The sequence below is a fragment of the bacterium genome (assembly GCA_035308905.1).
GTDB lineage: Bacteria > Sysuimicrobiota > Sysuimicrobiia > Sysuimicrobiales > Segetimicrobiaceae > DASSJF01.
In genome coordinates, this window is the sequence record DATGFS010000024.1 from 1 (window position 1) to 55,898 (window position 55,898).

Below are 55,898 nucleotides of genomic sequence, written 5' to 3' on the forward strand. Positions count from 1 at the left end.
TCGCGGTGCTCGGCACCACGATCTCGCCCTACATGTGGTTCTGGCAGGCGAGCCAGGAGGTCGAAGAACGCGAAGCGATCGGCGAGCGCCGCCTCTGGCAGCGGCACGGTGTGAGCCGCCGAGAACTGGCCTACGCCGCCTGGGACGTCGACGTCGGCATGCTCTTCTCCAACGTCGTCATGTACTTCATCATTCTCGCCACCGCGTCGACCCTGCACCGCGCCGGCCACACCACTATCACGTCGGCCGCCCAGGCCGCGGAGGCCCTACGGCCGCTCGCCGGCTCGCTCGCGACATGGCTGTTCGCGATCGGCCTCGCGAGCGCGGGCTTGATCGCGATCCCGGTGCTGCTCGGCTCCGCCGCCTACGCCGTCGGGGAGCTGTTTGGATGGCGCACCGGCCTCGGCGAGCGGCCGGGACGGGCGAGGGGATTCTACGCGGTCATCGTCGTCGCGACCGCCGTCGGCATGCTCATCAATTTCACGGGCATCAACCCAATCGACGCGCTGTTCGTGACGGCGCTGATCAACGGCTTCATCACGCCGCCGATCCTGGTGCTGCTGATGCTCGCGGCCAACAACCGCGCGATCATGGGGACGCGCGTGAACGGCCCGCTGCTCAATACAATCGGCTGGGGAACGACCGCGGTGATGACCGCCGCCGTCGTCGGCCTCATTCTGACCTGGAAATCCTAGCGCCGCGCAGATCCGGCGCGGCCGCCGCTACTCCAGTCGGATCTCCTCCCCGATGCCCTTCGCCTGCGCGCGCGCGTAGGCAAAGCGCGCGGTCGCGACGTCCTCGACCGCCATCCCGAGCGACTTGAACAGCGTAATCTCGTCCTGACTCTCGCGGCCGGCGTGGCGGCCGGCGAAAACCTCGCCGATCTCCGCGACGATGTGGCGCTCCGTGATCGCGCCTTCACGGATCGGGCCGACGACGTCGCCGGCTTCGGTCATCGCCGCCTCCCGCGAATCGACAAACAGCCGGGCGCGGCGGACGGCGTCGGTGGCGAGTTCGCGCCAGTCCGGCCGGGCCGCGCCGACCGCGTTGAGATGCGCGCCGGGCGCGAGCCAGGCGCCCTCGACGACAGGCGTCGTGCTGCCGCTGACGGTGCAGATGACGTCGGCGCCGCGCACCGCGTCCTCCGCCGACGCGGCGACCGCGACCCGCACGCCGAATCGCTCCCGCATCTCCGCCGCGAAGCGCTCCGCGCCCGCCTGCGTCCGGCTCCACGCCCTGACCTCGGAGGGCGGGCGCACCTCGCGCAGCGCCTCGACGTGGCTGCGCGCCTGCACACCCGCGCCCAGGATCGCGAGCACGCGCGCGTCCTGGCGTGCGAGCCGGTCCGTCGCGGCGGCCGAGACGGCCGCCGTCCGCATCTCCGTGATGAGGCGCCCGTCCAGCACCGCGCGCAGCGCGCCGGTCGCGGGATCGAGCAGCAGAATCGTCGCGAGGTGCGTCGGCAGCCGGCGGGCGGCGTTGTTCGGGTAGAAGGCGACGGCCTTCAACCCCAGCGCTTCCTCTGATTCTCCGGCTTCGCCCGGCCTGCCGCCCGGCGCGGCCGGCGCCGGCGGCGCGAGATATGCCGGCATCACGCCGAGGAACCCGCCGTACCGCGCGACCGGCGTCGTCGACCGGACGGGCTGCACGGCGCCGCCGGTGCTGAAGCTCGCGAGCGTGCGGGCCATGAGCGGAATCAGCTCGCGCATCGCGAGCAGTTCGCGGAGATGGGATTCTCGCAGCAGCAGGGCCATCTGTCGCACCCGTTGTAAGCGTCGTGAGCGGCCGGCACCTTGTTCGGCGGTCGCAACGGGAGGTCCCCCCGAATGCCGGTTCGAGCCGTCACCTTCGACGTCTATTCGGCGATGTTCGACACCGTGGGCGGGCTCACCGGCGCCCTGCGCGCGTTTTTCCACCAACGCGGCATCGCCGCGGACTCCGCGGCGGCGGCCCGCGCCTGGCGGAGCGCGCACATGAGCTACCTGCTGCTCGCGAACTCGCTCGACCGGGAGCCGGCGTCGAACCGCGCGGCGATCGAAGCCTCGCTTCGCTACACCCTGCGGGGACCGGCCCCGGAGATCGTCCCCGCCGACATGGCCGCGCTCGTCGGGGCCTGGGAGCGCCTGCCGGCCTGGCCGGAGGCCGCGGAGGTGCTCGCCGAGGTGCGCCGGCGCCCCAGCGCGCTCGGCGTCCTGTCCAACGGCGATTACGGCATGCTGGGCGCGCTCATGCGGACGTTTCCGGTGCGGTTCGACCGGATCGTGTCGGTCGAGGGCGGCAAGTTCAAGCCGCATCCATCGGTGTATCGAAAGACGCTCGCGGAGATGGGCGTGTCCGCGGAAGACCTGCTCCACGTCGCCGGCTCACCGAGTGACGCCGCGGGCGCGACCGCGGCCGGCCTCCGGACGATCTGGATCAACCGCGCCGCGGACGCGGTCCTCGACCCGCGGTTCGCCCCGGCGCACCAGTCCGCGGATCTACGGGGGATCCTGCCGCTCCTCTAGTGCCGGGCGAGCGCGGCCGTCGCGAGCGCGCCGAGCGTTCGCAGACCGCGTTCGATCCGCGCGTGCCAGTTATGCCCGCAGCTCAGTCGCAGGCAGTTGGCGTACCGGCCGCCGGCCGAGAACACGTCCCCGGGCGCGAAGCAGATGCCCTTGGCGAGCGCGGCGTCGAACAGCTCACGACTGCGGAGCGGCTTCGGCAGCTCCAGCCACAGGACGAAGCCGCCGGCGGGCCGCGAGACCCTCGTCCCGGCGGGAAACGCCTGGTCGATGATCCGCAGCATATGATCGATGTTGTTGGCAAACGTCCGCCGCACGCGGCGCAGATGACGGTCGTACCCGCCCGACGAGAGAAACTCCGCCAGCGCCAGCTGCGGCAGCGCCGGCCCGCAGAGCGTGAACCCGAGTTTGCGCTCCAAGATTTTCTGCATGTGGCGCCCCGCGGCGATCCAGCCGACGCGGTATCCCGGCGCGAGGGTCTTCGAAAACGAACTGCAGTACAGGATGTTGCCGGACGGCCGGAGCGCCATGAACGGCCTGGGACGCTCCTCGCCGAAGAAGATGTCGCCGTAGATGTCGTCCTCGATCAGCGGCAGCCCGTGTTTCGCCAGCAGGTCGAGGACCGCCGCCTTCTTCGCGTCCGTCATCGTGCAGCCGAGCGGGTTGTTGAAGCTCGACGCGAAGAGGCAGGCCGCGATCGCCCCGCGCTCGAGCGCGTCCCGCAGCGCCGGGACCTCGACGCCCGTCGCCGGGTCCGTCGGGAGCTCGAATGCCCGGAGATCGAGCGCCTCGATGATCTGGAGGAGGCCGAAGTACGTCGGCGACTCGATCCCGATCGCGTCGCCCGGCTTGGCGACGGCCTTCAGCGCGAGCGCCAGCGCTTCGGTGCAGCCGCAGGTGATGGCGATGTCCTCGGGCGAGAGCGCCTGGCCCCAGCGCAGCGCGCGGCGGCCGATTTCCCGGCGCAGCCGCGGGTCGCCCTTCGGCACCGTGTACGTGTTGCAGTCGACGCCCTTCGTCCGCGCCGCCCGGGCCAGGAAGCGGTCGAGCCGCGCCGACGCCAGCAACTCGGCACTCGGGATGGCGCACCCAAGCGGCACCAGCTTCGGGTCCGCGGCGTGTTCCAGCAGCTTCAGCACGACGCCGGACACCGCGACACTCGCGGCCTTGGCCGGCGGTTTGGAGGCCGTCGGCAGCTGACGCGATACCGGCTGCCCCGTGGCGACGTAGAAGCCGGACTGCGGCCGCGCCTCGAGCACGCCGCGGTCCTCCAGCAGGCGGTACGCCTGCAGCGCGGTGGACAGGCTGGTCTCGCGCTGCCGGCTGATCTCGCGCAGCGACGGCACCCGGGAGCCCGGCGCAAGCGTGCCGCCGGCGACGAGACCGGCGATGAAGCCGGCGAGCTGCTCGTAGCGGCAGAGCGGCTTCTCGCGCACGCGCGCCCTCCCGGGCCGTGGAACTGTTATGGCCACAACTTCAGTAATCTGTATCTGTTATCCTCGCGCCGCGCGCGCTAGAATCGCGGTGCGGGGACGTGCGAACGGAGGTGCGGCGTGCCCTACCAGGCGATATGTCAAACTGCTGCTGATCGAGCCGCGCGGCGTCCGGAATACCTGGCACGAGGGCGGCGAACGGACGGCGCCCAACGATGTCTGGATTTGACACGGCGATGAGCCGGCGCCGCTTCCAGCAGGTCGACGTGTTCACGACGACGCCTTACGCTGGGAACCCCGTGGCCGTGGTGCTCGATGGCGAGGGCGTGACGCAGGAGCAGATGGCGCGGTTCACCCGATGGACGAATCTGTCGGAGGCGACGTTCGTCCTGCCGCCGGCCCGGCCCGAGGCCGACTACCGGGTGCGCATTTTCGCGCCGCTCGGCGCGCGCGGCGCCGCGGCCGCCGAGCTTCCGTTTGCCGGACATCCGACGCTCGGGACGTGCCACGCCTGGCTCGCGGCCGGAGGCACGCCGAAGCAGAAGGACGTGGTCGTGCAGGAATGTCCCGCCGGCCTGGTGAGGATCCGCCGGGGCGCAGACCGCCTGGCCTTCGCCGCTCCGCCGGTCATTCGAAGCGGACCCGTCGACGAGGATCTCGTCCGGCGCGTCGCGTCGATGCTGCGCGTCGACCGGGCCGGCATCGTCGAAGCCGCGTGGTGCGACAACGGTCCGGGATGGGTCGCGGTGTTTCTCCCGACCGCCGACGCGGTGCTGGCGCTCGAGCCGGGGACGGTCGATATGCCCGTCGGGGTCGTCGGTCCCTATCCGAACGGTGCTCCGGCGGCGTTCGAGGTGCGGGCCTTCTTTCCGAAGCAGGGCGCCACCGCCGAAGATCCGGTGACCGGCAGCCTCAACGCGTCGCTGGCGCCGTGGCTGCTCGACAGCGGCCGGGCGCGGTCGCCGTACGTGGCGAGTCAGGGCACGGCGTTGGGCTGCAGCGGGCGCGTCCACGTCGAGCGCGACAGCGAGGGGACGATCTGGGTCGGCGGCGGCACGATCACGTGCGTGAGCGGCCACGCGAACGTGTAAGGCGCGCGATCGTATGGCGTGTCCGGGAAGGGCACGCCCACCGCTCTCCGAGGGTTACGCGCCCGTCCCGCCCGTCGCCGGCCGCGCCCCCGCCGGTGACGGCTCCGGCGACGCCGGCGCAGGCCTACGGCGTGAGCCAAAGCGTCCCGCCTGGCTAGTCCCCGGAGGGGGCGACGCCGACGCCCGCAAATACTCCGTCACCCCGCCGATCCGTGTGACGAGACGGACGAACGAGGGAAACCGCCGGCCCGGATCGTGGGCCACAACCGGCGCGGAGAGCCGGTAGAGTCTGCCGTTCGTCTCGAGGTCGCAGCCGCCGGCCGCCAGCACGTTCTGCACCCACTCGCTGCCGCGCCCATAGGTCAGGGCGATCACGAAGCCGTCCGGGACTTGAAACACATTGACAGGCGTCCGGTAGAGACGGCCTGTCTTCCGGCCGCGATGGATGACGATCGCGAACCCGGGCGCCCGCCCGGCGAATCGCCGCGTCAGCCGGTTCGTGACGGCGCGGTTGAAGCGCGCGACCGATTTCCGGCGAAACCGCACCAGCAGAATGAGACTCAACATCGCCGCCGGGATCACCGCGAGAAATGACAATCGCCGCATGACGGGTCTCCTTGCCGGGCCTTCGTCTTCTACTTGTTAATTAGGGTGTTCCGCAAAGAGCGGCCTTACACACGCAGCGCGGAGAAGAATCTTTGCAGCAGCTCCCGGCATTCCGTCTCGCATACCCCGGCCGTGACACGCACCGTATGGTTGAAGCGGACGCCGTGGAAGAGATCGATGACGCTGCCCGCGGCCCCGGCCTTGGGATCCGCGGCGCCGTACACCAGACGGTCGACGCGGGCCTGCAGCAGCGCCCCGGCGCACATCGGGCACGGCTCGAGGGTGACGTAGACGCTGCAGCCGGTAAGACGCCAGCCGCCGAGGTGCCGCGCGGCCTGCCGCAGCGCGAGCAATTCCGCGTGGGCGGTGGGATCGCGGTCGGCTTCGCGCCGGTTCTGACCGCGCGCGATGATCCGGCCGTCGCGGGCGATCACCGCGCCGATCGGCACGTCCCCGAGGATCGCGGCGTCGGCCGCCTCGGCCAGCGCCGCGCGCATGAAGCGTTCGTCATCGGGAGACGACGGGGGACCCGGTGTGGGGCCGGCGGTCACTCGCTCGGGTTCGGCATCGGCGCGCCTTCGGCGGCGAGGTGCAGCGCCTGCAGGCCGCCGAGCAGCGCGGAGACCGCGTGCGCGATCTTGCGGGGACGGTCTTCTTCCACCAGCTCGTCCTCTTTGAGCACGACGCTCGACTGCACGCGCGCGCTGTAGACGGGCGGCGCGTCTTCGGTGGAGAAGTGCTGCTGCAGACTGATGCTCGGCACGCCGGGCTCCGCGCCCGCCGGCATGATCGCGCGGCGCAGCGCTACGACGTCGGGCGGCACGAGCAGCCGGTCCATCGTCGCCTCGGTCAGCAGCTCGCCGAAGACCTGGACCTCTTCGTGCACCGTGCGCGAAAACTCGACGCCCTCGTCGTATTCGGCGATGTGCCGCCCGAACGACAGCGCGTCGACCAGGAATCGCAATTCGGCCCACGGCCAGGCCGACGTCTGGGGCGTGTCCGCGGGCGGCTCGCTCTCGAGGTGCACGACGTAGCGGTACTCGCGGCTCATGTGGTCCACGTCGACGAGGAACGCGTACCCGGACACGACCAGGTGGTTGTCCTCGAGCGCTTCCGTCAGACGGCCGGCGAACTCGTGAAACGGATCGTGGTAATCGAGCCGGCCGGCCATAACCTAGGAGCGTCCGGGAGCGGGAAGGCGGACCGCGGCGTCGCGAAGCCCCTTCACCTGCGCCTGCGCAGCCCGCAGCAGCAGGCGCCCGATGCCGTCGAGCATCAGACCCGCGCCCAGCGGCCGGTAGGTCTCGACGTCCTGCGGCTCGAGGGCCAGGATCCCGGACAGCGTCTCCGCGTCCTTCGCAGCCCGAAGAATCCGGCGGATCGCGTCCTGCACGTCGGGATGGCGCATCTGGCCGGGATAACCGAGGCTCGTCGACAGATCGTTCGGCCCGATGAAGATCATGTCGAGGCCGGGGACGCGGACGATCTTCTCCACCGCATCCAGGCCGCGGCGCGTCTCGATCTGCACGATCGACAGCACCGCCTCGTTGCTGGCCGCGACGTGGTCCGCCGCCGGCACGATCCCCCAGCCGGCCGCCACGGTGTTGCCGGCGAGGCTGCGCCGGCCCGCCGGCGGATAACGGCACGCCGCCACCACGTCCGCCGCCTGCTCCGGCGTCTCGATTTGCGGCACCATGACCCCGAGGCAGCCGCTGTCGAGCATGCGGAGAATCGTCTTCGGGTTCGCGTCGGGCACACGCGCCAGCGGCACGATGCCGGTGGCGCGGCAGGCGCGGCCCATCGCCTGCACGGTTTCGACGTCGAGCGGCCCGTGCTCGAGATCGATCAGCACGCAGTCGTAGCCGGCGACGCCGATGATCTCGACGACTTCCGGTGAGGGCAGCGCGCAGATGGTGCCAAAGGCTGCTTCGCCCGCGCGGATCTTGGCTTTGACCGGGTTGCTAAGCATTCGGTGAATTCCTCCCACGCTCTGTTCCATTCGGCGCGGGAGAATTCCCCTCTGCGGCCGCGCTACGATCTCCCGATCAGCACCCCGGCGAGGAAGACCAAGCCGCCGCCGACGATAACCTGCACGATCGAGAGCCAGAAGCTCAGCCTGAAGTAGCGGTAGCGGATGAGCGCGATCACGACCAGCTCGATGCCGACGACCATGTACGCGACCGCGAGCGCCAGGCCGAGATGCGGGATCAGGAACGGCAGCGCGTGGAGGATGCCCCCGATGAGCGTCGCGACGCCGGTGATCATGCCGCGCGCGAACGGATGCCCGCGGCCGGTCAGCTTCCCGGTGTCCGACAGCGCCTCCGCGAACCCCATGCTGATGCCGGCGCCGACCGCGGCGGCGGTGCCGACCAGCAGCGCGGTGTGCGGGTTTCGCGTGGCGAAGGCGCTCGCGAAGAGCGGCGCGAGCGTGGAGATGGACCCGTCCATGAGGCCAAGCAACGCGGGCTGCACGACTTGAAGGAGATAGCTCGTGCTGCGGGCCTCGATCGCCGCCAGATCCTGCTTGACCCCCGGGATCGTCAATTCGCCCCGAACCTCAGGCATCGCGCGCCCCCTCGGTTCGCCGCCCTCCGGACGCCTTCGTGCCCGAGCGGCCTCCTGCGCGGCGCGACTGGGCGCGGCACCGAGGGCAAACCCCGTGGAGCTCGAACCGGGCGGATCGCACATCGAATCCCGCGCGCACGGCGGTCCTCCGCTCGAGGGCCTCGAGCCGCGGATCGGCGATGTCGGTCACTCCGCCGCAGCGCTCGCAGACCAGATTGACATGGCGTCCTGCGCGGCCGTCGTACCGGCGCACGCGTCCGCCGACCTCCTGGACGAGCCCCAGATCGGCGAACAGATCGAGCGTCGCGTACACGGTCGCCCGGCTGACCCCCGGGAACCGTGCCCGCACGGCGGCGTGCACCATCTCCACGCTCGGGTGCGTAGTGCGGCCGACCACAGCCTCGTAGATCGCCATTCGCTGCGGGGTGAGGCGGCCCCCGCGGGCGCGCAGCAGTCCTCGCAGCGGGGTCCACCGCGCCCCGGCGGGCCCCCGCGCCTCCGCGGGAGGCACGGCCGCTACTGTCTGAACGTGGTTCTTATTAGGAATCATTACAAATAACTTACACGGGCGGTCCGCCGCTGTCAACACGGGGCGACAGGGACGCCCGCGGCGCGGGGCCAAGTATCTTTCCGGCAGGCCCGCCGGCCGAGACGTGTCCGGCCGGCGGCGATGGTTCCCGGAGGTGACGGATGCGCCTGGTGACATTCGCGGCGCGCGGCCAGACCCGCGTCGGGGCAGTGGAAGGCGATTGGATCGTCGATCTCACCCGCGCGGCCCGCGCGCACTACGCGGCCCGCGGCGTCTCGCGCCCCGGGGCGCGGGCCCGCGCGCTGATGCCGCCGTCGATGACACAGGTGCTCGTCGGCGGGGACGAAGCGCTCGCGCTGGCGCGGGAGATCACGGCCGAGACCCGGCGGGCGCTCACCCACGCGCCGGAGGCGCGCGCGCTCGAGAGCGACGGCGTGGTCTGGCGAGCCGGCGACGTCCGCCTGCTGCCGCCGGTGCCGGCGCCGCCGAAGATCCTCTGCGTCGGACGCAACTACGCGGAGCACGCGCGCGAAGGCGGGGGCGAGCCGCCGACGATCCCGATCTATTTCGGCCGGTTCCCCCACAGCCTGCTCGGCCCCGGCGAGCCGTACGTCCTCCCGGCCGTGAGCGAGCAGGTGGACTACGAAGGCGAGCTCGCGGCCGTCATCGGACGCCGCGGCCGCGATATCCCGGAGTCGCGCGCGCTCGAGTACGTGGCCGGCTACACCGTCTTCAACGACATCTCCATCCGGGATTTTCAGCGCCGGACGACCCAGTGGATGATCGGCAAGAACTTCGACCGCAGCGGGCCGCTGGGGCCGGCGCTGGTCACCCGCGACGAGGTCCCGGACCCGCAGTCGCTCACCCTCACGGTCGAGGTGAGCGGCGAGCGCCTCCAGGAAGCCGGCACGAACACCATGATCTTCCCGGTGGCCTTCCTGATCGCGGATGTCTCGCGCGCGCTCACGCTCGAACCCGGCGACGTCATTGCGACCGGCACGCCGAGCGGCGTCGGATTCGCCCGCAAGCCGCCGCGCTGGCTGCGCGCCGGTGACACCGTGCGGATCTCGATTACGAAGGTGGGCGTTCTCGAGACGCCGGTGGTCGCACAGGACGGATGACCGTCCGGTCTCTCGGCGCGCTGCTCCTGCTCGCGATCGTCTGGGGCGGGTCGATCCCGCTCACCAAGCTCGGGCTGCGCGACATCCCGCCGCTGACGCTGACGGCGCTGCGGTACCTCACCGCGGCGCCGTGTTTCCTGTGGCTGCTGCGGGGACGCCGGCTGCCGCCGGCGGGAGTCTGCGCCGCAGCGGCGGGCCTCGGCCTGCTCGGCATCGGCGTCGGCCAGGTCTCCCAGACCCTCGGCGTGCGCCTGACCCCGGCATCCGTCGCGACGGTCGTCTCGGCCCTCATCCCCGTCCTGGTCGTCGCGCTCGCGGCGGTTCGGCTCCGGCAGCCGATCGGGGGGACGCAGGTGGCCGGTCTCGCCGCGGCACTGCTGGGCGTCGCCCTCGTCGCCGGGGGCGATCCAAGAGCTCTCGCGCCCCTGCACGCTGCGACCCTCCGCGGCGTCGCGCTGGTGCTGCTGTCGTCGGTCGCGGTGGCACTGTACTACGTCTTGAGCGTCGAACTGATCGAACGGTATTCAGTGCTCACCATCGCGGCGATCAGTTCGCTCGCCGGCGCGGCGGTGCTCGCCCCCGTTGCAGTGTGGGAGCTCGGCCACGCGCCGATGCGCCTGACGGCAAGCGCGATCGCGGCCGTCCTGTACCTCGGGCTCTTGGTGACGGTCGGGGGATTGTGGGTCTGGTTCGGGGCGCTCATGACGCTGCCGGCGCGCATCCCCGCCGCCCTTCAGTATCTCCAACCCATTGTCGGGGTGCTCGCGTCGGCGGCGCTCTTTGGCGACCGCCTCGACCGCTGGTTTTGGACCGGAACAGCGCTCGTCCTCGCCGGCATCGCGCTGAGCGCGGGAACCCGGACCCGCCCCACCGCCCGGCCGGGCGTGGCGGTGACCCGGCAGCCGGGTATAAATGAGTCAAGTTCCGCCTGATTTCGAGCGGCAGGTTTGCGGCGAGGGCGGGACCGGCAACGCCATGCAACTCCGCCCGGACATGGTCGCCGGCCCCCACCCTCGCCGTACTTTGTGGCGGCATTCGCGCGCGGTCCGCCTGGTGTGTCGCCGGCAAAGGGCCGCCCGGCCGATCCGCCGAATCCGCCCCTCATGATGCCGATCCGTCCGATGTTGCCGATCCGTACGCGTCCGCTTGCCGCGATCCTCACCGCGGTGGCGCTCTGTCTGGTCACCGGCCTCGCCGCGCCCGCGTCCGCGGACTTGACCGTCAAGGGCGACGCCGCGGCGTGGCGTGAGGTCGTCGCCGCGTACGGCAAGCTCAACGGCCTGGCGGGATACCGGATGAAAACGACGATGCCCCAGGGCAGCATGGTGATGGAAGTGGCGCCTGGGAGCGGCGCGATGCATTCGACGATGCAGAGTCAGAACGGCGACGCGGAAGTGATCGTGGTCGGCGGCCAGTCGCGGATGCGGACGACGATGTCGGGCGCGCCCTCGGGATGGCGCTGCGTGAACCTCCCCCAGATGCCGCGGCTCAGCGACCCCACCGCCTTCCAAGGCACGGTCGACATCGCCCGCGCGCCGGACGCGGCGATCGACGGGCAGCCGATGCGCGTCTACCTCTACACGATGCAGGGGGGGGCCGGCGGACCGATGGGCGGGGCGGTCGGCGTCAAAACGACGCTTTACGTCGGAAGCGACAACGGCCTGCCGCGACGCGTCGTCCTCGCCATGCCGCGCGGCGATCAGGCGCTCGATTACTACGACTACGGCGCGCCGATCCAGATCACGCTGCCGCCGTGCGCCCCCGGATCGTAACCGCGTCCCCCGAGTCGGGCCCGGGGACGCTCGTCGCGAGGATCACGCGCTAGGGGGGCGGGAACACCGCCTCCGGCGCGACGCGCTCTTTCGGCAGCTCGATGAACTCCACGATCATGCCGAGCGCGTTTTCCGTATCCATGTACGCGAAGGCGCCGTCCCCGTGCAGGCCGTGACCGCCTCCGCTCTGCAGCACACGGACGCCTGACTTCGCGGCCCCAGCAATGGCGTCGTCGATCGAGGGCACGATAATGCCGATGTGGTGCAGCCCCGGTCCCTTCTGCCGGAGGTGCTCCGTGTAGATGTTCTCCTGGGAGAGCGGTTGGATCAGCTCGATCGTGACCTCGCCCATCCGCGCGAGCGCGAGCCGCATCCGATAGTCCTGGGGACGCCCGCGATAGGTCATCCGCTTTACGAGCGGGGCTTGATAGGTATAGATGCGCCAGGGGCCGATCCCGAAGCGCTCCCAGTACCGCCGGACGGCGGCGTCGAGATCCTCGACCACGAGCGCCACCTGATTGATCGTCTGCCCGGCCAGCATCTCGTCTCCCTCCTTCATGCGATGAGGTCTTCGCACCGGCGCCGGACGCCCGCCGACGCTCTCGGCAGCGCGAAGGCTAGTCGGGGGACAACCCAAGCAATGCCGCGAGGCGCTTTCGATCGAACCCGACAACCACCTCGCCGTCGACGACCGTCACGGGCGTGGTGGCAAGGCCCAGTCGTTCGAGCTCGGCCATCGCCGCCGGATCCTCGGCGACGTCGCGGGCCAAGTACGGAACGCCGTGTTGGGTGAGGAACTCCTCGACCCTGCGACAGAAAATTCAGCCCGGTTGGTTGAAAACCGTCACTGACTTGGCCACAATGCGCCTCCTTGCGCTCAAATCCAGTCGGGGCCGATTCGCCGGCAGCGGGCGAGGTAACCGCACCGCTCCGCTGAGAGGTCCTTCGCGAGGCCGATGAGACGTTCCACGCGCTCGTCCGCCAGCCGGTATGCAACGTGCCGTCCGCGCCGCCGTGCCGCGACAAACCGGCACCACTTCAAGCAGGCCAGGTGATTGGACAGCCGGCTCCGCGGCGCGCACATGATCGCGGCCAGGTCGGCGACCGTCCGCTCCCCGTCACGCAAAATCTCCAGCACGCGAAGCCGCGTGGGATCTCCGAGCACTCGAAAGTATCGCGCCCGGGCCGCGAGCGCCGGGCCCGGCGCACAGGCCTCCTGATGCCTGACGGCCGACCTCATGGCTTGACTTATAACAGGTTTTCCTGTTAGCGTCAAACGCACCGGACTGCCGCGGGAGGCGATGGCTGTGACGGATCGAGAGAGCCGGGTGCGGACCGCAATCCTGAGGCGCGCGCTCCTCGGCCGGGACACGGCCGGTCCCGCGCTTGCGGAAGCCGCGGGACTCTCCCCCGCGGATGTGAGCGCCGCGTTGACCGCGCTGCACGATGCCGGGGCCGTTTATCTCCGCGACGGGGCCGTGATGGCCGCATATCCGTTCTCGCTCGTACCGACCGAGCATCGCGTCGCGCTCGGCGGCGTAACCGTCTACGCCAACTGCGCCGTCGATGCGCTGGCGGTGCCGCCGATGGCGGATGGTGAGGCGCAGATCACGTCGGAATGCGGCCACTGTCGCGGGCCGATCGTCGTGTTGATGCGGGGACCCCGCATTCTCGGGTCAGAACCGGCCGCGCCGGTGGTCTTTTACCCGGCGAAGGAGTGCTGTCTTCCCGGACCCGCGGTACTGACGCATTGTCCGCACATTCAATTCTTTTGCGGCGAAGACCATGCCGCGCGCTGGCAGCAGACGCACCTGGAACACTGGGGCACCGTCTTCGATCTTGCCGGGGCGGCGGAGTACGCGCACCGGCACTTCGCCGGCGTCATCGACATCCTGCGCCCGCGGTAGGCTCGCTCGCCGAGACACACAGATCTTGGAGCAGCGCCGCGGCGTCCGCGGCGCGATCGGCCCAGAAGCCCGCCGCGGCCCCCATGACACCGCCGTGGGCGGCGTGACGCACCGAGCACGCCCGCGCTTCGGTCCCCAGCCAGCCGAGTACGGCCTCGGGCGCCTGCGACAGCAGCGCGGCGAGCGCGAACTTACGCTCCCCCACTCGGAGGCCGAGTTCGAGCTCCCGCGCCGCCCGTCCGAGATCGGCGCGCGTGAGAATCATGCCACAGCGCACGGGCGCCAAGAGACCGGTGATGAATGCCTGCGATCCTTCCCGGCGCGGATCCGGAAGCGGCGGCGCGTCACGCAGGTGCGCCGGCATTGGAGCGGGGCCCGAGCCGGAGGGCGCGGCGTCGCGGGCAGTCTCCTCGGCGAGTGCCGCGCGAAGCAGACCGGCCCACGCGCGGTACGCCGGCGGAGCCATGGCCTCGACTCGATCGAGGTAAGGCGGCAGCCACGAGACGAGATGCTCGTGACGCAGCGCCGAGCGGGCCTGCCGCCACAAGAGGCGCCGCGCCTCGTCCCGCTCCTCCGCCTCCCGGTCAATAAGTCCCGCATACAGCCCGAGGAGGGCCGCGAGGTGATCGGGCTCCGCCGGCGGGGCGAGGCGCAGGGCCCGCCAGAAGCCGGCGACCCGGTCGCGCGCCTCACCGCCCAGCATGCCCTCCGCGCCCAGGTAGACCGAGGCGTAGGGATAGAGATGCAGCACGAAGAGATCCGTGAACTGGGAGGCATCGGGAACACCCGGGAGCCCGAGCGCCTCCCACACCCGCGCGTGGCCGTCGTCCGGCGGCTCGCAGAGGACGCCGAGCGCCCGGAAGATTTCGGGGGACGACGCTTCGCTCGGAGCGCGCGTCGAGAGATTCATCGCCGGTTGGCTCACACGCCCGCGCGCACGGGCTCTCCTGCCGGCGGCGTGCCGGCCGGCAGCCGGTACGCCTCCCGCGTCGGGCGGAGGGGGCGCATCAGCCAGTAGGGACGCCGGGTCCCGTCCGGCGAGTGGCGGTCCGCCGGCCGGGTCAGCGCCAGCCACTCGCGGAAGACCGCCGCGGACTTCTGCGTGTCGACGGCGATGTCGCCGTACCGGTCCTCCGGCCCGGCGGGCCGCACGCGCACGGCCTGGTGCCAGCAGTGCTGGCCGGAGATCGGATCGGGATGCACCGGAAACGTCAGGTTCTGGTGGACGCCGACGTCGGTCCACCAGATCCGCAGCGTGTCGCGGTCCGACGACGCGTACGGTCCGGTCCCCGCGCGGCGGCGCATCGTCCAGCGGCTGCCTCCGCCGTCGCCCGCGGCGCGGTCGAGCGCCACGGTCGCCATCAGCTGCCGCTGGCCGTGGTCGTGGATCTTCCACCGCCCCATGTGGTGGCTGCACGCGACGACGCCGGGCCGGATGCCTTCCGTGACCCAGGCCTTCACGACGAAATAGCCGATCTCAGTCTCGACGCGCACGAGCCCGCCGGTCGCGACGCCGATTCGCGCCGCGTCGGACGGGTGGAGCCACAGCGGATTCGTATGCGCGATCTCATCCAGCCATTTCGCGTTGGCGCTGCGCGTGTGGATCTGCACCGGCAGCCGGAACGTCGAGATGAGCGGCATCTGGTCCGGGGCGAGGCGCTCCGGATGCACGTGGCTGCGCGGGTACGCCGGCAGCGCGAGCTCGGGCCAGCCCCACCGCGACATCGTCGGCGAGTAGAACTCGAGGCGTCCCGACGGTGTGGGGAATCCGCGCCGCACCACCCCGTCGATCTCGACGCCGACCGCGCGCCGGCCGTCCGCGTCGGGATCCGGCATGCCCTGCGGCACCACGTTCGGATTTGGGGGAGCGGACGCGCGCGTGTACGCGCGGCCGAACCGGTCGACGCGCACGTCGTCGAGCTCGGAAGCGGGGACGGGCCGATCGTACAGCGGGCCGAGGCCGCGGGCGATCTCGAAGGCGCCGTACCGCCGCATATACTCGAGCGGCGTGCAGCCCTCGGCCGCCGCGCGCTCGGGCAGGCCCGGTACCGAGTGCTCGAAGATGTACGCGTAGTACTCGTCGATTCCGAGCTTCTCGCCGGGGTGCTTCTGCGATTCGAAGTACTTTCGGATGCCGAGTGCCCCGTCGGGATCGACGCGCCAGGACAGCTCGATCCAGAACTCGTTCTCCTCCCAGACCTCGCCGGGGTTGACCTGGCGGGTGTCGGTGACGCGCTCGCCGAGGCGCTCGCGCGCCGCGCGCAGCACCGGCTGGCGGAAGCCGACCCACTGACCGTCGTACTGCTCGTAAGAGTGCAGGTCGTGGCGCTCCGAGGCATGCCCCATCGGCAGAATGTAGTCGGCGAAGTACGCGGTCTCGTTCCAGGTCGGCGTGAGCGCGACGTGCAGGCCGATGAGGCGCTCGTCGGTGAGCGCCTCGATCCATGAGAAGCCGTCGGGGTTGGTCCACACGGGATTGTAGACGCGGGTGAAGTAGACTTGAAGCTTCCCGCGGCCCTCGCGCAGCAGATGCGGCAGCAGGAACGACATCTCGTTGACCGCGAGCGGATACTCGCGCGGCCAGGTTAGCTCGTTCCAGGCCTTCGGGTGGGACGGGACGTAGATCGGCTTCGGCACGAACTTGTTCCAGGCGTTGGGGTAGGTGCCGCCCGGGGTCGCGATCGCGCCGAGCAGCGCGTTGAGGAGAAAGAGCGTGCGCGCCACCTGCCAGCCGCCGAGATTGCCCGCGGCCGCGCTCCGCCAGGTATGGGTGGACAGGCGCGTCCCGGCGTCGGCGACGACGTCCGCGATCTCGCGCAGCGTCCCCGCGGCCACCCCCGACTCCCCTTCCGCGAACTCGAAGGTGTACCGCGCGTAGACCGTGCCGAGGATCTCCTCGAAAGTCTCGAACGTCTGCGGCCGGTCCGGGTGCTCGGCGGCGAGGTACTCGCGCCAGTTCCACCAGCGCCGCACGAACTCGCGGTCGTACCGCCGCCCGGCGATGAGGTGGTGGGCGATCGCGAGCAGGATCGCCGGCTCCGAGCCGGGCCGCGGGGCGACCCAGTAGTCCGCGTGCGTCGCCGTGTTGGAGAGACGCGTATCCATCACGATGAGCCGGGCGCCGGCGTGCTTGCCCTCGATCACGCGCTGCGCGTGCGGGTTGAAGTAGTGGCCGGACTCGAGGTGGCTGCTGATCAGGAGGATGACACGGGCGCTGGCGTGGTCGGGGCTCGGCCGGTCGAGGCCGAGCCAGTAGTGGTAGCCGGTCCGCCCGCCGCTCGAGCAGATGTTGGTGTGGGTGTTGTGGCCGTCCACACCCCACGCAGCGAGCACCCGCTCCGTAAAGCCGTCTTCGCCGGGCCGCCCGACGTGGTACATGACCTCGTTGTGGCGGCCGGAGGCGATCGCGCCTCGGATGCGCGACGCGATGTCGTCGAGCGCCTCGTCCCAGGAGACGCGCACCCAGGCGCCTTCGCCCCGCGCGCCCGCGCGCTTGAGGGGGTGGAGAATGCGGTCCGGGTCGGTGATCTGATTGAGCGTGGCCGGGCCCTTCGCGCAGTTGCGCCCCCGCGAGCCCGGGTGCTCCGGGTTGCCCTCGAACTTGCGGACCTGGAACGTCTCGCGGTCGACGTACGCGAGGAGACCGCAGGCGGATTCGCAGTTGAAGCACGTCGTCGGCACGAGCATGTACCGTTTCTCGACCCGGCGCGGCCACGCATGCGTGTCCAGCTCGACCCAGTCGTCCCAGCGTTCCTTCGGCGGAAACGCCGCGAGGTGGACGCGGCTCGGCCCCGGATAGAACGTCTCACCGCGCGCGGCGGCGGCTTCACGCGCCGCGCTGACGCGGCGGCCGAGATCGTCCAATTTCATGCGAGCGGCACCGCCTGTCCCGCCTGGACGTAGGCGTGATCGTACGCGAGCAGCCCTGCCAGCGACAGCACCGCGGCGAGGGCGCCCGTCGCGAGCGCGGACGTCCCGCCTGTCACCGCGACCACGGCGGCCGCGACGACGCCGAGGACCGTCAGCGCGATCCCGGTCGAGAACACCCGGCGGAACCGGCCACCGGTCAACTCGTGCACCGCCAGGCGCGCGTGCGCGGTTTCCTGCCGGCCGGCTCGCGGCCCGCCGGCCTCCACCCACACGAACGCGAGGTGCGTGAGCCCGGCGCCGGCAAGGGTCACCGCGAGCGGCCGGATCACCGTGGGGTCGAGCCAGCCGGCGCACGGCAGGAGCGCCGCCGCGCCGGCCAGGAGCGCCTGGAGCGCCAGGTGCGGCGCGAGCCACGGGCTCTCCCACAGATCGCGGGCGCGCGCCTGCGCGAACAGATATGCGGTGTAGGCGGCGGTCAGCACGGCAGCGACCAGTCCCGGCAGCGCGAGCCCGCCCTGAAGCGCGGACCATCCCGCGGCGCCGGCAACGAGATGGAGCGCCAGCACCAATCCGTATGCCGCGATCAGAAACGCGCCGCGCACGAGCCAGCTCTTCCACTGCGGCCGCGTGAAGATCAGATAGAACCGCTCCGGATGCTTGAGGTCGGCGACGAGCAGCACGCCGGTGACGGCCAGGAACACCGCGGCGAGTGCGGGCGCCCCCCACCGCCAGAGCGCGCTCGTGCCGCGCAGCAGGCCCGCGCCGAGGAGCAGCACCGCGATCAAGTACGCGCCCGCCGCGACGCTTTTCGTCCAGGTGTAGAGGCTCACGCGCCAGCCCCACGGCGCCTGGTGCGGCAGATCGTAACTGAGCAGCGCCGCGGCCTGGGACGAGGCCCACCCGTCCGGCGCGCCCGACGTCACGCCGCCGTTCCCGTTGCCCTGCTCGCTCCACATGAAGAGTCCGCCGTCCGGACGCCGCGCCGCCAGCGGATCGAGCGTCGCGTCGCCGGCTCCCTTGTAGTAGAGCTTGGGCAGCGTCCGCTTCTCCGGCTTGCGCACGCGAACGGGATCTCCGTGCACGATCTGCGCCACTTTGGAGGCCGGATCCTCGACGTCGCCGACCAGGATCGCCTCGGTCGGGCACACGACGACGCACGCGGGCTCGAGGCCGACGTCGAGGCGGTGCGCGCAGAAGTTGCACTTCTCCGCGGCGTGGTCGTCGGGGTTGATGAAGATCGCGTCGTAGGGACACGCCGCGATGCAGGCCTTGCACCCGATGCAGATCGACTTGTCGAAGTCGACGATGCCGTCCGGCCGCCGGTACATCGCGGACGTCGGACACGGCGAGACGCACGGCGCGTCGTCGCACTGGTTGCAGCGCGTGACCTGGAAGGCGCGCCGGGCGTCCGGAAAGACGCCCACGTCGACGTATTTGACGTAGGTGCGGGTGACACCGAGGGGAACGTCGTTCTCGGACTTACACGCGGTCGTGCAGGCGTGACACCCGATGCACCGGGTGTGATCGATGACCTTGGCCCACTTCACACCTGCAGGTTCGCCAAGACAAAGCGCGGGGCCCTGCCGCCCGGGTGCGGATTATCCCGACGATACCCGCGGTAACGGGACCGGTCCCCTCGACGTCGTAGTGGAGTCGAAATGCCCGGGCCGGCGCGCGCCGCGCGCCCGCCCGGAGATGCCTTCTACGAACTGGAAACGAGCGTGCCGCGGCTCGGCTACTCGCCTCCCGCAAGCGCGCCGACGGGCACCGGCTCGCCGCCCACCTCGTCCCAGATCCTCGTCTTGTTCGTCTCCGGCAGGAAGAAGCCGCCGACGATAAACGACAGCAGCGCCGTGCCGATCGGCCACCAGAGACCGGCGTAGATGTTGTGGGTGGCCACTGAGATCGACGCCGCGATGACCGGCGTGAGCCCGCCGAACCAGCCGTTGCCCATGTGGTAGGGCAAGGACATCGACGTGTAGCGGATCCTGGCCGGGAAGTACTCCACCAGGAACGCCGCGATCGGTCCGTACACCAGCGTCACGTAGATGACCTGGATGAAGACCAGCAGCACGAGCACCGGCATGTTGCCGGCGTTGGCTTTCAGCCCGTGGTAGATCGGCAGGTACGTGAGCGCCGCGAGCAGCAGACCGGCCATAATGACCTTCTTCCGGCCGATCCGGTCCGACAAGCCCCCGAAGACGAGGAACAACGGCGTCGCCAGGGCGAGCGCGATCGCGACCGTGACGGACGGACCAATGAAGTCCGCCTTCGGAAAGACCTGCGTCTGCAGGAACAGCAGCACATAGAACTGGCCGGTGTACCAGACGGTCGCCTGGCCCGACGTCGCGCCGAACAGCGCGAGGAGGATCATCTTCCAGTTGCGGCCGCTGCCGAGGCTCTCTTTCAACGGGTGCTGGGATGACTTGCCCTGCTCCTTGAGCCGCGCGAACAGCGGCGCCTCCGCGAGGCGCATCCGGATATACATGGCGAGGAGCAGCAAGAACGCGGAGAACAGGAACGGCAGCCGCCAGCCCCAGGCCCGGAACGTGGCATCGCCGAGCCACACCCGGCAGAGCAGCACGACGAGGAGCGCCAGCATGAGCCCGATCGTCGCCGTCGTCTGGATCCACGCCGTGTAGTATCCGCGTCTCGCGTCCGGGGCGTGCTCCGCGATGTACGTCGCCGCGCCGCCGTACTCGCCGCCGAGGGCGAGGCCCTGAACCAACCGGAAGAGCACCAGCAGCGTCGGCGCGAGAATGCCGATCGCCGCGTACGTCGGCACCAGGCCGGTCAGCGTCGTCGCGACGCCCATCACGCTCAAGGTGACAAGAAATGCGTATTTCCGCCCGACGAGATCGCCGATCCGTCCGAAGACGACCGCGCCGAACGGCCGGACCACGAAGCCGGCGCCCCACGTGGCCAGCGAAAGGAGGAGTCCGGCCGTGGGATTGGCTTTCGGAAAGAACAAACTGCCGAAGAATACCGCGAGGCTCGCATAAATATAGAAGTCGTACCATTCAATTACGGTCCCAGCGGACGAGGCCAAGATGATCTGCATGAGGCTCAACTGCTTCGTGCCACCACTTGCCATTGCCGGTGCATGTGCCGACATTCGCCACCTCTTTCCGTTTTCTGACGTCGGGGTCAGTGCAGCGGACGCGGTGTCCTCACCGCGCGGGGATGCGAAGGTGCGGCTAATTTCGCCAGCCATTCGCCGGGCCGGTAAGTTTCCCTTCCGGCCGGCCCGCGCTAGGCCAGGCGGTAGATCCCCGAGGCGACCTCCGGAAACCGGCGGTACACCTCCCCGTCGTGACCGGGACAGATGCGGCTCTCGTCGCCTTTGGCGAGGTCGCGGATGCGGGCCATCGCGTCCAGGCACTCGGGGATGCTGTTGATGTGGACGGCCGGCGGGGCCCACTCTTTAAGGTTCCGGTACGAGGTCAGGGCGTCGTTGGCGAGCACGAAGGGCCCGGTCGCGGCCTCGACGACGACGATCTGCATCCCCGGCGAGTGGCCCCCGACCCACTCCAGCCGGATGCCCTCGAGCGGCTGCGCGTTGCCCTCCACGGTGCGGAGGCGGCCGCTGCTGCGGAGCGCGTCGAGATCTTCGGTGAAGCAGTCGCTGATGAACCGGCGGACCCAGCCGTCGCGGCCGGCGCCGCTGGTCCAGAACTCGAGCTCTCGCCGCTGCACCCAGAACGTCGCCCGCGGCAGCCATCCCTCGAGATCGAAATGGTCCCAATGGAGGTGCGTCAGCACCACCGTCTCGATCGATTCCGCGGACACGCCGGCGGCGTCGAGCAGCTGGTAGCGCGTCCGCGGGACGGCCTCCGCCGGCAGGCCCTTGAGCGCCGCGAGCCGCGGCGTAAACCCGGTGTCAACGAGCACGGGACCGCCCGGTCCCCGCAGCAGCCAGAGGAAGTACGCGGATGAGGTCGTCCCGGTGCCGGCCGGGTGCAGGTACAGGCGGGTAGACCAGTCCACCTCCCTCGCCCCGGGGCTCAACGCCAGGATTTCATAGGTCGCGGCCATGCGTCCCTCCATATAAGTGCGGCGACGGCACAGCGCGTGTCGCGGAGTGCGCCGTCGGGCGAAGTCGCGGCACTCCTTCCACGCGCGCGCGCGGCGCTCCCGTCAGACCGAGGCGATGCCATCGACGCCGTTGAATCCGGTGCCTCGATGGATGCGCGCACGCTCGTGCGGTTCGACCGGCGCCCGATGGCGGAGCTGCGCGCCGGATTTCGCTGGCGCATCCCGGCCGAGTACAACATCGGCGTGGACGTCTGCGACAAGTGGGCCGGCGACCGCGGCCGGGTCGCGCTCGTCGACGCGAACGCCGACCCGCCGCGCCCCTACACCTTCGCCGAACTCCGGCAGCGCTCGAACCGCTGGGCCAACGCGCTCGCCGCCCTCGGCGTCGGGCCGGGCGACCGTGTCGCGATCGTGATGTCGCAGCGGCCGGAGACCGCCCTCGCCCATCTCGCCACGTATAAGCTCGGCGCGGTGGCCGTGCCGCTCGCCACGCTGTTCGGCGAGGACGCGTTGGAGTACCGCCTGCGCGATTCGGGCGCGCGGGCGGTGATCCTCGACGGTCAGGCGGCGCCCCGCCTCGCGCGCGTTCGCGACCGGCTGCCGGACCTCGCCTCGATCATCGCGGTCGACGAGGAGGCGCGCGCCGTTTCCGGCGCGCTCGACGCGGCGGCGCTCGAGGCGCGCGCCGGGGACCGGCTGACGCCGCGGGCGACGCGGCCGGACGATCCCGCCGGCATCCTATACACGTCGGGGACGACCGGGCCGCCGAAGGGCGCGGTGCTGCCGCACCGCGCGCTGATCGGGCATCTGCCGGCGTTCTGTCTGTTCCACGATCTCGCGCCGCAGCCCGGCGATCGTCTGTGGTCGCCGGCGGACTGGGCGTGGATCGGCGGCCTCTTCAACGTGCTGCTGGCGGGCTGGCACTACGGCCTGCCGGTTGTCGCGTACCGGCAGACGCGATTCGATGCGGAGCGGGCGTTTTGGCTGCTCGACCGGTACGAGATCCGCAACGCGTTCATCTTCCCGACTGCGCTCAAGCTGATGCGCCAGGTCCCGGCGCCGCGCCGGGCCGACACCGTGCGCCTCCGGTCGGTGTGCAGCGCGGGCGAGCCGGTCGGCGAGGAACTGATCGCCTGGGGCCGCGAGGCGCTCGGGGTGACGATCAACGAGTTCTACGGCCAGACGGAGATGAATCTCCTGACCGGCAACTGCGGCGTGGTGCAGGCGGTCCGGCCCGGCAGCATCGGCACGCCCTATCCCGGCCACCATGTCGACGTGCTCGACGAGACCGGGACGCCGGCTCGGGCCGGCGAGGTCGGCGAGGTCGCGGTCCGGCGGCCCGACCCGGTGATGTTTCTCGGCTACTGGAACGACCCCGCGGCGACGGAGCGGAAATTCCGCGGCGACTGGGCGCTCATGGGCGACCTCGCCGCACGCGACGACGACGGCTACCTGTGGTTTACCGCGCGCAAAGACGACCTCATCAAAAGCGGCGCGTACCGCATCGGACCCGGCGAAGTCGAAGAGTGCCTGCTGCGCCATCCCGCCGTCGCCATGGCCGCCGTGATCGGCGTGCCCGATCCCGAGCGGGGGCAGAACGTCAAAGCGTTCGTCTGCCTCGCGCCCGGCCACGAACCGTCCGCGGCCCTCGCATCCGCGCTGCAGGAATTCGTCAAAACCCGCGTCGGCTTCCACGCGTATCCGCGCCTCGTCGAATTCGTCGCGGAGCTGCCGCTCACCACGACCGGCAAGCTCCAGCGCTACGTCCTGCGCGCGCGAGACCAGGGCGCACCGGCGCAAGGGACCGCCCCGACGGGGCGAGAATCGATTCGGTAGCCGGCGTTCCGACCCGGACGTCCTCCTCGAGGTGAAGCCGTGGCCCTGACGATCGTAGGTCAATCCCTGCCGCGCGTCGACGCGCAGGAGAAACTGACCGGCCGGACGGTGTTCACCGCGGATCAAGATCTGCGGGGACTACTGCACGGCCGGCTGGTCCTGAGCCCGCACGCGCACGCGAAGATCCGGCGGATTCCGGTCGAGGCGGCGAAGGCCGTTCCCGGCGTGGTCGCCGTGTTCACCGCGGCGGATCTGCTGTACGGCGACGAGACGCCCAACGCGCGCGGCCGCTGTCTGCTCGCGCGCGGCGAAGCGCGGTTCCCCGGCGAGCCGGTGGCCGCGGTGCTCGCCGAATCGGAAGGCGCCGCCGCGGACGGCGCGGCGCGGCTGGCCGCCGCGATCGAATACGATGCGCTTCCCGCGCTCATCGACCCCACGGCCGCCGCCGACCGGTCGGCGCCGCTTGTCCAGCCGGGCCTCTCGGGCCGCAGCTCGGAAGCCGGCCTCCACGCCTCGGTGGCGGTACAGGAACAACAGGAAGAAACACCCGGCAACGTGGCGAGCCAGGTCAGGTTCTCGCGGGGCGACATCGAGCGCGGCCTTCGCGACTCCGCCGTCGTCGTGCGGCGCACGTTCCGCACGCCGATCGTCCACCAGGCCTACATCGAGCCCCACGCAACCATGGCGCAGTACGACCGCGCCTCCCGGCGGCTGACGGTGTGGACGGCGACCCAAGGCCTCTTCTACACGCGCGAGCAAACCGCGAGTGTGCTCGGACTGCCGGAGTCCTCGGTCAAGATCGTGCAGATGCCGGTCGGAGGCGGTTTCGGCGGCAAGATCCTGCTGCTGGAGCCGATCGCCGGCGCCCTCGCCATGGCGTCCGGCCGTCCGATTCGTCTCGTCCTCACCCGGGCGGAGGAGTTTCAGACCGCGACGCCCGCGCCGCAAACGATCCTCGAGGTCGCGCTCGGCGCCGCCCGGACCGGCGAATTCCACGCACTGCAGGCGCGGCTGCTGTTCGATGCCGGCGCGCTGCCGGGGGCACCCGTCCCGATCTGCGCCCTGCTGATGGGCGGCGCGTACCGGGTGCCGCATCTCGATATCCGCGGGCGGGAAGTGCTGACGAACAAACCGCCGCAGGGCGCGTATCGTGCGCCGGGATCCGTGCAGGCCGCGTTTGCGATCGAGTGCCTCGTCGATGAAGTCGCCGCCGCCCTGGAGCAGGATCCGCTCGAACTGCGGGTCCGCAACGTCTCGCAGGAAGGCGATCCAATGCCCAACGGCGAGAGCTGGCCGCGAATCGGGCTCCGCGAATCGCTGCTGGCCGTGCGCGAGAGCCGGCTCTGGCGCGAGCGGCCGAAGGGAGGCCGGCGGGCCGGTGCGCGATCCGCCGACGGCACCCTTGCGGGGACGGGGCTCGCGGTGGGGGGCTGGCTCGGCGGCCTCGAGGCGGCGAGCGCGTGCGTGCGTCCCAATCCCGACGGCACGGTGCACGTCGTCGTCGGGTCGGTCGACATCAGCGGCACCGCGACGGCGCTCACGCAGATCGCCGCCGAGACGATCGGCGTGCCGGTGCAGCAGGTGCGGCTCGTCCCCGAGGACAGCGACGGCGCGCCGCAGTCCGGGATGTCGGGGGGCAGCAAGATCATCTACACCGTCGGCTCCGCGGTGCAGAAGGCCGCGGCCGACGCCCGGCGGCAGATTCTCGCGCTCGCGGCGAAGCGGCTGGAGGCGGCGGAAGCCGATCTCGACATCGTCGACGGCATCGTCCGGGTGCGGGGGGTGCCCTCGCGCGCGGTCGCCGTGGCCGACGTGATCAAGATGACGTCCGGCTTCGGCGCCCAGCACGCGCCGGTCTTCGGCGTGGCCTCCGAAGCGATCACGACCCGCTCGCCCGGGTTCGGGGCGCACGTCGCCGCGGTCGACGTCGATCCGGACTCGGGGCGCGTTCGCGTCAGCGGCTACGCCGCAGCCCAGGACGTGGGCCGCGCGATCAACCCCGCGCTCGTGCGCGGCCAGATCCAAGGCGGCGTCGCGCAGGGCATCGGCTGGGCGCTCTTCGAGCAGATGGTCTACGACGAGGCCGGCACCCTCACCACGGGCACTTTCGCCGACTACGCGCTGCCGCGGTCGACGGACGTGCCGCCGGTCGACGTCCATCTCGTCGAGGTGCCGTCGGCGCGCGGGCCGTTTGGCGCGAAGGGCGTCGGCGAGCCGCCGGTCGTGCCGGTGTCGTCCGCGATCGCGAACGCGATCGCGGACGCGAGCGGAGCGCGGATCGACAGCCTGCCGATCACGCCGCAGCGCGTCGTCGCCGCGCTCGCGGAGCGGCGCCGGTAGGAACCGCACCAAGGCTCACAAGGTCTGGGGGAGCGCCGTGGCTCACGCCAAAGGCAGATCGGTCGCGGCACGCGTCCGTCTCGTGCGGGTCCAGGTGGCGGCGGCGCTCGTGCTCGCCTTGGCCGCGCCGCTCGGCGCTGCCGCGAATCCGTTTGACGGCACGTGGCAGGCGCTGCTCGTGGTCAACGGCATCCGGTGCGCCGTGAAACTCGTCATGTCCACCGGGCGGCGATGCGCCGAATCGATTCAGTGCGGCGGCTACATGACATGGCAGTCGGGCACGTATGTGTTCGCCAACGGCACGCTCGTTCGCACCGTCGTCGACTGGGAGCCGAAGCAGCGGTACGTGCTGGACAACGGCTACACCGGTCACTACGAGGGCAACGCGAAACCGCCCGGGGGATCGTTCCGGGTCGCGTTCACCTCACCCAACACGATGGTCTGGCGGGACGTGCAGTTCGGCGGCACCGTCACCTACCGGCGCGCACCGCGCTAGGCCGCGCGCTTTGCAGTAACCCTGCCCCTAACGCTCGCCCCCGCGCCGCAGCGCCGGGGAAGTGAGCACCGCCGGATTCAGCACCCGCTCCGGGGCGTCCAGTAGAAATGCCGCCACGTCGGCGGCCGCGTCCCGGTAGAAGATCTCGTAATTCTCGCGCGTCACGTAGCCGAGGTGGGGCGAGAGCACGAGGTTATCGAGCGACAGGAACGGGTGCCCCGGCGGCAGCGGCTCTTCGTCGAAGACGTCGATCGCCGCTCCCGCGATCGCGCCGGCGCGCAGCATCTCGACGAGCGCCGTTTCGTCGACGATCGGTCCCCGCGAGGTGTTGACGAGGTAGGCGGTCGGCTTCATCCGCCGCAGGCCGTCCGCGCCGATCAATCCCCTCGTCCGGGCGCTCAGCTGCAGGTGAATCGTCACCACGTCGGACTGCGCCAGCAGCTCCTCTTTCGTGACGCGCTCCGCGCCGCACTCCGCCGCGCGCGCGGCGGTGAGGTTCTGGCTCCAGCCGAGGAGGCGCATGCCAAAGGCGCGGCCGATCGCGGCGACCTGCGACCCGAGCCGGCCGAGGCCGATGACGCCGAGGGTCTTGCCGTGGAGGCCGGCGCCCAGCGACGTCTGCCAGCGGCCCCCGCGCGTCGCCCGGTCCTCCTGCGGGATCCGCCGCACGGCCGCGAGGATCAACGCCCACGTCAGCTCGACGGTCGGCGGCGCAAGCCCCTCCGTCCCGCAGACGACGACGCCGAGGCGGGTGGCCGCTTCGATGTCGATCGACGCGTTGCGCATCCCGGTCGTCACCAGCAGACGCAGCCGGGGCAGCCCGGCGAGGATCCGCTCGGGGAACGGCGTGCGCTCGCGCATCGCCACGATCGCCTCGAAGGGCGCGAGCCGCCGGAGCAGCGCGGCTTCGTCGCGGACGTGATCGCGGAACGCTTCGACCGCGGCCCGCGGCCCGAACGCGGCCCAGTCGGCCAGCTCGAGGGCCACGCCCTGATAATCGTCGAGCAACGCGACCCGAAAGGGGTCAGCCACGTCCGCCGCTCCACGTGAGATCGCGGTCGAGCGGCCAGATCGGCCGCCGCACGTGGGCGAATTGGAAGCGGTCGAGGTTCGGGTTGGCCGCGCCGGGCGCGTCGACTTCGATGATCGCGTGCGTGATCGGCTCGAAGTCGGCGCGGAAGTGCCCGCGCGACTTGATCACGAGCAGCGGCTCGCGCTCGGGCTCGATCCCCGCGACGCGGAAGAACCCGCGGTCGTTCGCCGCGTGCCGCACCGACGTGACCGCGATCTTGAGCCCGCCGGCGTCGATCTGCGCGGTCGGCCCGCAGCGCATCTTGCGCCCGCGGACGACCGGCCCCGTGCCGACGAACTCGCCGTCGCTGAGGTACGCCACGCGTCCTGTGACTTCCACCGGCGCCCCGAACGCCTCCGGCGCCACCTTGCCCCCGACCCGGAACGTGGCCGTCCCGCCGAGCCCCACCTGCCCCGCCTGGCGCGCGGTCTCCGGATCCCACACGCACGCCACGGCGCCCTGCGCGCGCCGGCGCACCAGCTCGCGGAGCAGCTCGGTCGTGTCGCCGGTGCCGCCGCCCCCGGGGTTGTCGGCGACGTCGGCGAGCGCGACGGGCCTGCCGGGACGCCCGGCGACGAGACGCAGCGCGCGCTCGACCGCCTCGGCAACCGGCGGCAGCGGCTTGAGAAACGCCTCGCGCAGTTCCCACGCCCGGCGGCCCATCGCGTCCGCGCACTCGCGCCCGGCCGCGGGATCGGTCGCGGTCACGAGCACCGACGTCCCGGCCTGATCGAAGTCCGCGTACGGGAAGCCGCCGAACACCGACACGTCCACGATGTGCGGCCGGCCCTCCCACGCCCGCCCTTCCTCGAGCAGATCGTGCATCGGGCCCTCCGCCGTGCGCATGTTGATCGTGGGCGGCAGCATCGGGGGTTTCGCGATGCAGACCTTCGGGCGCGGCAGCTCGCCGCGGAGGATCCGCGCGAGGCAGCGGGCCGCGTCGACACCCCGCTCGTACGGATCGACGTGCGGGTTGGTCCGATACACGAACACCCCGTCGACGCTCTCGCAGAACGGGGCCGTCATGTTGCCGTGCAGATCCAGCTCGACGATCACCGGGACTTCGGGTCCCACCGCGGCCCGGACGTAGCGGCAGATGTCGCCCTCGGCGTCGGGCGCGCCGTCGGAGCACATGGCCCCGTGCAGATGGAGCAGCACGCCGTCGACCGGCCCCGCGGCGCCGAGCCGCGCGACGAGCCGGTCGCGAAGCGCCGCGTGCGCGGCGGCCGCGACGTTGCCGGACGGGGTCGCCCCGCCGGCGAGCGTCCCGATAATCTGCCAGCGCTCCCCGGACGCCACCTCCAGAAACCCGCCGAGCCCCGTCTTGGCGCCGGTGTGCTCGCGGACGAGGGCGTCCCCCTCGAGGATGCCCTCCCCTTCCTGAAACGAGGCGAGCGTCGTCGGGACCGGCGAAAACGTGTTGGTCTCGTGCGAAATGCGTCCGATCGCGATCTTCGGCACCGCGGTCACACCTCGCTGCTCGTCGCGTTAGGTCGGAATAATCGGCAGGATCACGCGCGACGGCCGTCCCGCGTCATGGAAGACCGCCTGGGTGGCGGTTTGGTGGGCCTGGTCGAGGCCCAACGGGCCGCCGGTGTTGGGATTTACGTCGAACCGAGGAAAATTCGACGACGAGACGTGCAGGCGGATACGGTGCCCACGCTTGAAGACGAGGCTCGTCGGATACAGCGTGATCGTGAACTCGTAGGGCCGGCCGGGCTCGAGCAGCTCCGGCCGCTCGCGGTTGTCCCGGTAGCGCGCGCGGATGATCGAGTCGCCGATGTTGAGCTCGTAGCCGTCCGGATAGTCGGGGTTGGGCGGGTAGACGTCGATCAACTTCGCCGTGAAGTCCGTGTCGTGCGCGGAGGACGCGGCCCAGAGATGCACCTCGACGGTGCCCGTGACCTCGACGTCGCGCGCGAGCGGCGGCGTGGAGAACACGAGCACGTCGCGCCGCACCGACAGGGGGAGGCGGTCCCGCGCGCCGTAGACGTGGGGACCGCCGCGCTGGTCGAAGCCGCCGCCCGGCATGATATCGTAGCCCACCGAGATGTTGCCGCCGATCGTCGGCACCGGATCCGCTGGATCGAAGACGAACCGCGACGGCCCGGCCCCGGCGGGCGGCGAGTGCGGGGCCAGCCCGCCTCCCGGCTGCAGATAGAATGGCGTGTACTCGGTGCGCGCGGGCGGCCATTCGCGTTCGGTCCGCCAGCGGCCGCCGACGTCGAGCTTGCCGGAGCCGGGGACCTTGCGGCCGGAGCCGCCGCCCATGACGAAAATCTGCACCGGCGGGTCGTCGAGCACGCCGTTTGCCCCCTTCGGGGACAGCACCGCGTCGAACCACCGCAGCCGGAATTGGTCGTAGCCGAGCGGCGCGTCGGGCCCGAATTCGGCGTCGCCCGAATAGGCGAGATCGAGGTTGGCGCCGCCGTGGATCCACGGCCCCATGATGAGCCGGACGGGCCCCTTCTTGCGGCGGCTCAACTCGACGTAATTGGTCACGGTCGAGCGCGCGTACGAATCGTACCACCCGCCGCAGAAATAGACGGGGACGTCGGCGTGGCGCTCGTACAGGCCCTCGATCGAATACCCCGGACGTCCGGACCAGTACGCGTCGTAGTCCCCGTGCTGCCAGATGTCGAGCAGCCAGCGCTCGTAGGACGGCACGTGCCGGAGGGGCGTGAGACCCGCCTTCGGCGGCAGCTGGGCAAGCCAGGACCGGATCTCGCCCCACGCCTGGTTCATCGCGACGCGCGTGGCGGCGTCGGAGGCGGCCTCGTGCGACGTGAGCGCCATCATGAACGAGTAGAGCGCGAACCGCACCTCGAGCGCGCCGCCCTGGCGCATCGAGGCGGTGTGGTAGTTGTGAAACCCCATGCTCACGAACTGCGCGGCGAGCCCGGGCGGATCGAGCGCCGCGAGGCTGGTCTGCGTGCACGACGAGTAGGACAGGCCGATCGTCGCGACGCGGCCGTCGCACCACGGCTGCGCGCGCACCCACGCGACCGTCTCCACGCCGTCGGGTCCTTCGTTGCCGAACGGGTAAAACTCGCCCTCCGACTCGAATCGGCCGCGCACATCTTGTACTACGACGGCGTAGCCGTGGCTGGCGAAATACTTCGCGGAGAGCACCAGCGGCGCGCCGAGCTTGTTGTAGGGCGTGCGCTCGAGGATCGCCGGCCACGGGCCCGGGGCGCCGGCCGGCAGGTAGACGTCCGCCGCGAGGTGCGTCCCGTCGGAGAGCCGCATCGTGACGTGCCGCTCGCAGGCGACCGGATGCGTCGGGGTCGCCCAGCCGGCGCCCGGCGGCGCCCCGTTCCGCGGAGACGGGCTCATGCGCCCCACGTCTCCCGCAGCACGCGCACCCAGTTGCCGTGCGCGAGCTTCGCCAGATCGCCCTCCGTGTGGCCGCGCGCGCGCAGCGCCGCCATGAGCCGCGGCAGCCCCGCGGCGTCCCGCAGCTCCGCCGGCATCGTGGCGCCGTCGAAGTCCGAGCCCAGGCCGACGTGATCGATCCCCATCCGCTCCGCCATGTACTCGACGTGGTCGACCATCCGCGCGATCGGCGTGTCCGGGGAGCGTCCGCCGTCCTCGCGGAGGAAGCCGACGTGATAGTTGAGCCCGGCGATGCCGTGGCTGTCCTTGATCGCGTCCATCTGACGGTCGGTCAGGTTCCGGGCGCTCGCGGAGAGAGCGTGCGCGTTCGAGTGCGTGCAAATCAGCGGTGCCCGGGAGATCTTCGCGACGTCCCAAAAGCCCTGCTCGTTGATGTGCGACAGATCGATCATCACCCGCCGCGCGTTGAGCTGCCGGACGAGCGCGCGGCCGAGATCGGTGAGTCCCGGGCCGGTGTCCGGGCTGCTCGGGAACTTGAACGGCACGCCGGTAGCGTACCGGTTGCGCCGGCTGTGCGTGAGCCCGACCGAGCGCACGCCCGCGGCGTAGAAGGTTTCGAGCGCCCGGCCGTCCGGGTCGAGGGGCTCCGCGCCCTCGAAGTGCAGCAGCATCGCGAAGGTCCCCCGGTCGAGACACGACTGCAGCTCGGCCGCCGTGCGCACCGCGGCCACCTGCCCGTCGGAAGCGGCCACGACGTGCAGCAGCCGTCCGAGGAGATCGACCGCCTGCGCCTCCGCGTATTCGAGCGGCATCGGCTCTGGCCACGTGCGCTCATCCGCGTAGCGGCTCATCGCGGATTCGAGGGTGGCCGCCCGGGACCGGACGTCCTCGGCCGGCGGGGCCGGATCCGGAATATACACGGCGAAGAATCCGCCGCCGAGTCCGCCCTCCCGGGCGCGCGGCAGATCGATGTGGCCGGTCTCCGACCGTTCGAAAAACGATCGGCCGGTCTTCATCATGCTGAGGACCGTGTCGTTGTGCCCGTCGAAGACCAGCGGGTCGTTCTGCCTCCGGGGCGTCATCGGTTCCGCTCCTCCTTCCCGGTGGACCGTGCCACCGGGTTGTCGGGATATGAGCACCAGTCACTCCAGCTTCCGGGGTAGAGACGCGCGGCCGTAAGACCCGCCTCTTCCATCGCGAGCAGATTGGCGCACGCGGTAACGCCGGAGCCGCAGTACACGACGACCTCGCCGCCGCCGAGCCCGCCGAACCGCTCGGCCAGCGCGGCCCGCGGCTTCAGCCGGCCCTGCGCGTCGAGGATTTCGGTCCACGGCAGGTTCACCGCGCCCGGAACGTGGCCGGCGACCGGATCCAGCGGCTCGACCTCACCCCGGTAGCGCTCGGGGGCGCGCGAATCAACGAGGTGCGCGCCGCCCTCCGCCGCGATGCGGCGCACGCGTTCGACGTCGACGGCCAGTTCCCGCCGCGGGTGCGGGACGAACCGGCGGGCCGCGCGCGAGGGAATTTCCCGGCTCACCGGCTCGCGGGCGGCGACCCACGCGGGCCACCCGCCGTCGAGGACGTAGACACGATCGTGCCCGAGATAACGCAGCATCCACCACAGGCGCGCCGCGGGCGTGACCCCGGCCAGCGGCGTGTCGTACGCGGCGACTGTGACGGTACCGTCGATGCCGAGCCGGCCGAGCCGCTCGCAGAACGCGTCGCGGTCGGGCAGCGGGTGCCGGCCGCCGTGCGCCTGCTTCGGACCGCTGAGATCCCGGTCCAGATCGAGATACACCGATCCGGGGACGTGCGCCTCGCCGTAGGCGGCGCGGCCGGCCTCGGGCTTCGCGAGGTCGAACCGGCAGTCCACGATGACGACGGCCGGATCGTCGAGGTGCCGGGCGAGCCATGGGACATCGATGAGATTGCGGCGCTCAGTCATAGGTGGTTGACACGCTTCGGCGCGGGAAACGGTCCGTCCCGCACCCGCGCCGGGCCTGCCCTGTCTCCGCAGGACCTCCGGCCGCTTCGGAGCCTCCTGCAGGGCCGCGGCCACGCCCGAGACGAACGTCCCCGCATGCCGGCGGAGCCCTGGCACGGCATTTTCCCGTACCTCGTGTCGCCGGTCGATGCGGAGGGGCGGGTGCGCACGGACGTCCTGACCGGGCTGGTCGACCATCTCGTCGGATGCGGCGTGCACGGGCTCAGCCCCCTCGGCAGCACCGGCGAATTTCCGTACCTGACGGCCGGGCAGCGCGTGGAAATCGTACGCACGGTGGTTGAAGGGGCCCGCGGCCGCGTGCCCGTTGTCCCGGGCGTCGCGGCCTACAGCACACACGATGCGATCGAGCAGATCCGCCTCATGCGGGAAGCGGGCGCCGACGGGGTGATCCTGATTCTGCAAACGTACTTTCCGCTGGCCCGCGAGGGCGTGATGTCGTTCTTCGAGACCGTGGCGGACACAGCCGGGTGCCCGATTTGCGTCTACACGAATCCGCGGCTGCTCGGATTCGACCTCACCCCCGACCAGATCATCGCGCTCTCGCGCCTCCCGAACATCCGCTACGTCAAGGACGCGTCCGGCGAGACCGGCCGGCTGCTCACGATCCTGAACCGGACCGCGGGACGGATCGCCGTCTTCAGCGCCTCCGCGCACGTGCCGCTGCTGGTGTTCCGCCTCGGCGGCGTCGGCTGGATGGCCGGCCCGGCGTGCCTTGTGCCGGCGGCGTGCGTGCGTCTTTATGACCTCGCCCAAAGCGGACAATGGGAAGACGCCGAGCGCCTGCAGCGGCGCCTGTGGCCTGTCAACGAGGTCTTCCAGCGGCACGGGCTCGCCGCGTGCGTTAAAGCGGGGCTGCGCCTCTTGGGATTCGACGCCGGCGACCCGATCCCACCGCAGCGCCCGCTCGCAGACACGGCGATCGACGAAATCCGCGAGGCCCTCGCGGGCGTGGGCGGCTGAGGCTACCGCTTGGCCGCGTTTGCGGAAAACTCGGGCGCCCCACCGGTCACCCAATCGTCCTTCGCCACGTCTTCGAAGACCACCTGACACGCTTCCCGTGTCGTTCCGCCGATCGTGATCAGCGCCTCGGTGATGGCTTCGGCGATCCGGCGCTTCTTCTCGGTCGAACGTCCTTCGAACAACGTCACTCGAACAAACGGCATGAACGGCCTCCTCCACGGCAGTGGTCGGGCGACCCGGACTGCGGGGCGTCTGCTACCACAGATACAACGCGCCGCCCGGGCAGGCCTGTCCCGCCCGGCTTTCGTGCGGGCCGTCGACGAAGGGTGCCCGGGGCCCGCGGCGAACGCTCGTCTCACCGAAAACGTCACCTAGAGGCGGAGGCCACCTCCGATGCTCCGGCGGCCCGAAGAGAAGGTCAAAGAACTCAGCGAGATCACGATCAAGTCCGACACGCGCGACATCCTGTCGCACGCGACGATCCAGGCCGAGGCGCTCGAAGATTATTTCCTCGTCGACATGGACGCGCACGTCACGGAAACGCAGTTCTGGCCCGAAATCATTAACCTGATCGACAACGACGTGATCAAGCAGATGGGCCAGGCGATGATGATGCGGCCGGGGCCCTCGACGGCGCTACTCAACCAAATGCCCGGCCTGATGTTTCAGAACGTCTACGGGCGCATCCCCCACCAATTGACCCTGGCCGAACCCGTGGATGGCGCCGGGTGCCACCACCTCACGGAGCTGATGCGCCGCGCGATGGACGCGATGGGCCTCGACTACCAGGTCGTTTTTCCAACCCCGATGCTGGTACTGGGAATGCATCCCCAAGATGACATCGAGGTCGCGGTCGGCCGCGCCTACGACCGGTGGCTCGTCGAGCGCATCCTGCCGGAGGACGAGCGGATCAAGGGCCTGCTGTACCTGCCCTTCAATACGCCGAAGGCCTGTCTCGACATCGTCCGGGACTTCGGCAGCGCGCCCGGTGTCATCGGCTTCACCGTCTGCGCGACCCGGAACAAACCCGTCCACCACGACTCTTATATGAAGCTCTACGCGATGATCGAGGAGACCGGCAAGCCGCTGACCTTCCATTCCGGCTACCATTGGGGCGACCCGTCCTTCGCGCAGCTCAACCGGTTCATCTCGATGCACAGCATCTCGTTCGTGCACTACAGCCTGATCCACGTCGCGAACTGGGTGATCAACGGGCTGCCGGAGCGCTTCCCGGGGCTCAAGATCGTGTGGGTGGAAAGCGGCCTCGCCTGGATCCCGTTCATCATGCAGCGGCTCGACCACGAGTTCATGATGCGGGTCTGTGAGGCACCGGCGCTCAAGCGTCCGCCGAGCGAGTATATTCGGGAGATGTACTTCACCAGCCAGCCGCTCGAGAAGACCAACATGAAGCTGCTCCAGGCGACGTTCGAGGCGATCAACGCGGAGACGCAGCTCCTCTACGCGTCCGACTGGCCGCACTGGGACTTCGATCCGCCAACCGCGATCACGACGATCCCGTTCCTCAGCGAGCAGGCGAAGCGCAACATCCTCGGCCTCAACGCGGCCCGGGTGTTCAACCTCGAGGTCAAGCGGACCCGGCCGAAGGCGCGCGACGTGCTCGCCGGACGGCAGGAGGCCGCGGAGCGGCCGGAAGTCCTGCGGCAGACAGGGGACCGCGTCTGATATGGCGGGCGACGCGCACGCGGAGTTCGCCGCGGCGGCGGGCGCGTTTGCGGCCGCGGCGGAGCGCGCACTCGCGGGCGGCGCGGCGTCGCAGCTGGCCGCCGGCGACATCGAGCGGGCCATGAACGCCGCGGTGAAAGTCTACGCCGCGAAGACGGAGGCTCTGGCCGGGGAAACGCCCGCGCCGCCGGTATCGGCGGACCGGGTGACCCCGACGGAGGTGGTCGTGGTCGTGAGCGAGATGCTCCGCGCGGTCGACGTCAGCCTGTTCGACCTGGCGATGTGGTACCGCCGGCCGGCCGGCGGCCCGCAACCATGAAATTAGAGGCGCCCGAGGCAGCCCGATGAGGGAAGTCTTGATCGGGCGGGTCTCGGAGTTTCCCGATTCGGGCCGGCAGATCGTCGCCGTCGATGACGCCGAGATCGGCGTGTTCTGTGTCAACGGCCGGTTCACGGCCTTCGAGAACGTGTGCCCGCATCTAGGAGGACCCGTCTGCCAGGGGAAGATCATCCCGCGCGTCCAGGAAATGGTCGGGGAGGATAAGACCAGCCTGGGCCTGTCCTTCTCGAAGGATCAGACGAACGTCGCCTGCCCGTGGCACGGCTACGAGTTCGACGTCGAGACCGGCCGCCACCAAGGCAACTCCCACTTGCGGCTGCGCGCGGTTAAGATCGAAGTCGTCGGCGGCGACCTCGTCGTGACGGTGCCGGAGCGCACGCGCGAACGGATCGCGCGCGCCCGCCCGGCCGGCGGGCGGACCTCGGACTAGTTTGCGGCAGGGCTACCCGGCGGCCGGCGCTCCCGATCTGCTCAGTACGTGGGACAGTGGAGCGCGGTGGCCGTGTTCGCGGTGAACCCGCCGAACGATATGAAGGCCGGCGCGAGGTAGCAGAACTGCCCCGGCTGATAGACGGTCAGCGCCTGCACGTAGGCACCGCCCGGCGGCACCGTCAACAGTAGCCCGCGTTTGTCGTAGAGCCAGTACTGCAGACCGCTCACAAGCGCGTTCAGGATCGGCGGGCCGTAGGTCTGCTGGACTGAACGGACCGGAAGGCTGAACGGGAGTATGCCCTGATTAATGCAGTGCTGCGGTATCGGGACCGGCCACGACCGCAGGATGTTGAGGCCGGCGACCACGTTGTCCCGTCCGAGAACGTCGAGACCGTTAAACCGCATGTGGGTCCACTGGTGGCCCCGCAGGCGGCGGTTCTCAACGAGGGTCGCCCGGCCGTACCACTGCGAAATTTGACCGAGCGGGATTCCCAGCTGCACCGGCCCAAGGCTGACGCCCGGGACGAAGGACCCTGCGGGATCGCACCAACTCTGGCTGTTCGGGTTGTCGTCCGCAAGCGCCGCCGGTCCGCTCGGCCAGAGAACGGCGGTTAACGTCACTGCTACGATGGCCACGACGAGTGATCGCATGCGAGAGCCCCCCTCAGCGCCATGGACGCCTGCAATCTATGCTACCCGATTCATTCCCCAAACGGGCCCGCCGCCTACTTAACGCGGGCGCTCAGCCCCCGGTTCCCCGGCCGCCGGCGCCGTCTCTATTAACGACGGCCGGGCCGGGGCGGGTTCCCTGCGCCGCGCCGGGTTTGATGGCGGCCGGCCGAACCCGCGGACCCCGGCGCACGTTCTTGAATTATGATTGTGAAGAAGGCGGCCCGCGGCCGGCCGGCTGGGAGAAGGCGATGTTCGCAACCGGTCTGATCTCGTTCCTCGTGCTGACGCTCGCCCAGATTCCGACGCTGTCCGGAATCCCGGATCTCAGCACCCATAAGGAAATCAAAGTAGCGGTCGAGATCAAGGCGTCCGCCGACACTGTCTGGCACACCCTAACCAACTTTCCCGCGTACGACATCTGGAATCCCTACATCTACCCGGCTTCCGGCGAGCCGATCGCCGGACGGCAGCTCGATTTGACGCTCCGGGGCCGTACCGTCATTCATTTCCAGCCCACCGTGCTCGTCGCCAAACCCGGCGAGGAGCTCATCTGGGGCGGGAAGGTCCCCCTCGGGGCGGTCCAGCGCGAGGTAACGTTCGAGATCGTGACGCTGGAGCCCCATCGAGTCCGGTTCACCGCGATGGAGCGGTTTCGCGGTGTCCTCCTGCCCCTCGCCGGGGGTGTCACCCGCGATGCCGCCGCCGGATGGCAGGCCATGGCGAAGGCCTTGAGAAACCGCGCCGAACTGCTGGACTTCTCTCCGCCCTCGAACCCCGTCCCGCACCGCTAGCGCGTCACACGACCGCGCCACCCCCGGGCGGGCACCCGAACGAGTACGCCCAAAAACATGTTGGGGTGAGCCGGAACGGCGGAATAATGTGAACACCATTTAGACAACAACGACAACCGCATACGGGACGACGGGCGAGATGCTCTCCGACATCGCGCCCCGGTCAAGGCCAGGCGGCATCGACAGACGCGACCGGGCGGAACTGGACGTGAGGCTGATGATGGCGCTGCTGAGTGTGATCGTGCTGGTGGCGGTACTCGTCGGACCGGCAGGTGCGCAGTCGGTCTACCAAAACGACGACCCGACCTATCCGGTCTTCGAAGTGAACACACAGACCGAGGCGCATACGGCGACGACGTGGGCGGAGCACGCGGCGCAGTCCATCGCAAAGATTGCGGCGTCGCCGACCGGCAAGGCGGTCCAGGTCGCCGTGGGGCTGTACAACGTGCTGGTGAACAAGTCGATGCCGGTCACGTCCGCGAACATCGGGTTCTAACGCGGCCCGCCCGGCGGTCTGTCCCCGCGGCGCCCGGCCTGCGGCCGGGGGCGGGGACGTTACAGCCGGCGCAGCCGAGGATCGAGCGCGTCCCGCAGGCTGTCACCCACCACGTTCAACGCCAGCACTAGTGTGAGGATCGCCAGCCCCGGAAAGGTCGAGATCCACCACTGCACGAGATAGTCGCGGCCGGACGCGATCATGGACCCCCACTCCGGAATTTGCGGGGGCGGCCCGAGGCCGAGGAAGCTGAGCGACGCGAACGTGAGAATGGCATGCCCGACGTCGAGCGTGCCGAGTATCACGATCGGCGAGACGATGTTGACCAGGATGTGACGGCTGAAGACGCGGAATGTGGACGCGCCGACCGCCCGGGCCGCTTCGACATATTCGCGCCCCCGCGCGGCCAGCACGAGCCCCCGGGCGAACCGCGCGTAGGACGGCCACCACGCCACCATGATGGCGATGACCGCGTTTCGGATCCCCGCCCCCAGGGCGGCGGAGATGATCATCGCGAGGATCACCGTGGGGAACGCCAGCATGAGGTCGGTGACGCGCATGATCACCTCGTCGACCGCGCCGCCCGCGCCGCCCGCGACGCTCCCCACCAGCGTTCCGAGCAGCACCGCCAGCGCCACCGCGGCCATGCCGACCGGGATGGAAATCCGCGCGCCGTAGAGCACGCGGCTGAGGATGTCGCGGCCGAGCGGATCGGTGCCGAGCCAGTGCGCCGGTCCGGGCGGGGCGAGGCGCTGCGCGATATCCTGCGCGAGGGGCAGCGCCGGGGCGATGAGCGGCGCGGCTGCGGCCGCGACGAGCCACGCCGCCACGACCACCAGCGCCCCGACGGCGAGCGGCGAGCGGACGAACGGCCGGGGCAGCAGCCGCGCGGCCCGCCGGGCCCATGGACGGGCGACCGCCGCGGAGGCCGCACCGCCCCGCGTAGAGGGGGTGACCGCCACCGCCGTCAGCCCATCCGGATCCGCGGGTCGGCGACCGCGTAGGCGACGTCGACCAGCAGATTCGCGAAGACGTACACGGAGGCCACGACGATCCCCACCCCCATGATCGCCGGGAAGTCGAGCGACGTGGCGCTGCGGAACGCGTACGATCCGAGGCCCGGCCAGGCGAAGACGGTCTCGGTGATGACGGCGCCCGAGAGCAGCCCGCCGAAGCTCAGGCCAACGATCGTGATCACCGGAAGCAGCGCGTTGCGCGCGGCGTGGCGCAGCGTGACCCGCAGGGCCGGAAGTCCCTTGGCGCGCGCGGTCCGCACGTAGTCCTCGCCGAGCACGTCGAGCATGCTGCCGCGCATCATGCGGGTGATGACCCCGATGCTGTAGGCGGAAAGCACGAGCGCGGGCAGCACGAGATGCGAGAGCGCATCCCGGGCGACGTCCGCCTCGCCGGCGAGCAGGGCGTCGATCACGACGAAGTTGGTCACGGCCGGCGGGCGCGAAAGACGCGGGCTCAGCTGGCCCGCGGACGGCGCCCACCCGAGCCACGCGTAGAAGATCAGCAGCGCCACCAGCCCCAGCCAGAACACCGGCATCGAGACCCCGATCAGCGACCCGCTCCGGCTGATCTGATCGACCGCGGTGTCGCGGCGGACGCCGGCGACGATGCCGAGCGGAATGCCGACCGCGAGGCTGATCAGCATCGCGGCGAACGCGAGCTCCACGGTCGCAGGGAGATCCTGCCCGAGATCGGTCGCGACGGCCTGATGCGTCGAGATCGACGTCCCCATGTCCCCGTGCAGCAGGCGCCACACGTAGATCAGGTACTGCTGCGGCGGAGACCGGTCGAGCCCCCACTGGTGGCGAAACGCGGCGACGACCTCGGGATTGGCGGCCGCCTGTTCGCCGAGGTTGGCCGCGACCGGGTCCGCCGGCACCGCGTGCGAGAGCACGAACGTCAGCAGCGTGATCCCGACAAGCATCACCGGCAGCAGCAACACACGCCGGCCGATGTAGACCGCGAGGTTCACGGCGCCCTAGGTGCGCTTGACCGTGAAGAAGTCGGTCCCCCAGACGCTGTTGAACGTGACGCCGCGCAGGTCCGCACGGTAGCCCCAGGGCAACGCCGGCGTGAACAGCGGGATGTACGGGCCGATCTCCAGCAGACGCCGCTGGGCCTTCTGTAAGAGCGCAACCCGGGCGCGCGCATCGGCCTCCTGCTCCGCCTGGTCGCCCCAGTGCGCCAGTTCGCCCGCCGCCGCGCTCGCCGTCGCCGGCCAGCGCAGCCGCTTGCCGACGAGGCGCCCCGGAAGGTACACGAGGAAGTCGGTCGCGTCCGGATAGTCGGCGACGTAGCCGCCGAAGAGCGCCGGGGCCTTGGCCGCCCGGTACTCCCCGAGCGCGACCGCGCCGGGCAGTCCGTTGAGCTCCACCGTGATGCCCACGGCGGCGAGGTCGGCCTGGAGCTTCTGCGCCATGATCGGGTACTGGATGCCGAACGACGTCTGGTCGCTCGCGTAGTTCATGCGGCCCCGCGGGGAGGCGATGCCGGACTCCCGGATCAGGGCCTTCGCCCGGTCGCGGTCGGTCTTGACGGCCTCCCGAGGGTCGAGCGCGCCCGCCAGGTTATTGGGAATCACGCCGGCCATCCGTACCGCGCCCGGCCCCGCGATCTTCAAGATGCCGTCGTAGTCGAGCGCGTAGCGGATCGCCTGGATGATCTTGGGATTGGCCAGCGAGCCGCTCAATTCGGGATCCGTGTTGACCATCATCACGAACGAGGCGGCGATCAGACTGTTCTTGATCGTCACGCTCGGCACGCGCGAGAGCGTCTGCGCGTTCGAGAGCCCGAGCCCGGTCGCGACGTCGAGATCGCCGCGCTCGAGCCCGAGCGCCTGCGTCGAAGCTTCGGGGATGTTCTTGATCACGACCCGCGCGATCGACGGCGCGCCGCGCCAATGCCGGGGATTGCGCGCGAGCACGACTTCCTGATTCGGCGTGTGGCTCTCGAGGATGAAGGCCCCGCCGCCGAGCGAATGCGAATTGAGGTACCCCTCCGCATGGTCCCGGCTCGCGGCGTCGGGGCCGGCGTCCGCGCCCTGCGCGGCCGCCGTCTTGCTGTCGACGATCCCAAGGGCGCCGTTCGACAGGATCGGGATGATCGACGGCTGGGGGTCCCGCAGCCGCAGCACGACCGTGTAGGGATCGGGCGCTGTCACCGCGGCAACGTTGTCGAGGAAGAACGCCGGGTTGGATTTCAAGTTCATCACCCGTTCGAACGACCACTTGACGTCCGCCGACGTCAGCGGATTGCCCGACGCGAAGCGGATGTCGCGCCGAAGCGTGAAGGTGTACAGGCGGCCTCCTCCGGTGACGTTCCAGGACGCCGCCACGTGCGGCCGGGGGTTCGAGAGGTCCTCGCCGTTCAGGGTCACGAGCGCGTCGTACGTCGCGTGGCAGATCATCTCGCCGAGCGGCTCGAGCGTGTGCCCCGGATCGAGGCTCCGGATGACGTAGCTCGGCGCCATCACGACGGTGTCCCGGGACGACGCGGCGGCCCCGAGCGCCGTGGTCCCGCGCCGGAGCGCGCCCATCGCGGCCGCCGCCGCGCCGGCGGCCGCCGCCGCGACCAGATTCCGGCGGGTCAGCGTGCCGCGCGCCGGCGCGACGTCCACCGCGGCCGGCCGCTGTGATTTCACCGTGCCCTGCGTCATCATGGCCCTCCCGTTGGTCATGCCGTCTTCCGGATTGCCGCGAGGTCGAGCGCCCACACGCTGTTGTAGGAGACCCCCGCCACATTGCTCCGGTGGGCGAATGGGATCGCCGGCTGGAAGAGCGGCACATAGGGCCCGGCCTGGACCAGCATGTGCTCGAACTGCTGCAGCATCGCGATGCGCTTGCGGGCGTCGGGTTCCGCCTCCGCCGCATCGGCAAGCGCGGCGAGCCGCTGCGCCGCCGGGCTCGCCGAGGGCAGCCAGCCCGCGCGCTTCCCCACGACCCGCCCCGGCGCGTAGACGAGAAAATCGCTGGCGTCCGGATAGTCCGCCGCCCACCCCCAGCATCCGAACTGGTCCTTGCCGGCGCGGTAGAGGGTCAGGGACGTCACGTTCGGGAGGCCGTCGAGCGCCAGGTTGATGCCGACGCGGGCGAGGTCGGACTGGATCTTCTGGGCGATCAGCGACGTGGGAATGCCGAACTGGATCGCGTCGCTGGAATACTGAAACTTGCCCGTGACCGCGGCCAGGCCCGATTCCTTGAGCAGCGCGCGGGCGCGCGCGAGATCCGTCTTGGCCGCCTCCCGGGGATCCAGCGATCCGGGCATGAGCGTGGGAATGACCCCGGCGAGCCGCGCCGCGCCGGGCCCGGCGATCTTCATGATGCCGTCATAGTCGAGCGCGTAGCGGACGGCCTGCTGGACCTTCGGGTTCGAGAACGGTCCGCCCACGTCGGGGTTGTTGTTCATCAAGATGTAGAACGTCGTCGCGGCGGGCGTCGCCCGCACAACGACGCTCGGCACGCGGCGGAGCGGCTCTTCCTGGTCCGGTCCGATCGTCGAGGCCACGTCGATGTCGCCGCGCACGACCTGGAGAGCCTGGGTGACCGGATCCGGCACGTGCCGGATCACGATCCGCTCGAGACGCGGCGGGGGACCCCAATACCGCGGGTTGCGCGCGAGGATCAGTTCCTGCGACGGCGTGTAGCTCTGCAGCGTGAACGGCCCGCTGCCGGCGGAATGCTGGAAGAGGTAGGGCTCGGCGTGATCGCTCGTGTTCGCGCCGGCGCCGGCGTCGCCCCCGTTCTGGATCAGGAGGCGGCTGTCGAGGACCGACAGGCCGGGATGCGACAGAATCGGAACGAGGTCCGGCTTGGCCGCCTTGGTGCGGATCACCACGGTGGACGGGTTCGGCGCGTCGATGCCGTCCACGCCGTCGAAGAGAAACAGCGTATTCGCCTTGAGGTTCAGAATGCGGTCGAAGCTCCACTTCACGTCGGCCGACGTCAATTCGTTGCCGCTCGCGAAATGCACGCCGGACCGCAGCGTGAACGTGAACGTCCGGCCGTCGGCGCTCGTCCGCCACGCCGTGGCGAGCACCGGACGCGGCGTGCGCAGATCCTCGCCGTAGAACGTCACGAGCGTGTCGCAGCACGCCTTCTCGACGCTCATGCCGTTGACTTCGATCGTCCGGCCCGGGTCGAGCGTTCGGAACAGCGCGGCGCCGCCGACGATGAGCGTGCCTCGCTCGCCCGCGGCCGAGGCCGCCTCGGCCGGTCCGGGGGCGCCGAGCGCGCGGCTGCTTCCGGCGAGCAGCACCCCCGCGCCGAATCCGCGAAGCACCGACCGGCGGCTCACCCGGCGCCCGGCCGGCCTTCCACACGAGTCCGTACGCGTCATAGAGGCCTCCCGCAAGAGTATCGTGGGCCTCTGCTTCGACGCGCGGGCCGTGGAGCCCCTACGAGCGAAGGTGCGCCATTGGGAGCGGCCTACTTGGCGGTGCCCACGAGGGCCCCGGGGCGGCGCCCGCCGAAACTCTCTGCCCATGACGGTCCTGCTGGACGAGCGACTGCCGCGAACCCTCGAGGGTCTGCTGTCGCGCCTCGAGCGCGAGGCCGCATCCGGCGACCGGGTCGAGGCGTGGCTCTTCGAAAGTGCCGCGCGGCGGCGGGCGGCGGAACGCCGCCTAGCCGAACGGGGCGTCCCCGCGGTGCTGCGCAGCGCGTACAAGCCGCTGGTGCACTTCTTTCTCGAGGAGGCGGACGCCGGTACGCTGCGGCGCGCAGCCATCCGCTACCCGGTGCGCGACGGCGCGTCCGAGAAGCGCTTTCGCCTCGAAGCGTATCCCCTCGCCGCGCTGCTCCCAGGCGTGGACGTCCGGCTTCTTCCCTCGCCCGGCGCGTGCCACTACCAGGTCGATCTCGAGCGGCGCGGCGGCGGCACCGAGATGCACCGCGTATTCGCGCCGAACCGGATGCGGGAGGACCATCTCGGCGAGCGGGTCCTCGCCCCCGCGGGGTGGCTTCGGATCACGGGAGCGGGCGAGGATCGGCCGCGCGTCGATGAACCGATGGCCACCGAGTACGAGACGATCTTTCACCGTGTCCTGAGCGCGGTGCGCGGCCGCGACTGGGGGACGCGCGAACCGTATTTCGAGCAGCTCGTGATCGACGCCGAGATCCCGGACGTCGACGAGCCGCTCCCATACGGCGACGAGTGCCTCAGCACATGCGAGGCGCTCCACGAAGACCTCTACTTCTCTATCTTGGAATACTTCAAACATCGGGCGGGCCGCCCGATCGACGACCGGACGACCCGGCCCGGCCAGATCGTCCCCGACATCCATCAGGGGGCGGAAGCGCCGCGGGTGCGCGTGACCCTCGAGACGCCGGCGGTCGAGCCGAACCGCTCAGGACCGCCCGCGCGGCTCGAGTCCGCCGCCGGCCCGCTCGCGCTCTCGGAGATCTGGGACGCGACCGCGGCGCTCGGGGGACAGCCAATCTCGGCGCAGTCGCGGCAGGGCCGCCCGGTTCGCGGCGTATACCGGCCGGGCCGCCGTCCCGCGGTCGTCGTGACGGCCGGACAACATGCCAATGAAACGACCGGCGTCGTCGGCGCCCTGCGCGCGGCCCGGCGCCTCGCGGAAGATCCCGGCGCCTCGTTCGCGGTGATTCCGCTCGAAAATCCCGACGGCTACGCGCTGCACCGCCGCCTCTGCCGGACCAACCCGCGCCACATGCACCACGCGGCGCGCTACACCGCGCTCGGCGACGACCTGCAGTCCCGGACGCGCGAACCGTGGCACGAAAAGGCGGCCCGGCTCGACGCGCAGCGTCTGAGCGGTGCGCGCCTGCATATCAACCTCCACGGCTACCCGGCGCACGAGTGGACGCGCCCGCTCACCGGCTATCTTCCGCGGGGATTTCAGACCTGGTCGGTCCCCAAGGGCTTCTATCTCATCCTGCGCCACCACCCGTCGTGGGCGCCGCGCGTCCGGGGATTTCTCGACGCGCTCACGGCGCGGCTCGCGGCCGTTCCGGGTCTCGTCGAGTTCAACCGGTCGCAGCTCGCCGCGTCGGCGCCGCATACCGGGGAGCGGCCCGATCCCGTGCTGCACGAGATCCCCTGCCAGATCACGGAAGACGAGACGGCGCCGTTTCCGCTCGGACTGATCACGGAGTTCCCGGACGAGACGATCTACGGCGATCTGTTCGTGCTGGCGCATACGGTTCAGATGGAGACGGTGCTCGCCGCGGAGACGCTCAACGCCGAGATGACCGACCCATAACACGGCGTGGGGCCACCGCCGTCAGCCGCCCCGCGTGAAAAATTGCACCGCGCGCTCGTGTTTCTCAGCGGCCGCGCGCGTCTTGAAGGTCCCGAGATTGCGCCGCCTGCCGGTCTTGGGATTGGGCTTTCTCGAGTAGAGGCGGTACCCGCCCGATTTGAGCTTCCGGATCATGACGCGTCTCCGATCGGTGAAGTCGCGGTGCCGGCATTCACCTGCAAGATTTCCCGCGTCCGCGGGCCGCGAAACAACCCCAAAGGTGGCGCTTGCTGAGATGCCGAAGGGTGGCGCGCCATGCACGCCGGCGGCGCTGCGCGCGATCCCGTGTACGTCGGGCAGGTGCTCGAGCCGCGCTATGCGTTCGCGTGCCGGGAGGAATTTCCGCATCTGCGCGACGTCCTCGTCGCGCACGTGCTGATGCTCCGCCGCCGGCACCTGCTCGACCCGGGCGCCGCGGGGGAGACCCTGCGCGCGCTCGTCTCGCTGACGGCCGCCGACCTGCCGCCGTACGACCCGCGCTGGGAGGACCTGTACTTCGTGATCCACGACCGCGTGGACACGGCGACGCGCGGCCGCGGGGAGTTTCGTTTGGCCCTGAGCCGGAACGACGCCGGGGCCGCGGTCGCGCGCCTGATGCTCCGGGAGCAGACGCTCGACGTCATCGCCGCCGCCGACGGCGTGCGCGGGGCGGTGATCGATCAGGCCGAGCGCCACCGCGCCACGCTGATCATGGCGCACACACACCATCAGCACGCGCAGCCGACGACCGCCGGCCACTATCTGCTGGCCGCGGCCGCCACGCTTGCCCGGTGCGCGGACCGCTACCGCTGCGCGCTCGACCGGCTGAACCGGTCGCCGCTGGGCGCGGTCGCCCTCACGACGACCGGCTTCGCGATCGACCGGCACTACGTCGCCGCGCTGTTGGGCTTCGACGGCATCGTCGAGAACAGTTACGACGCCGTCGCGGCCGGCGACTACGTGTGCGAGCTCGCGGGCTGCCACGCGGTGCTGGCCACGAGCCTCAGCCGCGTCGTACACGACCTGCTGTTCTGGGCCGGCTCGGAGATCGACGGGCTGCGCCTCGCGCCGTCCTTCATTCAGATCAGCAGTCTGATGCCCCAGAAGCGCAACCCGGTGGCCCTCGAACACATCCGCAGCGCGCTCAGCCGCCTGCTCGGGGAGTGTCTCGGCGTCTGGGCCTCGTCGCACAACACGCCGTTCGGCGACATCAACGACCCGGTGGAGGACCTCCTCCCGCCGCTGACCGCGTCCCACCGCGAGCTGCGCGGAACGCTCGACCTGCTCCGGGCCGTCGTCGCGCAGGCGGAGATCCGGCCGGAGGCATGGGCCGCCGCGCTGCGCGGGACGTTTGCGACGAGCACCGAACTCGCCGATACGCTCGTCCGCGAGGGGGGCCTGCGCTTCGCGGATGCGCACGCGGCGGCCGCGCATCTCGTGGCCGCACGGCGGGCGCGGGGAGAGGATTTCGGCGGCGTCCGGCCGGAGGAGGTCGAAGCGGCCACCGAAGCGGCGGCGGGCCGCCGCGTGACACTGTCCAAGGAGGCGCTCGCCGCGGCCCTGGATCCGGCGGCGTTTGTCGCGCGGCGCGACGTCGAGGGCGGCCCCGGGCCGCGCGCCGCGGACGTTATGCTGCAGTCGGCCCGCTCAGCGCTGTCGGACAGCCGCGGCCGGACCGACGCGGCGCGCGCAAAGATCGCGGACGCCCGGGCGCGGCGCGAACAGGCCGTGGCCGATGCGCTGGCGGCGCCGTCGCGCTCGGGCGACGACGGCCGGCCCGGCGGCCGGGCACCATGACCGTTGAGCCGGCCGGCGTCACGGGGGACGGAAGGTCGACACCACGACAGAGGGAGGCTCGGACGATGGGCAGGACGATGCTGAGAACACTGATCGCGCTTGCGCTGGCGACGGCGCTCGGCGGCGCCGCGGCGGCGCAGGCCCAGCCGGCGACCACGATCACGTACTGGCAGTACTACTTCGAGAGCAAGGTCAAGCTCATGGATGCGCTGATTCCGCAGTTCGAGCGGCAGAACCCCGGCATCCACGTGGTTCAGGAGACCTTCCCGTACGACTCGTACAACCAAAAGGTGGCCAGCGCGGTCCCCGCGGGCCAGGGCCCCGACGTCGTCAACCTCTTCTATGGGTGGCTCCCGCAGTACGTCGGGAGCGGATACCTGATCCCGCTGCCGGCCAACGCCTTCCCCGACGCCCAGATCGAGCGCGACTTCGTGCCGATGGTCAAGGCCGCGAAGTTCGACGGCAAGTACTGGGCGCTGCCGACCGCGGTCCGCACGCTCGCGCTGTTCTACAACCGCGACATGTTCCGGCGCGTCGGAATCCGGGCGCCCGCGACGTGGGACGAGTTTACCGCCGACGCTCAGCGGCTGACCGAGCGGGATGCCCGGGGCCGCATCACCACCGAAGGGTTCGGCATTTCTCCGGACGGCCAGGACCATCAGCTGATCCGCGAGGTCCTGTTCCGGCAGTGGGGCACCGCCCCCTACAGCAGCGACGGCCGCAAGGTCACGTACAACAACGCGCGCGGCGCGGCGGCCCTGCAGTGGTACACCGATCTCGTGACCAAGGACAAAGTCGGCGTGATCGGCTTCTTTCCCGGCGGCAACGGCTACCGCGACGCGTTCGTCGCGGGCAAGGCCGGCATGATCGTCGACGGCTCGTTCGCGATCGGCTCGATCCGCTCGGCCGCGAAGTTCGACTGGGGCGTGGCGATGCTCCCGCGCCGGACCGCCGGCGGGACGCCGGGCAACTTCGGGTCGTTCTGGGTGCACGGGCTGACCCGGAAGGCCGCCGGCGCGCGGCAGGCGGCCGCGGTCGCGTTCCTCAAGTTCATCACGTCGCCGGACGTGCAGCGCACCTGGCTGCAGCAGGTCGGGGAGATCCCCGCCGCCAAAGCGCTGGCCTCGGACCCGAAACTCGCACAGGATCCGGTGTACGGCCCGTTCATCTCGAGCCTGCCCTTTGCGCACGCGACCTTCTTTGTCGACGAAACCGCGCAGCGGACCGTGGTGCTCGACGCGATCAACGAAGTGGTGCTCAATCACACGGACCCCAAGGCCGCGCTGGACCAGGCCGCGGCCAAGGAGCAGAAAGTGCTCGACGACTTCTGGGCGAAGCAGAAGCACCCGTAGGGCCGGTCACGGCTTCGGCGCGCGCGGTGACGCGCGCGGCTCGTCGGTGGCGCTGAGCGTCGCGCGGCCGCGCACCCCTCCGCGGCAGACGCGCCTCGGGCTCGGCGCGCGCCGCGCGCTGTGGGCGTACGCGTTTCTCGCGGTGCCGATGGCGTTCTTTCTCGCCATCCGCATCGCCCCGGCGCTGTCCGCGCTGGCGATCAGCCTGCACCGGTGGAACATCCTCAGCGCCGAGCAGCCGTTCGTCGGCCTGGCGAACTTCCGCGAGATCGCCGCCGACCCGCTGTTCTGGAAGGCGGTCCGCAACACCATCCGGTACGCCGTCGTGGGCATCCCGGCGCAGATCGCGCTGGGGCTCGGCGTCGCCCTGCTGCTGCGGCGCATCGTCCGGCTGCGCGGCTTCTTCCGCGCGCTCTACTTCGTTCCGTTTGTCACGCCCGTCGTCGCCGCGGCGTGGGTCTGGCAGTGGATGTACTCGCCGCAGTTCGGGCCGCTCGGCCGCATCTTCGACGTGGTGGGGCTCGAGATTCCGCCGCTGCTGCGAACGCCCTCGCTCGCGCTCTACGCCGTCACCGCCATGGTGGTGTGGGAGTATCTGGGTTTTCAGATCGTGATCTTCCTCGCCGGCCTCAACGCGATCCCGGGCGCGTACTACGAAGCGGCGGCCGTCGACGGCGCGGGGGGCTGGCGCCTGTTCCGCCACATCACCGTCCCGCTGCTCAACCCGACGCTCGTCTTCTCGACCGTGTACGGTACGATCATCTACCTGCAGTTGTTCACGCAGGTGCTCAACATGACGTTCGGCGATCCGGGCGGGCCGCTCGGCAGCACGGAGACCGTCGTCCTCTACGTGTACACGCAGGGCTTTCAGCGGTTCCACATGGGCCAGGCCGCGGCCGCGACCGTGATCCTGTTCGGCGTGATCATGGTCATTTCGCTGGCGCAGCTCACCGTGCTGTCCCGCCCGGTGGAGTACTGATGGCGGGCCGCGCGTGGGCCACGGCCGGGGCGTACCTGGCGCTCGCGGCCGGCAGCGTGCTGGTCGTCTTTCCGTTCGCGTGGATGCTGGCCACGGCGCTGAAGGGGCCGCGCGAGATCTTCGAGCTGCACTTCTGGCCGCACAGCCCGACGCTCGACAACATCCGGGAGGTCCTGCTGCGCACGCAGTTTCCGCGGTGGTTCGCGAACAGCCTCGGCGTGGCGCTCGCCACGACCGCGAGCGTGGCGTTCTTCGACTCCCTCGTCGGTTACACGCTGGCCAAGCTGCGGTTCCCCGGGCGGACGGTCGCGTTCGTCGTCATCTTGAGCACGCTGATGATCCCGACCGAGATGCTGGTGATTCCCTGGTACACGATGAGCGCGCGGCTCGGCTGGATCAACACCTACTGGGGGATCATGTTCCCCGGCCTGTTCAGCGCCTTCGGCGTCTTCCTGATGCGCCAGTTCATGACCGGCGTGCCCGACGAACTGCTCGACGCCGCGCGCATCGACGGGCTGTCGGAGTTCGGCCTGTTCACGCGCATCGCGCTGCCGTTGGTGCGGCCGGCGCTCGCGGCGCTCTGCATCTTCACGTTCCTCGGCAACTGGAACGCCTTTCTGTGGCCGCTCATCGTGATCCAGACCCCCGCGATGCGCACGCTCCCGGTCGGGATCGCGCTGTTCAGCGGGGAGGCCGGCTCCTCTTGGCACCTCATCATGGCCGCCTCCGCGCTGGCCGTCCTGCCGGTGCTCGCGGTGTTCGCCGTCCTGCAGCGCCAGATCATCGAAGGGGTCGTGCTGACGGGCCTGCGCGGCTAGGGACCCGGGCACTAGGGGCGGGCCGCGCACGGCTCGAACCAACCGCCATGACCGGCCGCATCCCTGTGCTCGACTGCCACGCGCACTTTCCGGTGCGCGACGGACGCGACGCGACGCGCGAGGCCTACGTCGCCCGCCACGGCGAGGCGAAGTGGGAGACTGTTTCCGGCTGGCTCCGCGACGACCAGCGCGGCTGGCGCCGGGCGTGGGGCTTTCCCGATCCCGAACCGCCGGGGACGGACGACGAGATGGCGCGGCGGTGGGCCGCGGAAGTGGACCGGCACCGCCTCGTGCGCGTCGTCTTCGTGACCGGCGGCGGCAACGAGCGGCTGGCGAAAATCGTCGCGGCGCATCCGGACCGGTTCGCCGGCTTCGCGCACCACGATCCGTTCCGGCCCGACGCCCCGGCGGAGCTGGAGCGCGCGGTGCGAACGCTCGGCCTCCGCGGCTACAAGCTGATCGCGCCGCTGTTGTCCGGAAGGCTCGACGACGAGCGCCTCTATCCGGTGTGGGAGACCGCGGAGCGTCTCGGGATCCCGGTCCTCATCCACTTCGGGCCGCTCCGCTACCAGGGGATCGTCGCCCACCCGAACATGAGCCCGCTTGTCCTACAGGACGTGGCCCGCGGTTTCCCGGGCATTCCGTTCATCGTGCCGCATTTCGGCTGCGGCTACCCGCGGGAGCTGCTGCACATCGCGTGGGTCTGCGGCAACGTGCACGTCGACACGTCCGGCTCGAACGAGTGGATGCGCTGGATGCCCTACCCGCTCACGCTCGAGGGACTGTTTCGGATGTTCCGCGAGACCGTGGGGCCCTCGCGCATCCTCTTCGGCACCGACTCCTCATGGTTTCCGCGCGGATTTGCGTCGCGCTACCTCGACGACCAATACCGCGCCGCCTGGACCGCGGGCTTCACGGACGAGGAGATGCGCGCCGTTTTTGCCGGCAACGCGGCGCGCCTCTTGCGGATCACCCCGCCGTAGGCCCGCGCGGGACGCACAGGCCGGTTTCCTTCGTACAATCTATGCAGGCGATGCAGGCCGGGGCCCCGACCGCCGGTGGGGGTGGTGCGTGGAGATCTTCGAAATCTTGGATGGCCGCCTCTATCAGAGCGGCGCGCCGCAGGAAGCCGCGGAGTGGGGCTCGATTCACGCCCGCGGCATCGACGTGGTCGTCGACCTCTTCGGCACGCTGGACCCGGGCGTGCCGACGGCGCCCAATTCCATCCTGTACATCTTCTGGCCGATCGAGGACGTCGACGCGCTGCCGGCGCTCGGGATCTTGAACACCCTTGTCGACGCGGTGGTGCGGCTCATTCAGCTGGGCCACAAGGTGCTGGTCCACTGCCACATGGGCAAGAGCCGGTCGGGCCTGCTGAACGCGCTCGTGGCGATGAAAGTCCTCGGCATCAGCGGGGCCGACGCGGTCGACCTCGTGCGCAGGCGGCGTCCGGACGCCCTCGGCAACGCCGTGTTCACCGCGTACCTCCGGGCGCTGCCGGCGCCGCCGGGCCCGCCGCCGTCGAGCGCGGCGCGTACGCCATGAACGTCAAGACCGTCAAGCGCGGCACGCTGTGGGCGGCGATTCTCGGCTCGTGCATCGTGTTCTTGGACTCCACCGTGGTGACGGTAGCGCTCCCGCGCATTGGGCGCGAGCTGCCGGCGCATTTCCTGGGGGTCTTGGAAGGGCAGTCCTACGTCTACAGCGGGTATCTGCTGGCGGAGAGCGCGTTTCTGATTCTCGCGGGCGGCCTAACCGACGTCTACGGCCGGCGGCGGATGTTCCTGGTGGGGCTCGTCGCGTTCGGGATGACGTCGCTTCTCAGCGGGCTCGCGCCGACCATGGAATGGCTGGTCGTGTTCCGGGTGCTGCAAGGGGTGGCCGGCGCCATTCTCGTTCCCGGCTCACTCGCGCTCATCACCGCCACCTTCTCCGGCGAGGAGCAGGGCCGCGCGTTCGGCGTATGGTCCGGCGCCTCCGCGGGGCTCGCGATCCTCGGTCCGTTCATCGGCGGCCTCCTGGTGGACAGCGTGTCGTGGCGGGCGGTGTTCCTGTTGAATGTCCCGCTCGTGCTGACGGGGCTTTGGGTCACCGCGCGGTACGTACGCGAAACCCAACATCTCGAGGCGTCGAAGGGCTTCGACGTGTCGGGTACCGTCTTGACGGCGCTGGCGGTCGGCGGGCTCGTTATCGGCACCATATCGGGAGAACAGCGAGACTGGCACAGTCCGGCGGCGTTCGCGGCGCTCGGCGTCGGCGCCGCCGCCGCGGCGCTGCTCCCGTTCTGGATGCTGCGCGCCCGGAATCCCCTGGTTCCGCCCGCGCTATTCCACTCGCGCAACTTCACGGTGACGAACCTCTCCACCCTCGTCATCTACGCGGCGCTGTCCGCGACGTTCTACTACCTGACGCTCTTCCTGCAGGGAACGCTCGGGTACTCCGCTTCGGCGGCCGGCATCGCGACGATCCCGGGAGCGATCTTCATGGCGCTGTTCTCGCCGAGGTTTGGGGCGCTCGCGGCGCGCTACGGTTCGCGCTGGTTCATGGCGGCCGGCCCGGCCCTCATGAGTATCGGGGTCCTCTGGTTCGCGCGCCTCCCCGCGGGCAGCGCCGCTTGGGCGCTGCGGCTGTCCGACGCGGGGACGTTCGCGCCGCCCGCAAGCTACTTTACCGACATCCTGCCCGGATTGCTCATGTTCGGCATCGGCGCGATGCTGATGGTCGCCCCCCTCACGGCGACGCTCATGGCCTCGGCGCCGGTCGAGCACGCGGGCGTCGCGTCCGCCATCAATACGGTGATCTCAGATGTCGGGCCCCAGCTCGCGGTCGCCGGCCTGTTCGTCGCGGTGACCGCCTATTTCTATGGCGCGCTGGCGGCGCACGGGCCGGACCCGGGCATCGCGGCGGCGGTTGCGCGCCACGACGTCACGGCGTTCAACCCGCCCGCGGGGCCGGTGCCCGAGAGCGTTCGAGACGCCGCGCGCGCCGCGTCGACCGGTGCGTTTCATCTGGTGATGCTGGTCAGCGCCGCGCTGCTTCTCTGCGGCGCGGCGATCAACGCCGTGGGAATCCGGACGCCCGTCTCGCCGGTGGCGGCGCGAGTGGCCTCGCCGGACCCCTCGTGGCGCCGCTACTGCCACCTGGCCGTCAAGCAGACAGCATCGCCGCCCGCCCGGGGCGCGGCGACGTCACATCCCACCTGAACTTGGGAGGGCCCCCGCCTCGCCGGAGACGGGGGCCGGAGGCGCAGACCGGGCTCGGCCGGCGATTACATGTGGCCGTGCTCGACGGCAAGGATCAGGTTCTTGTTCGCGTCGATGAGCATCTGGATGGTATTCGCCATGTCGTGCAGCATCTTCATCATCGCTTTCTCATTGGCGGTCATCGGCATCTTGCTCATCGAGTCCATCTCCATCATCATCTGCGAAAGGGTCTTGGCGGCCTGATCGTTGGCCACTTTGGCCTTGTCGCTTTCCGGCGACGCAAAGGCGCTGTGGATCTGTCCGAGCGGGCCCGCCATCAGCAGGCCCACGAGCATGATCACGGCCACCTTCTTCCAGTGCTTTCGCATGTATCACCCCCTGGCGCAATTTGTTGCACCTCCAGGGTATCGGCGGCCAATAAAGCGTCGATAAGGTTCGTGTAAGGTTTGTGCAATGACGGGATGAACGCGTTGAGGCCCGGAGCGCCGGGCGCTCCGGGCCTCACCATCACATCGCAGCGGCGCTTTTCGACGCTACCGCTCGTGCACCACCGAGCAGCCCCGGTCCACACTCCACTCGCCGTTGGTGCAGCGGTAGTAGCGGTGACCCTGGTACGTGTAGGCCCGATTAATTGGATACTGGGCCGGCAGCCAGGCCGGCGCGTTGCCGGCCGGATAGTAGCTGTACCCGTAGGGCGAATAAACCGGCTGAGGCTGCGCCGGGTAGTAATTGTAGCCGTACGGTGAATAGACCGGCTGGGGCTGTGTGTTCTGGTGCCCCACCACGTAGCCGATGAGACCGCCGAGCAGCAGCGCGCCGATGCCGATCGCGACCGGCGAGGAGAGGATCGAGCCGGACGTCGACGGCGCAGCGGCCTGCGACGTCACGCTAATCTGACTCAGGTCGAAGGCGTTCCCCGTCGGGACGAGGACCGCCGTCGCGGACGCGCCGGTGTATGACTGCAGCGAGCAGAACGAGGTCGACGCCCCGTTGACGGAGGCAACGGTTTGGTCGGTGGCCTGGAAGGTATCGCTGCCACCCGCCGTGGAGAGCGTCACCTGCCCGTTCTGGCAGTCAACGGATTGAATGGTCCCCTGCACCTGGACCGGCTGGACAGTCTGGGCATTTCCGGTGCCGGCGAGGGCGAGGCAGGCGAGCAACACCGAAACCGCTATCGCAGTGACGTGCCGCATGGTCCGTTCCCCCTTATGCACCCAACCCATTTCGAATGCCGTGCGAATCGATTACCTTCAAAATACCGCTGGATTACGAACGTCTTGTGAAGGCACGATGTGAATGTCGTGGGAAACGAAGGGGTCTAGCGGCCGTCCAGGACTCGCCCGCGCCCGAATACGCCGCCGAGCACGTCGACGATCTCCCGCTCGACGACGGGCGCCGTCACCTGCCTGAGGAAATACTCCGCCCGCTTCCCGGACCTGTCCACGCCCGCCGGAAGTTTCGAGGCGCTCCCCGGACTCGCCACGCTCTGCCGGACCGTGATCCGCGTGTCGAGCCAGTCGCACACGAAGGCGACGTACGGCGTGCTCGTGGACGTGAACAGGGACCGTTCGATGCCCGCGGGATACACCTGCATCGTGACCTGGGTGTTCCGCGGTCGCCGGTCGACGTCAGTGTAGGCCTGTGTCGTGGCAATCTGGTAGTCGTGGCCGCGGCGGCGCAGCGCGGCCCCGACGTCTTCCATCGTCGGACGAATCGTCTCCTCGATCAGCCGCTCGAACTCCCCGATAAACGCGTCGTGCCGCCGGCGGACTGCTTCGTGCCGCTTACCCTCTTCCGCGAGCCGCTTCTCGTACCGCGTCATCAAGGTCTCCAGCCGCGCTCGGGTCTCTTCGCGCACCCTTCACCCCCTCGGCGCCGGGGCTGTTCCCTCTGCCTTTTGCCCTATTCCCGGACGTGCGGACGCTCTCAGCGACGCGCGATCCGCACCGCGGTGCCGCGCTCGAGATCGACTGCGACCCCGTAGTCGGTCCGCGCGCGCTCGACGGAGACATAGCCGTTCCGCACGTCCTCCAGCACGCGGGCCGGATCGCGCTCCGACGGCGGCCCGTACCCGCCGCCGCCCGGCAGGCCGAGCGTGACTTCCGTGCCCGCGGGCAGAAGTGAGCGCGTCTTCGGCCGGACCGGCGCCGCGGGATCGTTCGTGGTGACGGTCCCGGGCCGGCCGGCCGCGCCGCCGAGCAGACCGGGCGCGGGGGACGCGATCCGCTCGTACAGACCCGAAAAGAGGAACGGCCGGTCCGTGCGGACGCCGATCTCCTGCACCTGGCCCAGCCCCCCGCGAAACTTCCCCGGGCCGCCCGAATCCTGGCGCAGCTCCCGCCGGCGAATGACCACCGGCGACAGCGCCTCGATCACCTCGACGGGCGTGCCGGCGATGCCGCTCGGAAAGGCCGTCGCCGACAGGCCGTCCCGCGTGGCCAGTGCGCCCGTGCCGCCGGCGGAGAACCACACGTACGTGAACGGCGCGTTCCGGCGCGGGTCGTGGCCGAAGATCTGCGTGTCCCACAATCCGTCGAAGCCCGGCGCCTTGACGCGGTCCGGCAGCACCTGGGTCAGCGCGCCGAAGATCGCGCTCGGCAGGAAA

The 55,898-nt window shown here is 70.4% G+C and carries 56 protein-coding genes and 1 pseudogene (1 of these 57 running past the window's edge); 25 read left to right on the plus strand and 32 right to left on the minus strand.

Annotation, left to right across the window (positions count from 1 at the left end; all coding sequences use genetic code 11):
• A partial coding sequence (locus tag VKT83_06775; GenBank protein HLY22158.1) for a divalent metal cation transporter occupies positions 1-695 on the plus strand: 695 nt, incomplete at its 5' end.
• Positions 696-722: 27 nt separating this feature from the next.
• Here VKT83_06775 and VKT83_06780 read toward each other — a convergent pair.
• Positions 723-1,754: an ornithine cyclodeaminase family protein gene (locus VKT83_06780; GenBank protein HLY22159.1), complete on the minus strand. Its 1,032-nt coding sequence runs from the start codon at positions 1,752-1,754 to the stop codon at positions 723-725.
• A gap of 72 nt (positions 1,755-1,826) precedes the next feature.
• Here VKT83_06780 and VKT83_06785 point away from each other — a divergent pair, with 72 nt between their 5' ends.
• Positions 1,827-2,504 (plus strand): HAD-IA family hydrolase, encoded by a 678-nt coding sequence (locus VKT83_06785; protein HLY22160.1) that lies wholly within the window; start codon positions 1,827-1,829, stop codon positions 2,502-2,504.
• Here the strand turns inward: VKT83_06785 and VKT83_06790 are convergent.
• On the minus strand, positions 2,501-3,937 hold the full coding sequence (locus VKT83_06790; protein HLY22161.1) for a PLP-dependent aminotransferase family protein: 1,437 nt from the start codon (positions 3,935-3,937) through the stop codon (positions 2,501-2,503). The genes VKT83_06785 and VKT83_06790 overlap by 4 nt on opposite strands.
• Before the next feature lie 139 nt (positions 3,938-4,076).
• On the opposite strand from VKT83_06790, the pseudogene VKT83_06795 reads away from it, so the two are divergent.
• Together VKT83_06795 and VKT83_06800 are read left to right on the plus strand one after the other, a co-directional pair.
• Positions 4,077-4,163 (plus strand): annotated as a pseudogene (locus tag VKT83_06795) (cupin).
• Positions 4,150-5,025: a PhzF family phenazine biosynthesis protein gene (locus VKT83_06800; GenBank protein ID HLY22162.1), complete on the plus strand. Its 876-nt coding sequence runs from the start codon at positions 4,150-4,152 to the stop codon at positions 5,023-5,025. The pseudogene VKT83_06795 and the gene VKT83_06800 overlap by 14 nt, the downstream one beginning before the upstream one ends.
• Before the next feature lie 54 nt (positions 5,026-5,079).
• Here the strand turns inward: VKT83_06800 and VKT83_06805 are convergent, their stop codons facing one another.
• From VKT83_06805 to VKT83_06830, 6 genes are all read right to left on the minus strand, one after another.
• A complete protein-coding gene (locus tag VKT83_06805) occupies positions 5,080-5,631 on the minus strand; it encodes a nitroreductase family deazaflavin-dependent oxidoreductase (GenBank protein ID HLY22163.1) in 552 nt (183 codons plus the stop codon).
• 65 nt (positions 5,632-5,696) lie between these two features.
• Complete coding sequence (gene tadA, locus VKT83_06810; protein ID HLY22164.1) at positions 5,697-6,182, minus strand: tRNA adenosine(34) deaminase TadA; 486 nt, start codon at positions 6,180-6,182, stop codon at positions 5,697-5,699.
• A complete protein-coding gene (locus VKT83_06815) occupies positions 6,179-6,802 on the minus strand; it encodes a hypothetical protein (protein ID HLY22165.1) in 624 nt (207 codons plus the stop codon). The genes tadA and VKT83_06815 overlap by 4 nt, the downstream gene beginning before the upstream one ends.
• A 3-nt stretch (positions 6,803-6,805) precedes the next feature.
• Complete coding sequence (locus tag VKT83_06820) at positions 6,806-7,600, minus strand: aldolase/citrate lyase family protein (protein ID HLY22166.1); 795 nt, start codon at positions 7,598-7,600, stop codon at positions 6,806-6,808.
• A 62-nt stretch (positions 7,601-7,662) separates the two neighbouring features.
• Complete coding sequence (locus VKT83_06825; GenBank protein ID HLY22167.1) at positions 7,663-8,196, minus strand: VIT family protein; 534 nt, start codon at positions 8,194-8,196, stop codon at positions 7,663-7,665.
• A complete protein-coding gene (locus VKT83_06830; protein ID HLY22168.1) occupies positions 8,189-8,746 on the minus strand; it encodes a Fur family transcriptional regulator in 558 nt (185 codons plus the stop codon). Before VKT83_06830 ends, VKT83_06825 begins: the two co-directional genes overlap by 8 nt.
• A gap of 140 nt (positions 8,747-8,886) precedes the next feature.
• On the opposite strand from VKT83_06830, the gene VKT83_06835 reads away from it, so the two are divergent.
• The 3 genes from VKT83_06835 (at position 8,887) to VKT83_06845 (ending at position 11,618) form a co-directional block, all read left to right on the plus strand.
• Positions 8,887-9,846, plus strand: a complete 960-nt coding sequence (locus VKT83_06835) for a fumarylacetoacetate hydrolase family protein (GenBank protein HLY22169.1) — start codon at positions 8,887-8,889, stop codon at positions 9,844-9,846.
• A complete protein-coding gene (locus VKT83_06840; GenBank protein ID HLY22170.1) occupies positions 9,843-10,778 on the plus strand; it encodes a DMT family transporter in 936 nt (311 codons plus the stop codon). Before VKT83_06835 ends, VKT83_06840 begins: the two co-directional genes overlap by 4 nt.
• A 171-nt stretch (positions 10,779-10,949) precedes the next feature.
• Positions 10,950-11,618, plus strand: coding sequence for a hypothetical protein (locus VKT83_06845; protein HLY22171.1), 669 nt, complete (start codon positions 10,950-10,952; stop codon positions 11,616-11,618).
• 49 nt (positions 11,619-11,667) lie between these two features.
• On the opposite strand, the gene VKT83_06850 is transcribed toward VKT83_06845, so the two are convergent.
• The 3 genes from VKT83_06850 to VKT83_06860 are packed head-to-tail and all read right to left on the minus strand — an operon-like array spanning position 11,668 to position 12,858.
• Positions 11,668-12,177, minus strand: a complete 510-nt coding sequence (locus tag VKT83_06850) for a VOC family protein (GenBank protein ID HLY22172.1) — start codon at positions 12,175-12,177, stop codon at positions 11,668-11,670.
• 58 nt (positions 12,178-12,235) lie between these two features.
• A complete protein-coding gene (locus VKT83_06855; protein HLY22173.1) occupies positions 12,236-12,439 on the minus strand; it encodes a glutaredoxin family protein in 204 nt (67 codons plus the stop codon).
• 56 nt (positions 12,440-12,495) lie between these two features.
• Positions 12,496-12,858: a metalloregulator ArsR/SmtB family transcription factor gene (locus tag VKT83_06860; GenBank protein ID HLY22174.1), complete on the minus strand. Its 363-nt coding sequence runs from the start codon at positions 12,856-12,858 to the stop codon at positions 12,496-12,498.
• A gap of 67 nt (positions 12,859-12,925) precedes the next feature.
• Here VKT83_06860 and VKT83_06865 point away from each other — a divergent pair, with 67 nt between their 5' ends.
• The gene (locus VKT83_06865) at positions 12,926-13,525 is read left to right on the plus strand and encodes an alkylmercury lyase family protein (protein ID HLY22175.1); all 600 of its coding nucleotides are present in this window, start codon (positions 12,926-12,928) and stop codon (positions 13,523-13,525) included.
• On the opposite strand, the gene VKT83_06870 is transcribed toward VKT83_06865, so the two are convergent.
• The 5 genes from VKT83_06870 to VKT83_06890 all read right to left on the minus strand — a co-directional run bounded on the left by VKT83_06870 (position 13,500) and on the right by VKT83_06890 (position 21,430).
• Positions 13,500-14,435, minus strand: a complete 936-nt coding sequence (locus VKT83_06870; GenBank protein ID HLY22176.1) for a molecular chaperone TorD family protein — start codon at positions 14,433-14,435, stop codon at positions 13,500-13,502. The two genes, VKT83_06865 and VKT83_06870, sit on opposite strands and share 26 nt — an antisense overlap.
• An 11-nt stretch (positions 14,436-14,446) precedes the next feature.
• Positions 14,447-17,395, minus strand: coding sequence for a molybdopterin-dependent oxidoreductase (locus tag VKT83_06875; GenBank protein HLY22177.1), 2,949 nt, complete (start codon positions 17,393-17,395; stop codon positions 14,447-14,449).
• Positions 17,392-18,942: a 4Fe-4S dicluster domain-containing protein gene (locus VKT83_06880; GenBank protein HLY22178.1), complete on the minus strand. Its 1,551-nt coding sequence runs from the start codon at positions 18,940-18,942 to the stop codon at positions 17,392-17,394. Before VKT83_06880 ends, VKT83_06875 begins: the two co-directional genes overlap by 4 nt.
• Before the next feature lie 188 nt (positions 18,943-19,130).
• On the minus strand, positions 19,131-20,510 hold the full coding sequence (locus VKT83_06885) for an MFS transporter (protein HLY22179.1): 1,380 nt from the start codon (positions 20,508-20,510) through the stop codon (positions 19,131-19,133).
• Positions 20,511-20,647: 137 nt separating this feature from the next.
• Positions 20,648-21,430 carry an N-acyl homoserine lactonase family protein gene (locus tag VKT83_06890; protein ID HLY22180.1) on the minus strand — a complete coding sequence of 261 codons (783 nt, stop codon included), beginning with the start codon at positions 21,428-21,430 and terminating at the stop codon, positions 20,648-20,650.
• 147 nt (positions 21,431-21,577) lie between these two features.
• On the opposite strand from VKT83_06890, the gene VKT83_06895 reads away from it, so the two are divergent.
• The 3 genes from VKT83_06895 to VKT83_06905 are packed head-to-tail and all read left to right on the plus strand — an operon-like array spanning position 21,578 to position 26,102.
• Positions 21,578-23,266: an AMP-binding protein gene (locus tag VKT83_06895; protein HLY22181.1), complete on the plus strand. Its 1,689-nt coding sequence runs from the start codon at positions 21,578-21,580 to the stop codon at positions 23,264-23,266.
• A 39-nt stretch (positions 23,267-23,305) separates the two neighbouring features.
• Complete coding sequence (locus VKT83_06900) at positions 23,306-25,606, plus strand: xanthine dehydrogenase family protein molybdopterin-binding subunit (protein ID HLY22182.1); 2,301 nt, start codon at positions 23,306-23,308, stop codon at positions 25,604-25,606.
• 37 nt (positions 25,607-25,643) lie between these two features.
• Positions 25,644-26,102 carry a hypothetical protein gene (locus VKT83_06905; GenBank protein HLY22183.1) on the plus strand — a complete coding sequence of 153 codons (459 nt, stop codon included), beginning with the start codon at positions 25,644-25,646 and terminating at the stop codon, positions 26,100-26,102.
• Positions 26,103-26,129: 27 nt separating this feature from the next.
• Here VKT83_06905 and VKT83_06910 read toward each other — a convergent pair whose 3' ends face one another.
• From VKT83_06910 to VKT83_06930, 5 genes are read right to left on the minus strand one after another with little or no spacing between them, the layout of a single operon-like run.
• Positions 26,130-27,134, minus strand: coding sequence for a D-2-hydroxyacid dehydrogenase family protein (locus VKT83_06910; GenBank protein ID HLY22184.1), 1,005 nt, complete (start codon positions 27,132-27,134; stop codon positions 26,130-26,132).
• A complete protein-coding gene (locus tag VKT83_06915) occupies positions 27,127-28,644 on the minus strand; it encodes a M81 family metallopeptidase (protein ID HLY22185.1) in 1,518 nt (505 codons plus the stop codon). Before VKT83_06915 ends, VKT83_06910 begins: the two co-directional genes overlap by 8 nt.
• 18 nt (positions 28,645-28,662) lie before the next feature.
• The gene (locus VKT83_06920) at positions 28,663-30,510 is read right to left on the minus strand and encodes a CocE/NonD family hydrolase (GenBank protein HLY22186.1); all 1,848 of its coding nucleotides are present in this window, start codon (positions 30,508-30,510) and stop codon (positions 28,663-28,665) included.
• Positions 30,507-31,592 carry a dipeptidase gene (locus VKT83_06925; GenBank protein ID HLY22187.1) on the minus strand — a complete coding sequence of 362 codons (1,086 nt, stop codon included), beginning with the start codon at positions 31,590-31,592 and terminating at the stop codon, positions 30,507-30,509. Before VKT83_06925 ends, VKT83_06920 begins: the two co-directional genes overlap by 4 nt.
• Positions 31,589-32,455, minus strand: a complete 867-nt coding sequence (locus VKT83_06930) for a sulfurtransferase (GenBank protein ID HLY22188.1) — start codon at positions 32,453-32,455, stop codon at positions 31,589-31,591. The genes VKT83_06925 and VKT83_06930 overlap by 4 nt, the downstream gene beginning before the upstream one ends.
• Positions 32,456-32,590: 135 nt before the next feature.
• Between VKT83_06930 and VKT83_06935 the strand changes: the two genes are divergently transcribed.
• On the plus strand, positions 32,591-33,475 hold the full coding sequence (locus VKT83_06935; GenBank protein ID HLY22189.1) for a dihydrodipicolinate synthase family protein: 885 nt from the start codon (positions 32,591-32,593) through the stop codon (positions 33,473-33,475).
• A gap of 2 nt (positions 33,476-33,477) precedes the next feature.
• Here the strand turns inward: VKT83_06935 and VKT83_06940 are convergent, their stop codons facing one another.
• Positions 33,478-33,678: a 4-oxalocrotonate tautomerase family protein gene (locus tag VKT83_06940; GenBank protein HLY22190.1), complete on the minus strand. Its 201-nt coding sequence runs from the start codon at positions 33,676-33,678 to the stop codon at positions 33,478-33,480.
• 190 nt (positions 33,679-33,868) lie between these two features.
• On the opposite strand from VKT83_06940, the gene VKT83_06945 reads away from it, so the two are divergent.
• The 3 genes from VKT83_06945 to VKT83_06955 are packed head-to-tail and all read left to right on the plus strand — an operon-like array spanning position 33,869 to position 35,928.
• Positions 33,869-35,158, plus strand: a complete 1,290-nt coding sequence (locus tag VKT83_06945) for an amidohydrolase family protein (GenBank protein HLY22191.1) — start codon at positions 33,869-33,871, stop codon at positions 35,156-35,158.
• A 1-nt stretch (position 35,159) separates the two neighbouring features.
• Entirely contained in the window at positions 35,160-35,477 is a 318-nt protein-coding gene (locus VKT83_06950) for a hypothetical protein (protein HLY22192.1), read from the plus strand.
• 25 nt (positions 35,478-35,502) lie between these two features.
• A complete protein-coding gene (locus VKT83_06955) occupies positions 35,503-35,928 on the plus strand; it encodes a Rieske (2Fe-2S) protein (GenBank protein ID HLY22193.1) in 426 nt (141 codons plus the stop codon).
• Positions 35,929-35,969: 41 nt separating this feature from the next.
• Here VKT83_06955 and VKT83_06960 read toward each other — a convergent pair whose 3' ends face one another.
• Positions 35,970-36,581, minus strand: a complete 612-nt coding sequence (locus VKT83_06960) for a hypothetical protein (protein HLY22194.1) — start codon at positions 36,579-36,581, stop codon at positions 35,970-35,972.
• A 269-nt stretch (positions 36,582-36,850) separates the two neighbouring features.
• Here VKT83_06960 and VKT83_06965 point away from each other — a divergent pair, with 269 nt between their 5' ends.
• Both VKT83_06965 and VKT83_06970 read left to right on the plus strand, forming a co-directional pair.
• Positions 36,851-37,393 (plus strand): SRPBCC domain-containing protein, encoded by a 543-nt coding sequence (locus tag VKT83_06965; GenBank protein ID HLY22195.1) that lies wholly within the window; start codon positions 36,851-36,853, stop codon positions 37,391-37,393.
• 208 nt (positions 37,394-37,601) lie between these two features.
• Complete coding sequence (locus tag VKT83_06970; protein ID HLY22196.1) at positions 37,602-37,889, plus strand: hypothetical protein; 288 nt, start codon at positions 37,602-37,604, stop codon at positions 37,887-37,889.
• Positions 37,890-37,948: 59 nt separating this feature from the next.
• On the opposite strand, the gene VKT83_06975 is transcribed toward VKT83_06970, so the two are convergent.
• The 4 genes from VKT83_06975 to VKT83_06990 are packed head-to-tail and all read right to left on the minus strand — an operon-like array spanning position 37,949 to position 43,238.
• On the minus strand, positions 37,949-38,851 hold the full coding sequence (locus VKT83_06975; protein HLY22197.1) for an ABC transporter permease: 903 nt from the start codon (positions 38,849-38,851) through the stop codon (positions 37,949-37,951).
• Positions 38,852-38,856: 5 nt separating this feature from the next.
• Positions 38,857-39,876 carry an ABC transporter permease gene (locus VKT83_06980; protein ID HLY22198.1) on the minus strand — a complete coding sequence of 340 codons (1,020 nt, stop codon included), beginning with the start codon at positions 39,874-39,876 and terminating at the stop codon, positions 38,857-38,859.
• A gap of 6 nt (positions 39,877-39,882) precedes the next feature.
• Entirely contained in the window at positions 39,883-41,580 is a 1,698-nt protein-coding gene (locus VKT83_06985; protein ID HLY22199.1) for an ABC transporter substrate-binding protein, read from the minus strand.
• Complete coding sequence (locus VKT83_06990) at positions 41,577-43,238, minus strand: ABC transporter substrate-binding protein (GenBank protein ID HLY22200.1); 1,662 nt, start codon at positions 43,236-43,238, stop codon at positions 41,577-41,579. Before VKT83_06990 ends, VKT83_06985 begins: the two co-directional genes overlap by 4 nt.
• Before the next feature lie 145 nt (positions 43,239-43,383).
• Here VKT83_06990 and VKT83_06995 point away from each other — a divergent pair, with 145 nt between their 5' ends.
• Positions 43,384-45,126 (plus strand): M14 family zinc carboxypeptidase, encoded by a 1,743-nt coding sequence (locus VKT83_06995; protein ID HLY22201.1) that lies wholly within the window; start codon positions 43,384-43,386, stop codon positions 45,124-45,126.
• Positions 45,127-45,147: 21 nt separating this feature from the next.
• On the opposite strand, the gene VKT83_07000 is transcribed toward VKT83_06995, so the two are convergent.
• On the minus strand, positions 45,148-45,300 hold the full coding sequence (locus VKT83_07000) for a hypothetical protein (protein ID HLY22202.1): 153 nt from the start codon (positions 45,298-45,300) through the stop codon (positions 45,148-45,150).
• Positions 45,301-45,420: 120 nt separating this feature from the next.
• Between VKT83_07000 and VKT83_07005 the strand changes: the two genes are divergently transcribed.
• The 7 genes from VKT83_07005 (at position 45,421) to VKT83_07035 (ending at position 53,293) form a co-directional block, all read left to right on the plus strand.
• Entirely contained in the window at positions 45,421-46,941 is a 1,521-nt protein-coding gene (locus VKT83_07005) for a lyase family protein (protein HLY22203.1), read from the plus strand.
• A 77-nt stretch (positions 46,942-47,018) separates the two neighbouring features.
• Positions 47,019-48,293 carry an extracellular solute-binding protein gene (locus VKT83_07010; GenBank protein ID HLY22204.1) on the plus strand — a complete coding sequence of 425 codons (1,275 nt, stop codon included), beginning with the start codon at positions 47,019-47,021 and terminating at the stop codon, positions 48,291-48,293.
• A 46-nt stretch (positions 48,294-48,339) separates the two neighbouring features.
• The gene (locus VKT83_07015; protein HLY22205.1) at positions 48,340-49,272 is read left to right on the plus strand and encodes a sugar ABC transporter permease; all 933 of its coding nucleotides are present in this window, start codon (positions 48,340-48,342) and stop codon (positions 49,270-49,272) included.
• A complete protein-coding gene (locus VKT83_07020; GenBank protein ID HLY22206.1) occupies positions 49,272-50,090 on the plus strand; it encodes a carbohydrate ABC transporter permease in 819 nt (272 codons plus the stop codon). Before VKT83_07015 ends, VKT83_07020 begins: the two co-directional genes overlap by 1 nt.
• A 47-nt stretch (positions 50,091-50,137) precedes the next feature.
• A complete protein-coding gene (locus VKT83_07025; protein HLY22207.1) occupies positions 50,138-51,073 on the plus strand; it encodes an amidohydrolase family protein in 936 nt (311 codons plus the stop codon).
• Positions 51,074-51,161: 88 nt separating this feature from the next.
• Positions 51,162-51,635, plus strand: coding sequence for a dual specificity protein phosphatase family protein (locus VKT83_07030; GenBank protein ID HLY22208.1), 474 nt, complete (start codon positions 51,162-51,164; stop codon positions 51,633-51,635).
• On the plus strand, positions 51,632-53,293 hold the full coding sequence (locus VKT83_07035) for an MFS transporter (GenBank protein ID HLY22209.1): 1,662 nt from the start codon (positions 51,632-51,634) through the stop codon (positions 53,291-53,293). The genes VKT83_07030 and VKT83_07035 overlap by 4 nt, the downstream gene beginning before the upstream one ends.
• Before the next feature lie 65 nt (positions 53,294-53,358).
• Here VKT83_07035 and VKT83_07040 read toward each other — a convergent pair whose 3' ends face one another.
• The 4 genes from VKT83_07040 to VKT83_07055 all read right to left on the minus strand — a co-directional run.
• Complete coding sequence (locus tag VKT83_07040; GenBank protein HLY22210.1) at positions 53,359-53,661, minus strand: hypothetical protein; 303 nt, start codon at positions 53,659-53,661, stop codon at positions 53,359-53,361.
• Positions 53,662-53,826: 165 nt separating this feature from the next.
• Entirely contained in the window at positions 53,827-54,486 is a 660-nt protein-coding gene (locus VKT83_07045) for a hypothetical protein (GenBank protein HLY22211.1), read from the minus strand.
• 125 nt (positions 54,487-54,611) lie between these two features.
• On the minus strand, positions 54,612-55,115 hold the full coding sequence (locus VKT83_07050) for a hypothetical protein (protein ID HLY22212.1): 504 nt from the start codon (positions 55,113-55,115) through the stop codon (positions 54,612-54,614).
• Positions 55,116-55,219: 104 nt separating this feature from the next.
• Positions 55,220-55,898 carry the 3' portion of a hydantoinase B/oxoprolinase family protein gene (locus VKT83_07055; protein HLY22213.1) on the minus strand. It continues 998 nt past the right edge of the window, so the window shows 679 of its 1,677 coding nt (coding positions 999-1,677); the start codon falls outside the window, past its right edge; it ends in the stop codon at positions 55,220-55,222.

Bases quoted from the DNA above. Each gene is read 5' to 3' on its own strand.
- VKT83_07000 (HLY22202.1), bottom strand. From the start codon at position 45,300: ATGATCCGGAAGCTCAAATCGGGCGGGTACCGCCTCTACTCGAGAAAG.
- VKT83_06965 (HLY22195.1), top strand. From the start codon at position 36,851: ATGTTCGCAACCGGTCTGATCTCGTTCCTCGTGCTGACGCTCGCCCAG.
- VKT83_06860 (HLY22174.1), bottom strand. From the start codon at position 12,858: ATGAGGTCGGCCGTCAGGCATCAGGAGGCCTGTGCGCCGGGCCCGGCG.
- VKT83_06985 (HLY22199.1), bottom strand. From the start codon at position 41,580: ATGACCAACGGGAGGGCCATGATGACGCAGGGCACGGTGAAATCACAG.
- VKT83_06845 (HLY22171.1), top strand. From the start codon at position 10,950: ATGATGCCGATCCGTCCGATGTTGCCGATCCGTACGCGTCCGCTTGCC.
- VKT83_06820 (HLY22166.1), bottom strand. From the start codon at position 7,600: ATGCTTAGCAACCCGGTCAAAGCCAAGATCCGCGCGGGCGAAGCAGCC.
- VKT83_07035 (HLY22209.1), top strand. From the start codon at position 51,632: ATGAACGTCAAGACCGTCAAGCGCGGCACGCTGTGGGCGGCGATTCTC.
- VKT83_07005 (HLY22203.1), top strand. From the start codon at position 45,421: ATGCACGCCGGCGGCGCTGCGCGCGATCCCGTGTACGTCGGGCAGGTG.
- VKT83_06885 (HLY22179.1), bottom strand. From the start codon at position 20,510: ATGTCGGCACATGCACCGGCAATGGCAAGTGGTGGCACGAAGCAGTTG.
- VKT83_06840 (HLY22170.1), top strand. From the start codon at position 9,843: ATGACCGTCCGGTCTCTCGGCGCGCTGCTCCTGCTCGCGATCGTCTGG.
- VKT83_06875 (HLY22177.1), bottom strand. From the start codon at position 17,395: ATGAAATTGGACGATCTCGGCCGCCGCGTCAGCGCGGCGCGTGAAGCC.
- VKT83_06925 (HLY22187.1), bottom strand. From the start codon at position 31,592: ATGACGCCCCGGAGGCAGAACGACCCGCTGGTCTTCGACGGGCACAAC.
- VKT83_06950 (HLY22192.1), top strand. From the start codon at position 35,160: ATGGCGGGCGACGCGCACGCGGAGTTCGCCGCGGCGGCGGGCGCGTTT.
- VKT83_06815 (HLY22165.1), bottom strand. From the start codon at position 6,802: ATGGCCGGCCGGCTCGATTACCACGATCCGTTTCACGAGTTCGCCGGC.
- VKT83_06895 (HLY22181.1), top strand. From the start codon at position 21,578: ATGGATGCGCGCACGCTCGTGCGGTTCGACCGGCGCCCGATGGCGGAG.
- VKT83_07010 (HLY22204.1), top strand. From the start codon at position 47,019: ATGCTGAGAACACTGATCGCGCTTGCGCTGGCGACGGCGCTCGGCGGC.
- VKT83_06890 (HLY22180.1), bottom strand. From the start codon at position 21,430: ATGGCCGCGACCTATGAAATCCTGGCGTTGAGCCCCGGGGCGAGGGAG.
- VKT83_07040 (HLY22210.1), bottom strand. From the start codon at position 53,661: ATGCGAAAGCACTGGAAGAAGGTGGCCGTGATCATGCTCGTGGGCCTG.
- VKT83_06940 (HLY22190.1), bottom strand. From the start codon at position 33,678: ATGCCGTTTGTTCGAGTGACGTTGTTCGAAGGACGTTCGACCGAGAAG.
- VKT83_06805 (HLY22163.1), bottom strand. From the start codon at position 5,631: ATGCGGCGATTGTCATTTCTCGCGGTGATCCCGGCGGCGATGTTGAGT.
- VKT83_07020 (HLY22206.1), top strand. From the start codon at position 49,272: ATGGCGGGCCGCGCGTGGGCCACGGCCGGGGCGTACCTGGCGCTCGCG.
- VKT83_06870 (HLY22176.1), bottom strand. From the start codon at position 14,435: ATGAATCTCTCGACGCGCGCTCCGAGCGAAGCGTCGTCCCCCGAAATC.
- VKT83_07050 (HLY22212.1), bottom strand. From the start codon at position 55,115: ATGACGCGGTACGAGAAGCGGCTCGCGGAAGAGGGTAAGCGGCACGAA.
- VKT83_07045 (HLY22211.1), bottom strand. From the start codon at position 54,486: ATGCGGCACGTCACTGCGATAGCGGTTTCGGTGTTGCTCGCCTGCCTC.
- VKT83_06930 (HLY22188.1), bottom strand. From the start codon at position 32,455: ATGACTGAGCGCCGCAATCTCATCGATGTCCCATGGCTCGCCCGGCAC.
- VKT83_06920 (HLY22186.1), bottom strand. From the start codon at position 30,510: ATGAGCCCGTCTCCGCGGAACGGGGCGCCGCCGGGCGCCGGCTGGGCG.
- VKT83_06835 (HLY22169.1), top strand. From the start codon at position 8,887: ATGCGCCTGGTGACATTCGCGGCGCGCGGCCAGACCCGCGTCGGGGCA.
- VKT83_06990 (HLY22200.1), bottom strand. From the start codon at position 43,238: ATGACGCGTACGGACTCGTGTGGAAGGCCGGCCGGGCGCCGGGTGAGC.
- VKT83_06960 (HLY22194.1), bottom strand. From the start codon at position 36,581: ATGCGATCACTCGTCGTGGCCATCGTAGCAGTGACGTTAACCGCCGTT.
- VKT83_06945 (HLY22191.1), top strand. From the start codon at position 33,869: ATGCTCCGGCGGCCCGAAGAGAAGGTCAAAGAACTCAGCGAGATCACG.
- VKT83_06955 (HLY22193.1), top strand. From the start codon at position 35,503: ATGAGGGAAGTCTTGATCGGGCGGGTCTCGGAGTTTCCCGATTCGGGC.
- VKT83_06830 (HLY22168.1), bottom strand. From the start codon at position 8,746: ATGATTCCTAATAAGAACCACGTTCAGACAGTAGCGGCCGTGCCTCCC.
- VKT83_06800 (HLY22162.1), top strand. From the start codon at position 4,150: ATGTCTGGATTTGACACGGCGATGAGCCGGCGCCGCTTCCAGCAGGTC.
- VKT83_06785 (HLY22160.1), top strand. From the start codon at position 1,827: ATGCCGGTTCGAGCCGTCACCTTCGACGTCTATTCGGCGATGTTCGAC.
- VKT83_06780 (HLY22159.1), bottom strand. From the start codon at position 1,754: ATGGCCCTGCTGCTGCGAGAATCCCATCTCCGCGAACTGCTCGCGATG.
- VKT83_06935 (HLY22189.1), top strand. From the start codon at position 32,591: ATGCCGGCGGAGCCCTGGCACGGCATTTTCCCGTACCTCGTGTCGCCG.
- VKT83_06850 (HLY22172.1), bottom strand. From the start codon at position 12,177: ATGAAGGAGGGAGACGAGATGCTGGCCGGGCAGACGATCAATCAGGTG.
- VKT83_06995 (HLY22201.1), top strand. From the start codon at position 43,384: ATGACGGTCCTGCTGGACGAGCGACTGCCGCGAACCCTCGAGGGTCTG.
- VKT83_06825 (HLY22167.1), bottom strand. From the start codon at position 8,196: ATGCCTGAGGTTCGGGGCGAATTGACGATCCCGGGGGTCAAGCAGGAT.
- VKT83_07025 (HLY22207.1), top strand. From the start codon at position 50,138: ATGACCGGCCGCATCCCTGTGCTCGACTGCCACGCGCACTTTCCGGTG.